General features: G+C 51.3%; 53 protein-coding genes and 1 tRNA gene (2 of these 54 running past the window's edge). 45 read left to right on the plus strand and 9 right to left on the minus strand.

The window, feature by feature from the left end:
• Nucleotides 1-225, plus strand: partial view of a DNA polymerase II gene (locus ACFVYJ_RS09715; RefSeq protein WP_419415230.1) — the 3' end only. It extends 2,124 nt beyond the left edge of the window; only the last 225 of its 2,349 coding nucleotides appear in the window; the start codon falls outside the window, past its left edge; it ends in the stop codon at nucleotides 223-225.
• Between the two features lie 17 nt (nucleotides 226-242).
• Here the strand turns inward: ACFVYJ_RS09715 and ACFVYJ_RS09720 are convergent, their stop codons facing one another.
• A complete protein-coding gene (locus ACFVYJ_RS09720; protein ID WP_419415229.1) occupies nucleotides 243-452 on the minus strand; it encodes a putative motility protein in 210 nt (69 codons plus the stop codon).
• A 228-nt stretch (nucleotides 453-680) separates the two neighbouring features.
• Between ACFVYJ_RS09720 and ACFVYJ_RS09725 the strand changes: the two genes are divergently transcribed.
• The 6 genes from ACFVYJ_RS09725 to ACFVYJ_RS09750 all read left to right on the plus strand — a co-directional run bounded on the left by ACFVYJ_RS09725 (nucleotide 681) and on the right by ACFVYJ_RS09750 (nucleotide 6,683).
• Nucleotides 681-1,796: a hypothetical protein gene (locus ACFVYJ_RS09725; protein ID WP_419415228.1), complete on the plus strand. Its 1,116-nt coding sequence runs from the start codon at nucleotides 681-683 to the stop codon at nucleotides 1,794-1,796.
• Entirely contained in the window at nucleotides 1,796-3,256 is a 1,461-nt protein-coding gene (locus ACFVYJ_RS09730) for a RimK family protein (protein ID WP_419415227.1), read from the plus strand. Before ACFVYJ_RS09725 ends, ACFVYJ_RS09730 begins: the two co-directional genes overlap by 1 nt.
• On the plus strand, nucleotides 3,253-3,726 hold the full coding sequence (locus ACFVYJ_RS09735; RefSeq protein ID WP_419415226.1) for a GNAT family N-acetyltransferase: 474 nt from the start codon (nucleotides 3,253-3,255) through the stop codon (nucleotides 3,724-3,726). The genes ACFVYJ_RS09730 and ACFVYJ_RS09735 overlap by 4 nt, the downstream gene beginning before the upstream one ends.
• Nucleotides 3,727-3,748: 22 nt before the next feature.
• A complete protein-coding gene (gene ptsP / locus ACFVYJ_RS09740; RefSeq protein WP_419415225.1) occupies nucleotides 3,749-5,980 on the plus strand; it encodes a phosphoenolpyruvate--protein phosphotransferase in 2,232 nt (743 codons plus the stop codon).
• Nucleotides 5,981-6,025: 45 nt separating this feature from the next.
• The gene (locus tag ACFVYJ_RS09745; protein ID WP_419415224.1) at nucleotides 6,026-6,160 is read left to right on the plus strand and encodes a hypothetical protein; all 135 of its coding nucleotides are present in this window, start codon (nucleotides 6,026-6,028) and stop codon (nucleotides 6,158-6,160) included.
• Nucleotides 6,161-6,365: 205 nt separating this feature from the next.
• Nucleotides 6,366-6,683 carry a DUF6482 family protein gene (locus ACFVYJ_RS09750; protein WP_419415223.1) on the plus strand — a complete coding sequence of 106 codons (318 nt, stop codon included), beginning with the start codon at nucleotides 6,366-6,368 and terminating at the stop codon, nucleotides 6,681-6,683.
• A gap of 41 nt (nucleotides 6,684-6,724) precedes the next feature.
• Here ACFVYJ_RS09750 and ACFVYJ_RS09755 read toward each other — a convergent pair whose 3' ends face one another.
• From ACFVYJ_RS09755 to ACFVYJ_RS09765, 3 genes are read right to left on the minus strand one after another with little or no spacing between them, the layout of a single operon-like run.
• On the minus strand, nucleotides 6,725-7,396 hold the full coding sequence (locus ACFVYJ_RS09755) for a LutC/YkgG family protein (protein ID WP_419415222.1): 672 nt from the start codon (nucleotides 7,394-7,396) through the stop codon (nucleotides 6,725-6,727).
• Nucleotides 7,393-8,808 (minus strand): LutB/LldF family L-lactate oxidation iron-sulfur protein, encoded by a 1,416-nt coding sequence (locus ACFVYJ_RS09760; protein WP_419415221.1) that lies wholly within the window; start codon nucleotides 8,806-8,808, stop codon nucleotides 7,393-7,395. Before ACFVYJ_RS09760 ends, ACFVYJ_RS09755 begins: the two co-directional genes overlap by 4 nt.
• A gap of 10 nt (nucleotides 8,809-8,818) precedes the next feature.
• Nucleotides 8,819-9,607 carry a (Fe-S)-binding protein gene (locus tag ACFVYJ_RS09765; RefSeq protein WP_419415220.1) on the minus strand — a complete coding sequence of 263 codons (789 nt, stop codon included), beginning with the start codon at nucleotides 9,605-9,607 and terminating at the stop codon, nucleotides 8,819-8,821.
• Between the two features lie 244 nt (nucleotides 9,608-9,851).
• On the opposite strand from ACFVYJ_RS09765, the gene ACFVYJ_RS09770 reads away from it, so the two are divergent.
• The gene (locus ACFVYJ_RS09770) at nucleotides 9,852-10,955 is read left to right on the plus strand and encodes a glycosyltransferase (protein WP_419415219.1); all 1,104 of its coding nucleotides are present in this window, start codon (nucleotides 9,852-9,854) and stop codon (nucleotides 10,953-10,955) included.
• A gap of 57 nt (nucleotides 10,956-11,012) precedes the next feature.
• Here the strand turns inward: ACFVYJ_RS09770 and ACFVYJ_RS09775 are convergent, their stop codons facing one another.
• The gene (locus tag ACFVYJ_RS09775; RefSeq protein WP_419415218.1) at nucleotides 11,013-12,065 is read right to left on the minus strand and encodes a glycosyltransferase; all 1,053 of its coding nucleotides are present in this window, start codon (nucleotides 12,063-12,065) and stop codon (nucleotides 11,013-11,015) included.
• Nucleotides 12,062-13,006, minus strand: coding sequence for an LpxL/LpxP family Kdo(2)-lipid IV(A) lauroyl/palmitoleoyl acyltransferase (gene lpxL, locus ACFVYJ_RS09780; RefSeq protein WP_419415217.1), 945 nt, complete (start codon nucleotides 13,004-13,006; stop codon nucleotides 12,062-12,064). The genes ACFVYJ_RS09775 and lpxL overlap by 4 nt, the downstream gene beginning before the upstream one ends.
• A gap of 160 nt (nucleotides 13,007-13,166) precedes the next feature.
• Here lpxL and ACFVYJ_RS09785 point away from each other — a divergent pair, with 160 nt between their 5' ends.
• From ACFVYJ_RS09785 to ACFVYJ_RS09800, 4 genes are all read left to right on the plus strand, one after another.
• On the plus strand, nucleotides 13,167-14,336 hold the full coding sequence (locus tag ACFVYJ_RS09785) for a nucleotide sugar dehydrogenase (protein WP_419415216.1): 1,170 nt from the start codon (nucleotides 13,167-13,169) through the stop codon (nucleotides 14,334-14,336).
• 24 nt (nucleotides 14,337-14,360) lie between these two features.
• A complete protein-coding gene (gene msbA, locus ACFVYJ_RS09790) occupies nucleotides 14,361-16,136 on the plus strand; it encodes a lipid A export permease/ATP-binding protein MsbA (protein WP_419415215.1) in 1,776 nt (591 codons plus the stop codon).
• 35 nt (nucleotides 16,137-16,171) lie between these two features.
• Nucleotides 16,172-16,870 (plus strand): FadR/GntR family transcriptional regulator, encoded by a 699-nt coding sequence (locus ACFVYJ_RS09795; protein WP_419415214.1) that lies wholly within the window; start codon nucleotides 16,172-16,174, stop codon nucleotides 16,868-16,870.
• Between the two features lie 277 nt (nucleotides 16,871-17,147).
• Nucleotides 17,148-17,630 (plus strand): hypothetical protein, encoded by a 483-nt coding sequence (locus ACFVYJ_RS09800; RefSeq protein ID WP_419415213.1) that lies wholly within the window; start codon nucleotides 17,148-17,150, stop codon nucleotides 17,628-17,630.
• Nucleotides 17,631-17,686: 56 nt separating this feature from the next.
• Here the strand turns inward: ACFVYJ_RS09800 and ACFVYJ_RS09805 are convergent, their stop codons facing one another.
• Nucleotides 17,687-18,883 (minus strand): multidrug effflux MFS transporter, encoded by a 1,197-nt coding sequence (locus ACFVYJ_RS09805; protein WP_419415212.1) that lies wholly within the window; start codon nucleotides 18,881-18,883, stop codon nucleotides 17,687-17,689.
• Between the two features lie 245 nt (nucleotides 18,884-19,128).
• Between ACFVYJ_RS09805 and thrS the strand changes: the two genes are divergently transcribed.
• From thrS to ACFVYJ_RS09875, 14 genes are all read left to right on the plus strand, one after another.
• Complete coding sequence (gene thrS, locus ACFVYJ_RS09810) at nucleotides 19,129-21,063, plus strand: threonine--tRNA ligase (RefSeq protein WP_419415211.1); 1,935 nt, start codon at nucleotides 19,129-19,131, stop codon at nucleotides 21,061-21,063.
• 44 nt (nucleotides 21,064-21,107) lie between these two features.
• Nucleotides 21,108-21,611 carry a translation initiation factor IF-3 gene (gene infC, locus ACFVYJ_RS09815; protein WP_419415210.1) on the plus strand — a complete coding sequence of 168 codons (504 nt, stop codon included), beginning with the start codon at nucleotides 21,108-21,110 and terminating at the stop codon, nucleotides 21,609-21,611.
• A gap of 99 nt (nucleotides 21,612-21,710) precedes the next feature.
• Entirely contained in the window at nucleotides 21,711-21,905 is a 195-nt protein-coding gene (gene rpmI / locus ACFVYJ_RS09820) for a 50S ribosomal protein L35 (RefSeq protein ID WP_275816201.1), read from the plus strand.
• Between the two features lie 46 nt (nucleotides 21,906-21,951).
• Nucleotides 21,952-22,308, plus strand: coding sequence for a 50S ribosomal protein L20 (gene rplT / locus ACFVYJ_RS09825; RefSeq protein WP_419415209.1), 357 nt, complete (start codon nucleotides 21,952-21,954; stop codon nucleotides 22,306-22,308).
• A 167-nt stretch (nucleotides 22,309-22,475) separates the two neighbouring features.
• Nucleotides 22,476-23,459 carry a phenylalanine--tRNA ligase subunit alpha gene (gene pheS, locus ACFVYJ_RS09830; protein ID WP_419415208.1) on the plus strand — a complete coding sequence of 328 codons (984 nt, stop codon included), beginning with the start codon at nucleotides 22,476-22,478 and terminating at the stop codon, nucleotides 23,457-23,459.
• Nucleotides 23,460-23,508: 49 nt separating this feature from the next.
• Entirely contained in the window at nucleotides 23,509-25,902 is a 2,394-nt protein-coding gene (pheT, locus tag ACFVYJ_RS09835) for a phenylalanine--tRNA ligase subunit beta (protein ID WP_419415207.1), read from the plus strand.
• A gap of 16 nt (nucleotides 25,903-25,918) precedes the next feature.
• Complete coding sequence (ihfA, locus tag ACFVYJ_RS09840) at nucleotides 25,919-26,224, plus strand: integration host factor subunit alpha (RefSeq protein ID WP_419415206.1); 306 nt, start codon at nucleotides 25,919-25,921, stop codon at nucleotides 26,222-26,224.
• A complete protein-coding gene (locus tag ACFVYJ_RS09845) occupies nucleotides 26,202-26,561 on the plus strand; it encodes a MerR family transcriptional regulator (protein WP_419415205.1) in 360 nt (119 codons plus the stop codon). The genes ihfA and ACFVYJ_RS09845 overlap by 23 nt, the downstream gene beginning before the upstream one ends.
• 117 nt (nucleotides 26,562-26,678) lie before the next feature.
• The gene (locus ACFVYJ_RS09850; RefSeq protein ID WP_419415204.1) at nucleotides 26,679-27,911 is read left to right on the plus strand and encodes an FIST signal transduction protein; all 1,233 of its coding nucleotides are present in this window, start codon (nucleotides 26,679-26,681) and stop codon (nucleotides 27,909-27,911) included.
• A gap of 82 nt (nucleotides 27,912-27,993) precedes the next feature.
• Nucleotides 27,994-28,070 (plus strand) — tRNA-Pro (locus tag ACFVYJ_RS09855).
• Between the two features lie 190 nt (nucleotides 28,071-28,260).
• Complete coding sequence (locus ACFVYJ_RS09860) at nucleotides 28,261-28,476, plus strand: hypothetical protein (protein WP_419415203.1); 216 nt, start codon at nucleotides 28,261-28,263, stop codon at nucleotides 28,474-28,476.
• Between the two features lie 471 nt (nucleotides 28,477-28,947).
• Nucleotides 28,948-33,066 (plus strand): response regulator, encoded by a 4,119-nt coding sequence (locus tag ACFVYJ_RS09865; protein ID WP_419415202.1) that lies wholly within the window; start codon nucleotides 28,948-28,950, stop codon nucleotides 33,064-33,066.
• Complete coding sequence (locus ACFVYJ_RS09870; RefSeq protein ID WP_419415201.1) at nucleotides 33,063-34,058, plus strand: HD domain-containing phosphohydrolase; 996 nt, start codon at nucleotides 33,063-33,065, stop codon at nucleotides 34,056-34,058. The genes ACFVYJ_RS09865 and ACFVYJ_RS09870 overlap by 4 nt, the downstream gene beginning before the upstream one ends.
• Nucleotides 34,051-34,938, plus strand: coding sequence for a response regulator (locus tag ACFVYJ_RS09875; RefSeq protein WP_419415200.1), 888 nt, complete (start codon nucleotides 34,051-34,053; stop codon nucleotides 34,936-34,938). Before ACFVYJ_RS09870 ends, ACFVYJ_RS09875 begins: the two co-directional genes overlap by 8 nt.
• A gap of 38 nt (nucleotides 34,939-34,976) precedes the next feature.
• Here ACFVYJ_RS09875 and ACFVYJ_RS09880 read toward each other — a convergent pair whose 3' ends face one another.
• On the minus strand, nucleotides 34,977-35,342 hold the full coding sequence (locus ACFVYJ_RS09880) for a tautomerase family protein (RefSeq protein ID WP_419415199.1): 366 nt from the start codon (nucleotides 35,340-35,342) through the stop codon (nucleotides 34,977-34,979).
• A gap of 576 nt (nucleotides 35,343-35,918) precedes the next feature.
• Between ACFVYJ_RS09880 and ACFVYJ_RS09885 the strand changes: the two genes are divergently transcribed.
• The 7 genes from ACFVYJ_RS09885 (at nucleotide 35,919) to ACFVYJ_RS09915 (ending at nucleotide 46,319) form a co-directional block, all read left to right on the plus strand.
• Nucleotides 35,919-37,472, plus strand: a complete 1,554-nt coding sequence (locus ACFVYJ_RS09885) for a methyl-accepting chemotaxis protein (protein WP_419415198.1) — start codon at nucleotides 35,919-35,921, stop codon at nucleotides 37,470-37,472.
• A 62-nt stretch (nucleotides 37,473-37,534) separates the two neighbouring features.
• Nucleotides 37,535-39,730, plus strand: a complete 2,196-nt coding sequence (locus ACFVYJ_RS09890; protein WP_463255226.1) for a bifunctional diguanylate cyclase/phosphodiesterase — start codon at nucleotides 37,535-37,537, stop codon at nucleotides 39,728-39,730.
• A gap of 156 nt (nucleotides 39,731-39,886) precedes the next feature.
• Nucleotides 39,887-40,159: a PepSY domain-containing protein gene (locus ACFVYJ_RS09895; RefSeq protein ID WP_419416109.1), complete on the plus strand. Its 273-nt coding sequence runs from the start codon at nucleotides 39,887-39,889 to the stop codon at nucleotides 40,157-40,159.
• A gap of 13 nt (nucleotides 40,160-40,172) precedes the next feature.
• Nucleotides 40,173-40,709, plus strand: coding sequence for a cytochrome b/b6 domain-containing protein (locus ACFVYJ_RS09900; RefSeq protein WP_419416108.1), 537 nt, complete (start codon nucleotides 40,173-40,175; stop codon nucleotides 40,707-40,709).
• Between the two features lie 207 nt (nucleotides 40,710-40,916).
• Nucleotides 40,917-44,303 (plus strand): ATP-binding protein, encoded by a 3,387-nt coding sequence (locus ACFVYJ_RS09905; RefSeq protein WP_419416107.1) that lies wholly within the window; start codon nucleotides 40,917-40,919, stop codon nucleotides 44,301-44,303.
• Complete coding sequence (locus tag ACFVYJ_RS09910) at nucleotides 44,300-45,214, plus strand: response regulator (protein ID WP_419416106.1); 915 nt, start codon at nucleotides 44,300-44,302, stop codon at nucleotides 45,212-45,214. Before ACFVYJ_RS09905 ends, ACFVYJ_RS09910 begins: the two co-directional genes overlap by 4 nt.
• 181 nt (nucleotides 45,215-45,395) lie before the next feature.
• Nucleotides 45,396-46,319: a hypothetical protein gene (locus tag ACFVYJ_RS09915; RefSeq protein ID WP_419416105.1), complete on the plus strand. Its 924-nt coding sequence runs from the start codon at nucleotides 45,396-45,398 to the stop codon at nucleotides 46,317-46,319.
• Nucleotides 46,320-46,359: 40 nt separating this feature from the next.
• On the opposite strand, the gene ACFVYJ_RS09920 is transcribed toward ACFVYJ_RS09915, so the two are convergent.
• Nucleotides 46,360-46,767 (minus strand): rhodanese-like domain-containing protein, encoded by a 408-nt coding sequence (locus tag ACFVYJ_RS09920; protein ID WP_419416104.1) that lies wholly within the window; start codon nucleotides 46,765-46,767, stop codon nucleotides 46,360-46,362.
• Between the two features lie 254 nt (nucleotides 46,768-47,021).
• Between ACFVYJ_RS09920 and urtA the strand changes: the two genes are divergently transcribed.
• The 12 genes from urtA to ureG all read left to right on the plus strand — a co-directional run.
• Nucleotides 47,022-48,308: an urea ABC transporter substrate-binding protein gene (urtA, locus tag ACFVYJ_RS09925; protein WP_419416103.1), complete on the plus strand. Its 1,287-nt coding sequence runs from the start codon at nucleotides 47,022-47,024 to the stop codon at nucleotides 48,306-48,308.
• Nucleotides 48,309-48,398: 90 nt separating this feature from the next.
• Entirely contained in the window at nucleotides 48,399-50,030 is a 1,632-nt protein-coding gene (urtB, locus tag ACFVYJ_RS09930) for an urea ABC transporter permease subunit UrtB (RefSeq protein ID WP_419416102.1), read from the plus strand.
• Nucleotides 50,027-51,172, plus strand: coding sequence for an urea ABC transporter permease subunit UrtC (urtC, locus tag ACFVYJ_RS09935; protein WP_463255228.1), 1,146 nt, complete (start codon nucleotides 50,027-50,029; stop codon nucleotides 51,170-51,172). Before urtB ends, urtC begins: the two co-directional genes overlap by 4 nt.
• Nucleotides 51,169-52,002 (plus strand): urea ABC transporter ATP-binding protein UrtD, encoded by an 834-nt coding sequence (gene urtD / locus ACFVYJ_RS09940; protein ID WP_419416101.1) that lies wholly within the window; start codon nucleotides 51,169-51,171, stop codon nucleotides 52,000-52,002. Before urtC ends, urtD begins: the two co-directional genes overlap by 4 nt.
• Nucleotides 51,999-52,694: an urea ABC transporter ATP-binding subunit UrtE gene (gene urtE / locus ACFVYJ_RS09945; protein WP_419416100.1), complete on the plus strand. Its 696-nt coding sequence runs from the start codon at nucleotides 51,999-52,001 to the stop codon at nucleotides 52,692-52,694. The genes urtD and urtE overlap by 4 nt, the downstream gene beginning before the upstream one ends.
• A gap of 9 nt (nucleotides 52,695-52,703) precedes the next feature.
• Nucleotides 52,704-53,579, plus strand: a complete 876-nt coding sequence (locus tag ACFVYJ_RS09950) for an urease accessory protein UreD (protein ID WP_419416099.1) — start codon at nucleotides 52,704-52,706, stop codon at nucleotides 53,577-53,579.
• 31 nt (nucleotides 53,580-53,610) lie between these two features.
• On the plus strand, nucleotides 53,611-53,913 hold the full coding sequence (locus ACFVYJ_RS09955; RefSeq protein WP_419416098.1) for an urease subunit gamma: 303 nt from the start codon (nucleotides 53,611-53,613) through the stop codon (nucleotides 53,911-53,913).
• 10 nt (nucleotides 53,914-53,923) lie between these two features.
• The gene (locus ACFVYJ_RS09960; RefSeq protein ID WP_419416097.1) at nucleotides 53,924-54,241 is read left to right on the plus strand and encodes an urease subunit beta; all 318 of its coding nucleotides are present in this window, start codon (nucleotides 53,924-53,926) and stop codon (nucleotides 54,239-54,241) included.
• A complete protein-coding gene (ureC, locus tag ACFVYJ_RS09965; protein WP_419416096.1) occupies nucleotides 54,238-55,944 on the plus strand; it encodes an urease subunit alpha in 1,707 nt (568 codons plus the stop codon). Before ACFVYJ_RS09960 ends, ureC begins: the two co-directional genes overlap by 4 nt.
• An 8-nt stretch (nucleotides 55,945-55,952) precedes the next feature.
• A complete protein-coding gene (ureE, locus tag ACFVYJ_RS09970; RefSeq protein WP_419416095.1) occupies nucleotides 55,953-56,396 on the plus strand; it encodes an urease accessory protein UreE in 444 nt (147 codons plus the stop codon).
• Nucleotides 56,377-57,054: an urease accessory protein UreF gene (locus ACFVYJ_RS09975; protein WP_419416094.1), complete on the plus strand. Its 678-nt coding sequence runs from the start codon at nucleotides 56,377-56,379 to the stop codon at nucleotides 57,052-57,054. Before ureE ends, ACFVYJ_RS09975 begins: the two co-directional genes overlap by 20 nt.
• Nucleotides 57,055-57,065: 11 nt before the next feature.
• Nucleotides 57,066-57,487, plus strand: partial view of an urease accessory protein UreG gene (ureG, locus tag ACFVYJ_RS09980; RefSeq protein WP_419416093.1) — the 5' portion only. It continues 226 nt past the right edge of the window; the window shows 422 of its 648 coding nt (coding positions 1-422); it begins with the start codon at nucleotides 57,066-57,068; the stop codon falls past the right edge of the window.

A 57,487-nucleotide genomic window follows, 5' to 3' on the forward strand; every position in this document is an offset into this window, starting at 1 on the left:
GAGCAGGTGTATCTCAGACGGGGACAGTCCAGTCCATTCCATCCCGGTAGCCGGATCGCGTATTTGATGACAGTCAATGGCCCGGAACCTGTTGAGTTTCGGCAATCACCATTGGATTACCAGCACTATATCGAGAAACAGATTCGTCCGGTGGCGGAGAGTATTCTGCAGTTCTTAGGGGTGGATTTTGATACCTTGATCACGCCGCAGAGAGCGCTGTTTTAGCGATAGAACGATGGTCTTCAGGCCATCACGTCGATCTGAGTGCCCAGGCTGCTTAAGGGGTCAAGACTCAATTGGGTCTGGCCCGCAACCTGCAACAGCTGCAACATCATTTCGCCCTGGGCTTCAATCATATCGTTTGCCATGTCGACAGACTTTACCGCCAGCTCGGTTTGAACGGCCTGCTGGCTCATGGCGGTAGCCAGGTTGGCGATGCCGGAGACTTCCATTGCTATTTCCTCTGTTTAGGTAAACGGGTTGTCGGCCTGTTTTCGCCTGACTTTATTGTAAAAACCTAACAGCCGTTTTAAGCCGGTGTTTTTTTTGCATCAGATGATTTTTTTTATTGCGAGGTAGGTCATTCGGTGCTATTTAGCAATCTTTAATTACAAGGTTCAGGTGCCCAGACAATCAGTTTCTGAGCGGGCAAGCACCCACCCTCGAATGGATTGCGGCCTATGAAACCTGATACACCTCATTGCGTTGATGAAGGCGCTTCGTCACTACTGCCATCTTCATTTCTCAGCTTATTGTCTCTATTAATTCACACGCCCAGTGTGGTGGGGGCAGAGCACTCTTTTTTCCGGGTTTTGCAGCGTGAGCTGGAATTGCGGGGTGCCAATGTCACTTGGTACGAAGGGGTGCTTGTCGCTCAGGGCAATGATCCGTACAGCATGATGTTTTCTGCTCACTCAGATCGCCATGGTTTGATTTGTACCGGACCCAATGAGTTCCAGTATGCCGCTTTTGTTGCTGGCGCCCGTTCCGACCTGCTGGGTAACTCAGTCGATGAGCAGTTAATGAAAAAAATTGTCGATCGTTTCTCATCGGAAACAGTGTTTGCCTACGAACCCTGGTCAGGCGCTTATCGTGGTCGCGGCGAAGTGGATAAGGCGTACATCTGTGAATACCGTAATAACCTGATTTTTATTCTTAAGGGCTTGGAGCACCTGGAGGCTGGAACCCCTGTGGCTTTTACGGACCGGCTAAAGGTTGATGAGAATAGCCTGGTGGCGCAACTGGATAACGTGCTGACTGTCGCTGTACTGGTCTACCTGTTTGAACTGGGTTTTCAGGGAACGGTGTTTTTCACTGCGCAGGAAGAAGCCGGTAAAAGCTGGCGATATCTGCTGGAGTGGTTTCGGCGCTTTGGTAGCAGCACCAACCAGCTCATTGTGGTGGATACCAGCCCCTATCCTGATCAAGAGAGTGCCAGTCAACAACATCTGGTACTGCGTAATCGTGATGCTAATGCCGTGTTTAATCCGGCATTGACAGCCAAATTGGTGAGCGCTTGTGATGCATTGGGTTACCGCTACCAGTTTAAGGACCAGTGGGTTGAAGCTCGCAATACACAACTTATCGCTAAAGGTGAAGAGCCGGGTTCGTTGGGGTCTACTGAGATGGGCCGTATTATTGCGGCATCCGGTGGTCTGGTGGATGGCACTACGTTGCAGATTCCCACTTCGGGGTACCACACCATGTCCGAAACAGCGCCGCTGAATTCTGTGGCCGCATTTATTCAGGTATTGGCGACATTGTCCGGCCTGGCGCTGACGGATAAGGAACTCTAATGCTTAAGACGCTGGTGGTGGTAGATCATGAAGATCTGCTGGCTGAATATCGGGACCTCAATGTGATCGGGTTTGATCACTATCTGACGGATTATCCGCAAAAAAATGAGCCCCGTACCCGAATCATCAACCTATGTGATACCGCGCATTACCTAAGTCGTGGGTATTACTGCTCGCTGTTGGCCGAAGCGCGTCAGCATCGGGTGTTGCCGAATGTGAGTTGTATCAACGACCTGCGTGATCTGTCCCAGGCCGACCTGAGTGGGCTTAGTGTAGGGCATGCCGAAGCATTACGTCAGGCATTGGCCGTTGGTGACACACTAGAACTGAACATTTATTTTGGCTGGACTGCCGTGGAAGCGTGGCAGAAATTGGCCTGCCAACTGTTTGATAATTATCCCGCACCACTGCTGCACCTGTTGGTAAAACGGCAGGCTGAGGGTTTGCAGTTGCAGTTACGGCGTCTGGCAATTACTGAGCTTGATCAGGCGGCACAACAGCAGTTTATGCTGCGGTTGAAACTGTATACGGCACAAAGCTGGAAAGGGCCAGCGGCGAAAAAGCGGCTGCGCTGGGATATGGCAATTCTGGTGGATCCGGAAGAGACGTTTCCGCCCAGTGACAAAGAGGCTATCAAGCTGTTTATAAAAGCAGCTGCCAAAGTGGGTATTCATGCGCAACCTGTCACCGCTCAGGATATGCCTCATATCAGCCAGTTTGATGCATTGTTTATCCGTGAGACTACGGCCATCGATCACCATACCTATCGTCTGGCCCGGCGTGCCGAGCGGGAAGGGCTGGTAGTGATGGATGATTCCACCTCCATTCTGCGCTGCTGCAACAAGGTATTTCTGCACGATGCGTTCAGCTATAACGGTGTGCCTTCATTGAAAACCCGGGTGGTTGGCGATAGCAGTGATGCGTCCTTGGATCTGATCGAGGCTGAATTCAATTATCCGCTGGTATTAAAACTGCCGGAAAGTTCGTTTTCAAAAGGTGTCTTCAAGGTCGATAACCGTGATGCATTGCGGCAGCGTGCCCAGTCGTTGTTAAAGGATACGGCCTTATTGCTGGTGCAGGAGTATCTTTTTACCGAGTTTGACTGGCGTATTGGCATCCTGAATGGACGGCCTATCTATGCCTGTCGTTATCATATGGCACGTAACCATTGGCAGATCTATAACCATGGCGATCACAGCACCACTTCAGGTGGCTTTGAGACCCTAGCGACTTTTGAGGTGCCGCGCCGGGTGCTGGATGCTGCGATTAAAGCTGCAGCAATGATCGGGCAAGGCATCTATGGGGTCGACCTGAAACAGAAAGACAATCAGGTGTATGTGATTGAGGTCAATGATAACCCCAGCATTGATCATCGGGTTGAGGACCGTTATCTGGGCAATGAACTGTATATGCAGATTATGCACGAGTTTGCCCGCCGTCTAGAGCAGCGTGGGCGGTGAACTTGCCGGTGACACTGCGCCGGGCTACGCCAGCTGATGCTGCGCGGTTACTGGAGATCGAAAATCTCAGCTTTGTTACCGATCAGATTAAGCCCCGGCAAATGCGTTATCTGATCAGTCGTGCCAGTGCCGTGACCCTGGTTGCTGAGGTTGGTGAGCAAATTGTCGGTTATCTGCTGGTGTTAGTGCCAAAAAGTCCACGCCCGGCACGGATTTATTCGGTGGCTGTGGCTCCTGTTTATCGTGGTCAAAACGTTGCTCAACAGTTGCTTCGATTTGCACTGGGTTATTTGCGGTCACTACAGTATGCTGTTGTGAGACTGGAAGTGAGAGCCGGAGATCAGAGGGCACAGACCCTATACCGGCGTTTGGGTTTCTCACCGGTCAGTCGTTTGGCACAGTATTATGCAGATGGAGAAGCGGCCGTAAGAATGCAGCTGAATCTGGAGGTGCCACACCCTTCCGAGTAGAGAGAACAGGCTAAATCAAGGCATGAAAAATCTGGTACTGGAACTGACACGTATAGTGCAGGCTGTGGCGATGGTGGAGTCGCCCGAGGAGCAGGTCCGTCTGATTGTTGACTCCATCAGCGAATATACCGGTGCCGATGTTTGTAGTCTCTATCGCATTAATGATCAGCAAGAGATGCAACTTCTGGCCAGTCATGGCCTGGATATCACCGGACGGGTAACCATTCCCGCTGGGAAAGGTCTGGTCGGCAAGGTAGCGCAGACCCGGCATCCGATCAATCTGGGTGATGCTGCCAGTCATCCCGATTTTTATTATGTGCAGGGTTCCCATGAGGAACGCTATAAAAGCTACTGTGGCGTGCCGTTGGTTCGCAGTGGCAAAGTCATCGGCGCGCTGGTCGTCCAAAGTGTGTTGGCTGAACCTTTCAGTGATGAAAGTGAAGCCATGTTGTTGACCCTGGCTTCACAACTGGCATTTATCGTCTCTAATCTGCCCAGCAATAGCAGTCATTCAGAAAAGAATCTGCGTGCCAGTGGTATTCGTGGTGCTCCTGGGGTAGGTATTGGCCGGGTAGTGCTGTGTGATTCCGATGAGCTGTCACAGATAGCGGATGCCAGTTGTGACGATATTGACGTTTCGCTGCAGCAATGGCGCAACCTCCTGGTTGAGGTTTGCAGTGAAATTGATGATGAGCGTGCGGCTCTGGGTGATGAACTGTCTGATAGTGTTGCGTCTATTTTCGATACTTATCAGATGCTGCTGGAAGATCGCTCGTTTACTGACAGAGTGGTGAAAGAGATTCAGGCCGGTCACTGGTTGCCCGGGGCACTGCGTTTAACGGTAAACTATTTTACCGAGTTGTTCCGGGCCATGGATGACCCATATTTGCGGGCCCGTCACGAAGATATTCAGCATCTAGGTAACAAGCTCTATCGTGCTTGGCGTGGTGGCAGCGTAGAGCAATCTAACTTTACTGAACCTGTGGTGCTGATCGCGCCACATGTCAGTGTCTCTGCGATAGCCTCGGTGCCTCCGGAACTGCTGGCTGGGGTAATCTGTTTTGAAGGTTCCAGCCTGTCTCATACGGCTGTCCTGGCGAATGCTGTGGGTGTACCCGCAGTCATGGGTGTCGGCGAGCTTAAAGGTATTCACTCCGGGGGGTTGGTAATTGTTGATGGCAATGAAGGTCACCTTATCTTTAATCCCACCCGGGTGGTGGCGGCGGAATACCGTCGTATCTTGCGGCGGGAGAAGAAACTGGTTGCCAAGCTGGATCAGTTACGTGACCTGCCAGCCATTACGCGCGATGAACATTATGTGCAGTTGCTCACCAATACCGGCTTGCTGGCTGATATTACCCCTGGCTTAAACAGTGGCGCAGAAGGGGTGGGCCTGTATCGTACCGAGATTCCGTTTATGGTGCGGGATAGCTTCCCCACGGAAGAGGAGCAGGTGCAGGTATACCGCAAGGTAGCCGAAGCCTACCATGATAAACCTGTCTATATGCGCACCTTGGATGTGGGGGGCGATAAACAGTTACCTTACTTCCCAATTACGAACGAAGCGAATCCGGCACTGGGTTGGCGGGGTATACGTTTCACCCTGGATAATATCCAGTTGCTGATGACCCAGGTCAGGGCGATGATCCGTGCCTTCTCGGGTCATGAACAGCTGCATATTCTGTTGCCAATGGTCAGCTCCACCGTTGAATTGGATAGCTTTATCCAGTTATTGGATGATGCTTGTGCCCAGTTGCAGGAAGAGGGGTTAGCGGTCAAGCGGCCTAAAATCGGTGTGATGATTGAGGTTCCCGCCGCGATTGCCCAACTGCACTTCTGGCACAAAAAGATCGATTTTGTTTCCATCGGCTCTAATGACCTGAGCCAATACCTTCTGTCGTTAGATAGGAATAATAGTAGAGTCGCTCCGCGCTACGATCACGTACATCCGGCAGTGCTGCATGAGATTAAACGGGTGGTGAACACGGCAAAACGCTATGACCTGCCGCTTAGTGTCTGTGGCGAGATGGCCGCCGATCCAGTGGCAGTTGTTTTACTGCTGGGGATGGGGGTGCGTAAACTCAGTATGAGTGCGGCCAAGCTGCCGCAGATAAAATGGCTGATCCGCTCATTATCCATAGCTGAAGCAGAGGCACTGCTAAAGCGGGTGATGAAGGTGGATAACGTTGAGCGTATCCGTCAGAAGGTAAACAAGGAGTTCGACCGGCTGGAGCTCAGGGAAGTTATTCACTGAGCCTATTGCGGTTGTGTTGTCGATTACGGCAGACGAACCGCAGGCATGGCGCCGAATAAAAAAAATACCGACTCAGGCAATCTGACGGCCTTGGCTATGCTGCTGGCTGTGGGCGATAGTGATGCGATTGCTGATAGTATGGCTCAGCAGGATCCGGGCAATGTTGGCCTGGGCGGGTGATTGAGCGGATTGAAGCGTTTGAGCTTGACCAAATATTGAACAATTGTGACCGTTAATCCATCCCGGCAACAGTGATTGTCCCTTCTAAGATTGCAGCAGCGCATGCTGTTACTGTCGAATTTTGATCAGATGCTCTTTCATTCACGTATAGAACAGTGTCCGGTTTTACCGGGGGGATGAATTGCCTGCGCTGAGTGAAACAACTATGAAACTACAATTCTCTGACCTGCCTGGTTTACAACCGATTGAACGGGTTACGGTGCATTCAATAGACTCGATGATCTATCAGGTCAGTGTCACTGTTGGTGGTAAACGTCACTTGCTCTATCAGGGCCAGCAACCCTTTCGTTGCCATAATTTGCTGCAGGTGAAGGAGTTGTTCCAGTTACTGGAAGTGGAACACTATCTTTTGCAACGGCCGGCTTCGGCTTACGATGAAATGGTTGGTCAGCCAGTGCCTATGTTTAATGATGCTATGGAAACCGATTTATGTTGGCGCCAGGTTAAGGTATCCATGCACTAAGCGACAGGTGCGGGGCCGACTTGCCGACCCCGCCGATAGTTTCAGTGGGATTCTTTGAGCAGAAAAATCACTAATTCACAGGGGCCATGCGCACCCATCTGTAGTTTTTGGCCAATATCGGCACTGCGTGATGGGCCGGTGATCATATTCACTGTGCGCGGCATACCGTCAGGATGTGTTTTGCGCAACAGTTGCCAGGCATCTTCATAACTGCCCACCACTTGTGATTCCCGTAGCACCACCAGGTGACAGTCCGGCAGGAAGTTGAGGGTAGTCGGGCTGCTGTTACCAGAATGCAGCATCAGTGTTCCGGTTTCGGCAATGCCTGCCATGCAACCGGTCAGACTGGCCCGGTCACCTGACTGAGCCACCCGCTGGACTCGCTGTATATCGCCCAATGGACTCCAGTCCAGGTCATTAATCCAGTTGTCACTGGCACTGACCAGTTGTTTGAACTGCTGATGTTGCAGCCATTCTGTGACTTTTTGGGGCAGTTCACTGAGATGGTTCAGCTCAATGATTTTGGCAGCGGCTTGAGTTGCCATGGTACGAAACAGCTCTACCTGTGCCGCGTGATCCAGTTGGGCGCGGGCAGGAATCAATACAGGCTTGTGTGCCTGAATGCGTGCCAGTGCTACAGCACGTTGTTCTGCTGTCGGTTCACCTCGATGCAGGCCACGACGAATTTTATTGAAAATCTCGGCTTTGCTCATGACTTTTCTCCGGCCTGACGTTTTTTCCATTGGTCCATAAAAGTGGTGCCTTCAGGGGCGGGCATATCGCGCCAATCGGTCCAGCCCCCGGCTAGCGGTAATTTACGAATACGGCCTTTTTTGCCAGCCAGTTTATGCATAAACCAGGCAGAGCTCCGAGCCAGCCAGCGGTACAGTCCGGGTCTGCGGGCAAAGAATGCCCAACCCGCCAGTCCCCAACGGACAGCACTGGGAGTGAGGTGTTGCTCAAACTCTTTTTCACGCCAATGGCGCATGAGTTTTGGTAGCGGTATACGTACCGGGCACACTTCCTGACATTTGCCACAGGCGGTAGAGGCATTTGGCAGGTGTCCTGAGTTTTCGATGCCAATCATCTGCGGTGTTAGCACCGAACCCATGGGGCCGGGATAGACCCAGCCATAACTGTGGCCACCCACGGCACCGTAGACCGGGCAGTGGTTCATGCAGGCCGCGCAACGAATGCAACGCAGCATGTCCTGGAAATCAGTACCGACCATATCGCTGCGGCCATTATCAACCAGTACCACATGGAAGTTCTCCGGACCGTCCTGATCGCGGCTACGGCGGGGACCGGTGGAGAGGGTGTTGTATACGGTAAATTCCTGGCCGGTTGAGCTGCGGGCCAGCAAACGCAAAAACAGGCTCATATCTTCCAGGGTGGGTACCACTTTTTCGATGGAGCTGATCACGATATGGGTTTTCGGCAATGTTTGGGTTAGGTCGCCATTGCCTTCATTGGTGACAATAATGGTGGAGCCGGTTTCGGCCACAAGGAAATTGGCACCGGTAATACCAACATCGGCACTGACGAATTTCTTGCGCAGTACCTCCCGGGCTTCCTTCATCAGTTGTTGGGGGTCATCGGTGCGGGTTTGGTGGTGATGCTCATGAAACGTATCCGCCACATCATCGACATTCAGATGAATTGCCGGCGCGATAATATGGCTGGGATGGTCGCCGCGCAGTTGCAGGATATATTCGCCGAGATCGGTTTCAACGGGGTCAATGCCATTGGCCTCTAGGTATTCATTAAGATTAATCTCCTCCGAGACCATGGACTTACCCTTGGTCACAGTTTTGGCATCTACTGCCTGACAAATCTCAAGTATCTTTTTTTGTGCATCTTCTGCCGTGCTGCACCAGTGCACATGGCCGCCGTTGGCGGTTACCTGTTGTTCAAACTGTTCCAGGTAGATATCCATATTCTCAATAATATGGTTCTTCAGATCCCGGGCATGATCGCGCAGGGTTTCAAATTCAGGTAGCAGTGCGACCACACGAGCGCGGTTGACTGGGAAACCGTATTTGAATTGGCCCAGTGCTTCTTGCAAAGGTTCATTACGCAGCGCGATACGGGCATTTTCTTTAAATTCTGGGCTGTGAATCTGCATAAAAATAACCTCAGAGGGGTTTGGCCAGGTCGTAATCGGCTTCGCCAATGGCGGGGGTGTCAGTCATACCAGCAAGTATTTCCACTATGTGACGGGCCTGTACCGGCTTGCCTTCGCGTTTTAGCTTGCCGGCCATATTCAACAGGCAGCCCAGGTCGCCGCCGACCAAGGTATCGGCGCTGCTGTCGCTGATGTACTGGCTTTTATTGCTGACCATGCGGTTGGATATTTCGGGGTATTTGACACAGAAGGTGCCGCCGAAACCACAGCAGGTCTCCGCTTCTTCCATTTCGTTAAGGCTCAGTTTGTCCACCTTGCCAAGTAGCTGGCGTGGCTGTTGTTTAATTCCCAGCTCACGCAGGCCAGAACAGGAGTCATGGTAGGTGATGGTGCCATCATACTGGGCATTAATCCGATCAAACTGCATGACATCGGTGAGAAAACTAGTGACCTCATAGGCGCGGCTTTTCAGATCCAGTGCCCGCTGCAGCCATGGGTCATCATCGGCAAACAGTTCAGGGTAGTGATGTAACATGCCAATGCATGAACCTGATGGTCCGACTACATAATGAAACCCCTCAAAGGCTTCAATGGTTGTTTTTGCGATATCAGCAGTGGTTTGACGGTCACCAGAGTTGAATGCGGGTTGTCCACAGCAGGTTTGCCGTTCCGGGACGTTAACCCGACAACCGGCAGCTTCCAGCAGTTTAACGGTGGCAAAGGCAACGCTGGGGCGGAACATATCAGCAAGGCAGGTGACAAACAGCCCTACGCTGGGGTGTTCAGAATGATTGGACATGTCAGGGTTCTCTTTTTTGTTATCGCCGTTGAAGATAGATAAGGCAGACGTCTATGAGAATGATAGACGCAAAACTGGTCTGACCAAACGGTGGCGTTGGTGATATTGCTTTAATACTCATCAAGCAGGGTCGAGTTGTTTATAATCCCCCAACTGATGCGCGGGATCGTTCGGGTCATCATCTGTACTTAGCGCAAATTTAATATCCGTATCCGACGGATTGTTTAAGGAAAAGATAACTCACGTGAAAGTGGTTCAGGTATTGCCAGCGTTGGAGCTGGGCGGTGTCGAGCGGGGTACGCTCGAAGTAGCCAAGGGCCTGGTTGATGCCGGTCATGAATCTGTGGTGGTGTCGGCTGGTGGTCGGCTGGTCGCGCAACTGGAGCATGATGGCAGCCGTCATGTGCAGTGGGATATCGGTCGTAAATCTCTGCTGATGTTGTTTCAGGTGCGACGATTCCGTGCCTGGCTGGAACAGGAGCAGCCGGATATTGTGCATGTACGCTCGCGGATGCCTGCCTGGGTGGTATGGCTGGCATGGCGAAAAATGGACCCTGCAACCCGGCCGCGTTTTGTCACCACGCTGCATGGCATGCATTCCGTCAACAGGTACAGCGCGATTATGGGTAAAGGAGAACGGGTTATCGCTGTCTCCGAAACGGCAAGGGACTATCTGCTGACTAACTTTCCTGAGGTCGACCCGGCCAAGGTAACGGTGGTTCATAGAGGGATTGATCCGGCTGAATTCCCGCGTGATTATCAGCTGTCCGCGCAGTGGTTTGAGCAACTTCTGACTGATTACCCCGGGATTAAAGATAAAAAACTCATCTGCTTTCCCGGCAGGATCACCCGCTGGAAAGGTCATCTCGATTTGGTAAAAGTGGTCGCAGCCCTCGCTCAGCAGCGACAGGACTTTCATGTTCTGGTGGTTGGCAGTGACCCCAAGGGTAAATTCCTGAAGGAAGTCCAAACTGCAATCAGCGAAGTCGGTGCTGCGGAGTATTTCAGTTTTCTTGGCACGCGCTCGGATATGAAGCAACTCTATGCTGTGAGTGATGTGATGCTGACCCTGACGTCAACCACTGCGGAAGCTTTTGGTCGCACAGTCGTTGAATGTTTGTCGGTGGGTACACCCGTGGTGGGGTATGCCTACGGTGCTGTGCATGAAACCCTGAGTGCTATATACCCCGCCGGTAAGGTTGAGGCCGGAGAGGTGCAGACGGTGGCGGATAAAGTATCTGCTTTGTTTGATGCTGAATCTGAAGAGGTTCAGCAAAATCCGTTTGTGCTTAGTCAGATGATTGCATCGACCCTGGCGCTGTATACGCAGCTATTGGCCGAAAAATAATCTAGTCTCTTACCTGGGTAAACTGGCTTGTTCGATACAGAGGCGATTTGTCAGAGTTTATTGCGACTCAGCGAGGCGCTGATAGAGTTGTTGGTATGTCCGCAACACACTGGCTGCGGTGTAGTGATCTGCAAATTCCTGATAGCCCTGTTCGGTCAGTTGACTGCGTAGGCGGTCATCTGCAAACAGGTTAGAGATGCTTTGTGCCAGTTGGGCAACGTCATCCTTGGCAAAAATCAGTGCGTTTTTGCCATGGCGGGTAATAGCCGTGGCACCTTGGGAATCTGATGAAATTAAGGGTAGGTGGTGCGACCAGGCTTCCAGCAAAACACTGCCAAAGGGTTCATGTCTGGATGGCACGATAAACGCATCGCTAAGGTAACAATACTGCGAGATATTATCGGTCCAGCCTGTGAATATCACCCGTTTAGTTAACCCCAGAGCTTCGGCCTGCTGCTTTAACTTTGCTTCATCCGGTCCCTGTCCTGCGATGATATAACAGTAGTTGTCAGGCAGTTGGGCAAGGGCCTGGATTGCCGTATCCAAACCTTTCACTGGGTGCAGTCGTGCTGGTGTAAAAAGTACGGTCTTTTCCTGCAGTTGCAACTTTTCTCGTAACTGCTGAGTGACAGCAAGATTCTCTGTTTGTGCCGGATTAACAAAGTTAGGTATCACACAGGACCTAACGGCCGGATGACCACCCTGTATCACATGTTGGCGCAGGTCTTCAGTGGCCGCCACTAACCAGTTCATATTGCGGAAGTTTTTCAACGCGTAGTAGCCACCCAAGCGACCAATGTGTTTAACGCCTGTCATTTTGGGCATCACACTAGCCGCGCGACTCATCCAGCATTGGGTGACTTGGGTATTTGTGTCCCGGGCAATACGTTTTAGCTTGGCGCGGGTCCAGAAGTCATGCCGACCTAAAAATGGCAGGGTATGGAATAGCAGGTCGCTGTGTTGAAGTTGACCCGCCAGCCAGGAGTTACGGCGAACCACAGGTACTACGTTAATGTTTTCGAACTTGGCCAATTCGACACAAAAGCGCAGAAAGTGAGCTTCAGCCCCTCCCGGGTTTTTGCCGCCACATACCTGCATGACAGTGATCATGATTTAGCCTTATCCCGATGTTTTTGGCGGTACAGGTAGCCCTTGCCTTTGGGGTGTGTTTTGAAGCGGCGGTGAACCCACATATATTGCGCTGGATCCTTACGAATGGCTTTTTCAATTTCCGCATTCACCAGCGTGGCATCAGTTGCTTCATCGCCGGTAGGGAAGGGGTCGATGGGTGGGAAAACTTCAAGTACATACCCGGAGTCATCGGGTTTACGGTGCTGGGCCAGCATCATTACAGGTGAGGAGTTGAACTTGACTAGCCGCGTAGTGGCAGTGATCGTGGCGGCCTGTACCCCAAAAAATGGTACAAATACGGAATTACGGTTGCCAAAGTCTTGGTCTGGGGCGTACCAGACAATATGGTTTTGGCGTAATGAACGTACCACTTGGCGAATATCAGAGCGTTCGATGACTACCTCAAAATAGCGCTCACGTCCGCGGGTGATGATGTGTTCCAACAGGGGGTTGTTATGCCGGCGGTACATGGCGTCAACCGGGAAAAACTCGGAAAATAGCAGTCCCCCCAGGTCCAACGTGGAAAAGTGTGCGCCCAGCAGGATAATGCCTTTCCCTTCGGCCAGGGCTTTTTCAATATGTTCCCGGCCCTCCATTTCAATATAAGGCTGAAGTTTTTTCCGCGGTGTCCACCATGCCATCGCGGTTTCGAACAGGCCGATACCATTATTGGCAAATACTTCTTTGACCATGTTGCTTTGCTGCTGGTGACTCAGCTCAGGAAAGCAGAGCCGGATATTGGTTCGTGTCACCCGGCGGCGATGTGGGCTGGTCAGAAAAAGCAGGCGTCCCAGCAATCGCCCGAGACGAATTTGCCAACGCCAGGGCAAACGGTTAAGCAGCCACAACAGACTGATACCCAACCAGACAGGCCAGTATTTTGGCGCTAAAAAATGAGAATTTTTTGTTTGTGCTGTCACAGTGTTGTTCATCAACGAGTGTTGCAGAGAATTGTAAAGAGCTGATCGCTTATCAGCAAACCTGTTTTCGACAAAAGAAGCGAGTTTGAAGCCATGCTGTAATTTGCAAGCGTGTTATCATACGCCACAATTTCGAGATCTGGTTTCAGGAAGGATATAGATGAAGATAGCGGTCGCAGGTACAGGTTATGTCGGGCTGTCTAATGCGGTGCTGCTGGCGCAGCATAATGAAGTTGTTGCACTGGACATTGTGCCGGAGAAGGTTGAGCAGATTAACCAAAGAGTTTCACCGATTGAAGACCATGAAATCAGTGAATATCTAACCACTAAAGAGCTCAATCTTCGCGCGACGCTCATTAAAGAAGAGGCCTATATCGGGGCTGATTTTGTCATCATTGCCACCCCCACGGATTACGATCCGGAAACCAACTACTTCAATACCAACAGTGTAGAAGCGGTGGTACGGGATGTTCAGTCGATAAATCCTGCTGCGGTGATGGTGATCAAATCTACCGTGCCGGTCGGATACACCCAGAACCTGCGTGAACAGCTTGGTCTTGAAAACCTGATGTTTTCACCTGAGTTTCTACGTGAAGGCAAGGCGTTGTATGACAACCTATACCCGTCCCGTATCATCGTTGGTGAAAAGTCGGTGCGGGCTGAAACATTTGCTTCACTTCTACAGCAAGGCGCATTGGCAGATGATATTGCTTGTTTGTTTACCGATGCTACCGAAGCTGAAGCGATAAAATTGTTTGCTAATACCTATCTGGCAATGCGGGTCGCCTATTTTAATGAGCTTGATTCCTATGCGGAGTCACATGGTCTTGATGCTCGCCAGATTATCCAGGGCGTAGGCCTGGACCCGCGTATTGGCGCGCATTACAACAATCCATCGTTTGGTTATGGTGGCTATTGCTTGCCTAAAGATACCAAGCAACTACTGGCTAATTATGACCAGGTGCCAAATAACCTGATTCGGGCCATTGTTGATTCTAATACTACCCGTAAGGACTTCATTGCTAATGCTGTACTGAAGCGTGAACCCAAGGTGGTGGGTATTTATCGGCTGGTGATGAAGTCTGGCTCTGACAATTTCCGTGCTTCGGCTATCCAGGGGGTGATGAAGCGGATCAAGGCCAAGGGTATTGAAGTGGTGGTTTATGAACCGGTTATGCAGGAGAGCCACTTTTTTCATTCGCGGGTTATCACTGACTTGAATGAGTTTAAACAGCTGAGTGATGTGATTATTGCCAACCGGCTTTCTGAAGAGATCGAGGATTGCGCCGACAAGGTGTATACCCGTGACCTGTTTGGTAACGATTCTTAATCTCTTAGGTTCCAGGAACCCTGAATGAGTGAATCAAACAAAGGCAACGCTCTATCTGAGACCGACGCCGAACAAAGTGCCTGGAAAGTCTATCGTCGACTACTAGGCTATGTGCGCACGCTCTGGTGGGGTTTTGCGATCAGCTTCGTGGGCTTTGCTCTCTATGGTGCAGGTCAGGCACTCTCCGCTAAATGGCTAGAGAGCGTTATTAATGCGGTACAGGAAGGCGCCTATGAACAGCGCGGAATATTAGCGCTGGCTGTGCTGGGCATCTTCCTTATGCGTGGTACCGGTTTGTTTATTGGTAACTACTGTATTGCTTATGTGGGTAGGGAAGTTATTCACATGCTTCGCACTCAGGTTTTTTCCAAGTTGTTGCTACTACCCTCGCTCTATTACAACCAGCACTCCAGTGGCGAGCTGTTGGCTAAACTGACATTTAATGTTGAGCAGGTGACTGAATCAGTGACCAATGCCATCAAGATCCTGTTTCGAGAGGGACTGACGGTTACTGCGTTGCTGGGTTACATGTTCTACTTGAATTGGAAACTGACGCTGATCTTCTTTGTGACGGCTCCTTTTATTGGCTTGGTGGTATCTATCGCGTCCAAGCGGATGCGCAGGCTGAGTAAGCGCATACAGGAGTCGGTGGGCAATATAACGGAAGCGGCATCTGAGTCCATTAAGGGTTACCAGATCGTCAGAATTTTCGGCGGTGCCGAGTCCAGTGCCCAGCGTTTTGAAGCGGCCAGTAACCGAAATAAACGGCAGTTTATGAAGTTGGTGGTGACCAAATCACTTAATACCCCCTTGATTCAGTTCCTGGTGGCGTTGGCTTTGGCAGCCTTGTTATATCTGGCGATGCACCCCTCAGTGATGGGTTCCATGACCACCGGTGGCTTTGTGGCATTCCTCACTGCGGCCGGGATGGTCACCAAACCCCTGCGTTTGCTGACTGATGTTGTGGCGATCGTGCAACGAGGTATTGCTGCGTCTGAAAGCCTGTTCCAGATTCTGGATGAGCAAGAGGAGCAGGATACCGGTACGCAAACCCTGCAACAGGTTGGTGATATTCAACTGAACCGCTTGAGTTTTTCCTATCCAGGGTCACCGCGTCCGGTACTGGTTGATGTGTCGCTGGAAATGCCTAAAGGTAAAACCATTGCGCTGGTCGGGCGCTCTGGTAGTGGCAAATCGACTCTGGCGGGGCTGTTATCACGTTTTAATGATGGCTGGCAGGGTGAATTGTTGGTGAATGGTATCCCACTGCAACATTTCACACTGGAAAGCCTGCGCGAGCAAATCTCACTGGTTAATCAGAATGTCGTGCTGTTTAACGGCACCATCGCTGAAAATATCGCCTATGGCGCCATGGCAAATGCTTCCGTAGAGGCGATACAGCAAGCGGCAGAAGCTGCCCATGTGCTGGAGTTTGTTAACAAATTCCCTGATGGTCTGAATACCCTGATCGGTGAAAATGGTGTTCTACTTTCCGGCGGGCAGCGACAACGCATTGCAATTGCCCGGGCAATTTTGAAAGATGCGCCCATTTTGATTCTAGATGAAGCGACTTCAGCACTTGATACTGAATCAGAACGGCACATTCAGGATGCTTTGGCTGAGGTGATGAAGGGTCGAACCACGCTGGTCATCGCCCATAGACTGTCAACTATCGAACAGGCGGATATGATTGTGGTCATGGAAGATGGCCAGATTGTTGAGCAGGGTAGTCATGCAGAACTCTTAGCGCTGGAAGGTGCTTATGCCCGTTTTCGCACAATGCAGGTAGAGCATCATTAGTGATCTGTGTATGAGGGGCTGATCTGGGATGCAGAATGGCTGAAAAAGAACCGGTGCAACGTCAGAAACTGGTCTTCCAATTGGAACAGAAGATCTTGAATGGTGAGCTACTGCCCGGTCAGTCATTGCCCAGTCAACGTACTCTCGCTGAACGCTGCCAATTATCCCGCGCCACTGTTCGGGAAGCTATTCAAGCTCTCGAACTGCAGGGGTTGATTGAAACGCACCATGGGGGCCGTTCCCGCTGTCTTAATTTGCTTGACCCCTTTCTCGAAATGCCACAAGAACCTGTCCAGGGGGTAGGTTTTTTGCTGCAGGTTATGGAAATGCGGGCTGTGTTGGAGGGGGAGGCTGCTTATTATGCTGCCAGGCGTGCCACAGCAGAGCAGCTGCAACGCATAGATAGCGAGTTTCGTGCCATGCAGTTACGCAGTGCCGGGGCGAGTACGCTTAAGAAAGCCAAAGCAGATCTACGCTTTCATACTCTGATCGCAGAATCTAGTCATCATCTGCTGGTGATCTCTTTCAGCCAGATATTTTATACCCGATATTTCAACGCGATATATAGCGTTCTGGATCGCACACTGAAAAAATTTGGTCGTTATCCCGAACGCATCGCCGCCCAGCATGGCCGGGTTCATCAGGCGTTACTTAACCGTAATGCCGAGATGGCTCGCGTGGCTGCAACTGAGCATATCCTCTACACCCGAGATCTGTTGAAGGCTTGCGAATAGTTTTCAGGTTGGATTCATTCCTCTCCACGCATACTGCTGAGGCAGCCTTGCTCACCTTTGTTTAAAGGCTATTCTGAGCGAAAGTGCCTTGGGTCAGGGTCAGCTTTACATAACTTTACCCCGTCGCAACCCTTGTTTTCGCTGGGTGTTGTCAAAATAGATAACAGTGAGGTTGTTCCAGTGGGAAAGCGTGACTTGACCCGGGTAGCCCGGGTCTTTTTTCCTGAACACCAAACCGGCATGAAAATGTCAATTTATAAAGACATGGGGGTGAACCATGCGAAAATTTACCCAATATGCACTGGCTCTGGCGTTAAGCCTGGGTATGGCAGTGCCAGTATTAGCACATGGCCCGTCATCCGTTCGGGTTGAGCCGACCTATCAGCGGGCAGATCATCCCCGGCATCAGCATCGGGATTACAAACGGAGCCACAAACGGGACCACAAACGGGACCACAAACGGGACCACAAACGATATCGCTCTGGACGTTACTACGACAGCAAAAGTGATTACCGCTATCGGGGTGATCATGGCTACCATCGTGGCCACAATAAATACTGGAAGCACCAGCCGCAACATTATGACCGATACCCTAAGCATAAACGCCGTCATAGCGGGGAGTGGGTGAAAGTTTTACCGCGTGGTAGTTATGCATTGGTGATTGGTGGTGACCTGTATCATCGCTGGCGTGATAACTACTACATCTCCGGATTTCATCAAGGAGAGAAGGTGTTCTTCTCAGTGGACTTCCGCCTGTAACCTAAAAACCGTGCGTAAAAGCACGGTTTTTTATGCCTGAATTAAGTTGGCTGGCGTTATTCTGGTTGTTTCTGAAGCCCCGGCATCTGCAGTAGCCAGCGGCCGGCAATACCAAGGATCGAGCAAAACAGCATAACCGTTGCCATGGGCAGTGGCGTGCCATCACCCCACAACCCCACTAGAGCGCCACTGACGCCACCCATAGCAAACCCGCTGGCGCCCAAAATGGCGGTAGCTGTGGCGCTGCTGTGAGGGAAGAATTCAATGGTGCTGGAGGTGGCATTGGCAATCATCAAGCCCATTGCACCGATATAAATCACAATCAACATGACGACCAGAGGCAGCCAGGGGGTTGCGCTAATCAACAGGTAGCCGAGTAGGCTCAATCCCGCGCTCAGCTGTAAGAGTTGCCCGAAGGTGAGAATTTGGTGTGGGTTAAAGCGGTGTAGTAAGCGAATGTTGAGCCGGTTGGCGCTAATCATGCCGATAATGTTGGCGCCAAATAGCAGGGGATATACGGCTTCGCTGACGTCGAAGAACTGCATGTACACCAGTGGTGAGCTGGTGATAAACGCAAACATGCCGGCAAAGGCAAAGCACTGTGATAAGACAAAGCCAAGGGCATAACGATGACTAAGTACCTCAGCGTATCGCGCCAGGACACTGGTGCGTATGGGTTGTGGGCGTCGGGTTTCCGGTAGTTTGCAATAGAGTGCTGCGCCAATCAGAACACCGTACACCAGAAGAAACTCAAAGATTAGCCGCCACCCCTGGAGGTGAAGTAACAGGGCTCCAATCATTGGTGCAAGCAAGGGAGCGAGCATCATAATAACGGAAATGTTGGATAAGTGACGGGCACTGTCCCGGCCATGACTTAAATCGCGAATTACTGCTGATGAATTGACCACCGCCAGTCCGCCGCCGAGTGCCTGAATGCCTCGGAATAACCAGACGCTTTCCATACTGCTGCTTAACATAATGCCCAATGAGCCTAGGCAGAACAGACTAATGCCGCAGCCTGAAGCGATCCGCCGCCCGGCATGGTCGGAAAAGGGACCGCCGATTAACTGACCACAGGCAAAACCAGCCAGGAATATACTCAGGGACAGTTCTGCATCATGGATGCTGACCGAAAAATGCATAGCCATTTCCGGTAATGCGGGTAGGTAAGCATCCACCGCTAACGGCGCCATGGCGGTCAGGGCTGCTAACAGATAGATCAGCAATGTGGTAGGTGAGGCGAGGGCTTGCATTGGTTCAATGAATACTCAGCGCAGGTATAAAGAAACACGAGTAGTGTAACTGTATACACGTTGTTTGAGAGGGCTTTCTGCTGCAACACTGTTTTGTGTGGCTGGTAGCTTGGTTGCATGGCTTTTTACGGGGTGTTCCGTTAGAATGCCAGGCCCTGCTCCGTACTTGGTTTGTACGATGCATTAGCCGTTGAATAACAGCGGGGCCTTACGTAGGGGCCCATGCCTGAGAACAAGGAAATGACATGCCGGTTATTACCCTGCCTGACGGTAGTAAACGTGAGTTTGCTAACCCTGTCACTGTATTTGATGTTGCCGCCGATATTGGTGCTGGTTTAGCAAAAGCTGCACTGGCCGGTAAAGTTGATGGTCAATTAGTTGATACTTCCCATACCATTGCTCAGGATACTCAACTAGCCATTATCACCGCGCGTGATGAAGATGGTCTGGAAGTGATTCGCCATTCTTGTGCTCACCTGATGGCGATGGCGGTGCAGGAGTTGTTTCCCGGTGCTCAGGTCACCATAGGTCCGGTCATTGAAAACGGCTTTTATTACGATTTTGCCTATGAGCGCCCGTTTACCCCGGAAGATCTGGAAAAGATCGAGAAAAAAATGCAGGAACTGTCCAAGCAGAACCTGCCGGTCAGCCGTTCACTGATGAGTCGTGATGAAGCGACCACAATGTTTCAGGAAATGGGAGAGACCTACAAGGTTGAGCTGCTGCAAGCGGTTCCCGATGCTGAGGACCTCTCATTTTATTCGCAGGGCGATTTTATCGATCTGTGCCGTGGCCCACATGTGCCATCAACCAGCCACATCAAGGCCTTCAAGCTGATGAAGGTGGCGGGTGCCTACTGGCGTGGTGATTCCAATAACGAGATGCTACAGCGTATTTATGGTACGGCCTGGGGTGATAAGAAACAGCTGAAGGCTTACCTGCACCGGTTGGAAGAGGCGGAAAAACGCGATCATCGTAAACTGGGTAAGCAGCTTAACTTGTTCCATCTGCAGGAAGAAGCACCGGGTATGGTATTCTGGCACCCGCATGGCTGGACCCTGTATCAGCAGATCGAACAATACATGCGCCGCAAACAGCAGCAGCATGGTTATGATGAAATTAAAACCCCGCAGGTGGTAGAGCGTACCCTGTGGGAGAAGTCTGGTCATTGGGATAAATTCTCTGAGGAGATGTTTACTACCCATTCTGAAAACCATGACTTTGCCATTAAGCCGATGAACTGCCCATGTCACGTGCAGGTGTTCAATCAGGGAATTCGTTCCTATCGTGACCTGCCGTTGCGTCTGGCTGAATTTGGTTGTTGTCACCGTAATGAGCCGTCCGGTGCGCTGCACGGGATTATGCGGGTGCGTGGTTTTGTTCAGGATGATGCACATATTTTCTGTGCAGAAAATTCGATTCAGGCGGAAGTGGCGCGTTTTATCGATTTCCTGCATGAGGTGTACAAGGACTTCGGCTTTAATGAAGTGATTTATAAGCTGTCTACCCGTCCGGAACACCGGGTGGGTTCAGATGAGATCTGGGACAAGGCTGAAAAAGCCTTGGCGGATGCGCTGGATGCGGCGGGCCTGGACTGGCAGATGCTGCCGGGTGAAGGCGCGTTTTATGGTCCTAAAATCGAGTTCTCCCTGAAAGATTGCCTGGGTCGAGTCTGGCAGTGCGGTACAATTCAGGTAGATTTCTCTATGCCGGGTCGTCTGGGCGCGCAGTTTGTCAACGAGCATGGCGACCGAGAAACACCGGTGATGTTACACCGGGCGATTCTGGGTTCATTTGAACGTTTTATTGGTATTTTGATTGAAAACTTCGCTGGTGCGCTGCCAACTTGGCTGGCACCTTTGCAGGTTGTGGTGATGAATATTACCGATAAACAGTCAGAATATTGCAAAAACATAGTGAATCAGCTTGCAGATCAAGGATTTCGTACCGAAGCGGACTTGAGAAATGAAAAGATCGGCTTTAAAATCCGCGAGCGTACTTTACAGAAAGTCCCTTACCTGCTGGTAATTGGTGACAAAGAAGTCGAGGCAGGTGCTGTCGCGGTGCGTACTCGTACCGGTGAAGATCTTGGATCCATGCCTCTGAGTGAATTTACAGCCTTGCTTGGCAATGATGTAGCCAAAAGGGGACGTCATGACTCTAATGAGTCGGGAGAATAACTATCAGGCGTGAAACTAGAAGGGGCGCTCGACGTGAGCAGCCCATGATCAATGAGTTTTTATTAAGTGTTGCCAGTGAATGCAGGCTTATTGGTCCCGATGGCACCCAGATTGGCGTTGTATCGATAAGTGACGCTCTTGAGGCATCTCAGGAAGCGGGACTTGATCTGGTTAAAATTTCTGATGCGGATCCTATCGTCTGTAAGGTGATGGATTATGGTAAGCACCAGTATGAGCTGAAGAAAAAGGCGAATGAAGCCAAGAAAAAACAGCATCAGATCCAGATCAAGGAAGTGAAATTCCGTCCTAATACGGAAGAAGGGGATTATCAGGTAAAACTACGCAACCTGATACGTTTCCTTGAAGCAGGAGACAAGGCCAAGGTAACCCTTAGGTTCCGCGGTCGTGAGATGGCTCACCAGGAGCTGGGCATGCAGCTGATGAACCGGGTTGAAAAAGACCTGGAAGAGTTAGCTGTTGTTGAACAGCGCGCCAAAATGGAAGGCCGTCAGATGACCATGGTGTTGGCTCCGAAAAAGAAAAAGTAACGCGCTGCGTTCAAACCCGTAACCCCCCATGTGGTGGCTGCGGGTTTTTCCGTTGTTTCGCGTGAAAAAAAACTAAACGAATGCGTGGGGATTTTTGTAATGCCTAAAATCAAATCTTGTCGCGGTGCGGCAAAGCGATTCAAAAAAACTGCCAATGGCTTTAAGCACAAGCAGTCCTTCACTAGTCACATTCTGACCAAGAAGAGCACTAAGCGTAAGCGTCAGCTGCGTCCGATGCTGCAGGTTCATGCTGCAGATAAGGCGCTGGTTCGTCGCATGCTGCCGTACATCTAAGTACAGCTTTTTTCAGTTAACAGAATATCGAATAGGAAGGTAAATCATGGCTCGCGTAAAACGTGGTGTTATTGCACGTCGTCGTCACAAAAAGGTCCTGAAAAAAGCAAAAGGTTATTACGGTGCTCGTAGCCGGGTATTCCGCGTTGCTAAACAGGCAGTCATTAAAGCTGGTCAGTATGCATACCGTGACCGTCGTCAGCGTAAGCGTCAGTTCCGCGCACTGTGGATCGCACGAATCAACGCTGCTGCACGCATCAACGGTCTGTCTTACAGCCGTTTCATCGCTGGTCTGAAAAAGGCTAACGTTGAAATCGACCGTAAAGTACTGGCTGACCTGGCTGTATACGAAGCTGGTGCCTTTACCGCTGTTGTAGAGAAAGCGAAAGCTGCTCTGGCGTAAGGCTACCCGCCTCTTGTAGGTCAAATATTCACAGGGGAAGGGTGTAAACTCTTCCCCTGTTTTTTTGATGCTTTTGCCCAGTGTTTAGTTAAATGCTTGGCAAAATCATCATGTACCGGGCAAAGCTTTTGCCCATGCAGTAAACCTCCCTTTATCGGAGCCGGATAATGGAAAACCTCGAAATCCTGTTGGCAGCAGGTAAAGACGCTGTCGCCAAGGCTACATCTACTCAGGACCTGGATCAGGTGCGGGTACAGTACCTGGGCAAAAAAGGTGAACTCACCGCCTTGTTGAAAGGCCTGGGTCGTCTGTCAGCTGAAGAGCGCCCTAAAGCGGGTGCCTTGATCAACGAAGCTAAAGAAGCACTGCAGAACGTGATCAACCAGCGAAAAACCGAGCTGGAATCGGCTGCCTTAGAAGCTAAGCTGGCGGCTGAGACTGTGGATGTGACGCTGCCTGGGCGGGGTCAGAACTTGGGTGGCTTGCATCCTGTGACCCGCACGCTACAGCGGATCGAGCAGTTTTTTGCGGGCATTGGTTACAGTGTCGAGGAAGGTCCGGAGATTGAAGACGATTACCATAACTTTGAAGCGCTGAATATCCCATCGCACCATCCGGCCCGGGCGATGCATGATACCTTCTACTTCAATGCCAACACGCTGTTACGTACCCATACATCTGGCGTGCAGGTGCGTACTATGGAAACGCAACAGCCGCCGCTGCGTATTATCTGTCCGGGGCGGGTATACCGTTGTGATTACGATCAGACCCATTCGCCAATGTTTCATCAGGTAGAAGGTTTGATTGTCGATAAGGGAATCAGCTTTGCTGACCTGAAAGGCACGCTTGAGCAGTTCCTGCGCGAGTTCTTTGAGGAAGATGTGAATGTGCGTTTCCGTCCCTCTTATTTCCCGTTCACTGAACCTTCTATTGAAGTGGATATCGATCGGGGCGATGGCAAGTGGCTGGAAGTCCTCGGTTGCGGCATGGTGCACCCGAAAGTGTTTGAAGCCTCAGGTATAGATCCAGAAGAGTACACCGGTTTTGCTTTTGGTATGGGGGTTGAGCGTCTGGCGATGTTGCGGTATGGCGTCAATGACCTGCGACTGTTCTTTGAAAATGATCTTCGTTTTTTACATCAGTTCAACTGATGCATTGATGGCTTAGAACAGTTAACAGAACGTATTTCGGGAAAGCATTATGAAATTCAGTGAACAGTGGTTACGAGAACTGGTAAATCCTGCCATCGATACTCAGGGATTGGTGGACCAGATCACCATGGCCGGTCTTGAAGTCGATGAAGTAGATCCGGTTGCCAAAGCTTTCAGCGGTGTCGTGGTGGGTGAAATTTTAACGGCTGAACAGCACCCCAATGCCGATAAATTGCAGGTGTGTTCTGTGTCCGATGGACAGGATGCCTATCAGGTTGTCTGTGGCGCGCCCAATGCGCGTGCTGGTCTGAAAACTGCGTTTGCTACGCTGGGGGCAGAGCTGCCCACACCAGACGGCAGTGTGTTTAAAATCAAAAAAGCCAAGCTGCGTCAGGTCGAGTCCTTCGGCATGCTATGTGCGGATGACGAGCTGGGTATATCCGACGATCATGCCGGTATTATGGAGCTGCCCGCAGACGCGCCAGTGGGCACCTGTCTGCGTACATACCTGGACCTGAATGATCAGGTCATTGATGTTGATCTGACACCTAACCGCGGTGACTGCCTGAGTATCATCGGTCTGGCGCGTGAAGTCGGGGTGCTGAATAAAGCGCCGGTGACCTTTGTGGCTGATACAACCACGCCGGCTGCGATTGATGATACTTTTGCTGTTAGCCTGGATGCCAGCGAAGACTGCCCCCGCTATGTTGGCCGGGTGATTCGTAATATCAACCCTCAGGCCCAAACACCGCAGTGGATGCAGCAGAAGCTGGAACGATCCGGCGTGCGCTGTATTGACCCGGTGGTGGATGTGACCAATTTTGTTTTGCTGGAACTAGGTCAGCCAATGCACGCCTTTGACCTGGAAAAGTTGCAGCAGGAGATCCGGGTGCGTCGTGCCAACCAGGGTGAAAAACTAACCCTGCTGGATGGCCAGGAAGTAGAGCTAAACACAGATACCCTGGTTATTGCCGATGCATCTGGCCCGATCGCTATGGCCGGTATCATGGGTGGGGAACCCACCAGTGTTACAGATACAACCCAGCATATTTTCTTGGAAAGTGCTTTTTTTAATCCGATCTCTATTGCAGGTCGGGCACGGAGCTATGGCTTGCATACCGACTCTTCCCACCGGTTTGAACGCGGTGTTGATTGGCAGTTACAGGCACGGGCAGTAAACCGTGCCACGGAACTGCTGCTGCAGATTGTTGGTGGTGAAGCGGGTCCTGTGGTTGAAACGGTCGACAGTGACGCGCTGCCAGCGCCCCGTCAGGTGCGCCTGCGGCAGAGTAAAATTAACAGTATGCTGTCTTTTGAGATGCCAGCAGCAGAAGTAGAAGAGATTCTGACCCGGCTGGGACTCAGTCTTTCGGCCTCGGCCGTTGCCGGTGAATGGCAGGTCGCGGTGCCATCCTACCGTTTTGATATCGCTCTGGAAGTGGATCTGATCGAAGAGCTGGCGCGGGTATATGGTTACAACAACCTGCCAGTACGTACTCCCACTGCCAGCCTGCCTCTGAAACCTGATAATGAAGCGCAGATGCAGATCAATACGCTGCGCCGCTCACTGGTGGCCATGGGTTATCAGGAAGCGATCACCTACAGCTTTATTGAAGCGGGCCTGCAACAGCAGTTTGATGATCAGTATCAGGCATTGGCATTGGCCAATCCGATCTCTGCTGAAATGGCAGTGATGCGTACCACATTGTGGCCCGGTTTGGTTAAGGCGCTGCAATATAACCAGAATCGTCAGCAGCAGCGGGTTCGCTTATTTGAAACCGGGCAGCGTTTTCTGGCGCAGGACGTTGGCATGCTGCAGGAGAATGTACTGGCTGGCCTGATCAGTGGTAAGCAGCAGCCGGAAGGCTGGCAGGCAGGTAAGGATGTGGTGGATTTCTTTGACCTGAAAGGCGATGTGGAGAATCTGTTGGATCTGGCGGGTGCCGGAGAGCAGTTCCGCTTTGTGGCAGATCGTCATGTGGCGCTGCACCCTGGTCAGTCGGCGCGAATTGAACGCGATGGTGAAACGCTGGGGTACATTGGTGCACTGCACCCTAACCTGATTAAGGCACTGGACCTGCAGGGGCCTGTGTATCTGTTTGAATTGCGGCTGCAGCCACTGCAGCAGGGTGTCATCCCGCGTTATCAGGAAATTTCTAAATTCCCTGAATCTCGTCGTGACCTAGCGGTGGTGGTTGATGGCACTGTTGCATTTGCCGAGTTGCGCAATCTGGCTGCTGAAAATGCAGGCAGTTACCTCAAACAGATCACCTTGTTTGATGTATATCAAGGCCAAGGTATTGATCCGGGACGAAAAAGTCTCGCTTTAGGCTTGACGTGGCAACATCCTTCGCGCACTCTTAATGATGAAGAAATAAACAGTGCTGTAGACGCTATCGTGTCGGCACTGGCCAGTAAGTTAGGTGCTTCATTGCGAGAGTAACGGCAAAGGTGAATCTATGGGCTCGTTGACCAAAGCAGAAATGGCAGAACGCCTGAATGAGGATCTGGGTTTAAATAAACGTGAAGCCAAGGAAATGGTGGAGTCGTTTTTTGAAGAGATTAAGTCCTGCCTGTCCAGCAACGAGCAGGTAAAATTGTCCGGCTTTGGGAATTTTGACCTGCGTGACAAGCGTCAGCGGCCGGGTCGAAATCCCAAAACCGGTGAAGAAGTGCCAATTTCCGCCCGGCGTGTCGTCACCTTCAGGCCAGGGCAGAAACTCAAGGACCGTGTTGAAGCCTATGCCGGAGACGGATCAGAATAACGTTGCCGAGACTACTATACCCGGCAAGCGTTATTTCACCATCGGCGAGGTTGCCGGGCTGTGTGACTTGAAAGCTCATGTCCTGCGTTACTGGGAAAAAGAGTTTGAGCAGATTGCACCGGTCAAACGCAATAACCGCCGCTACTATCAACGTCAGGATGTCATTCTCATTCGACGTATCAAATCCCTATTGTATGAGCAGGGTTACACCCTTACGGGTGCCAAACAATTCCTCTCGGGGGATCACCACCAGGATGATCAGACCCGTTATAAACAGCTTCTGCGCCAAACCATAGCTGAGCTTGAAGAGCTGTTGACTGTGACTCGGCGGGGTTAACCTGTACCTAGGTATTGGTTCGTTTGTACACTCCAAAAAATGTTTTTCTGGCCGATACTTTTTGAGCTGGTCATCCACCTGTGCTGACTAGGATTAAAAAATGTGTAAGGAAACCTCATGAGTGAATGCATCAAAGTCGGCATTGGTCACGCGACATCCGCCCGATTGGCGGCCGAACAAGTCCAGTCAGCAACCGCAAAACCTAATCTGGTGATCTGTTTTATCAGTGCTGAATTGGATGTGGCTGCCTGCTATGCCGATATTCGTGATGTATTGGGTGAGAGTGTACCGATTATAGGTGGCAGTTCAGTCGGTGAGATGTCCTCCAGATTGCAGGGTGCACAATCGGGCTCTGTCGTAATTATGAGCTGGCAGAGCAGTTATTTGAGTGTGGGCACAGGGGTTGGTGAGTCCCTGGCTGAAGTGCCACGCAAAGCCGCTCTCGCTGCGCTGGAGCAGGCACAGACGCGGTTGCGCACCAATCCTACCGTGATGTCATTGATGACCATTGCGCTGGAATCTAAAAATGCCTCTGACGCCAGTCGTATAAAGCCGTTCGTTAATATTGTTCTACCCGATGGCACGTCAGAAAAAGAGGAGCCTTTTTTACGGGCATTACTCAATGAAACCGGGCGTTCCAGTCAGGTTATTGGTGGTTCGACAGCGGCGTTAGCGGAGTCTGGTCAAAGCTATCAGATCTGTGATGGTGTTTACCAAAACAGCGCGGTGGTTACCTGTATCAGCTCAGCATTGAAAATTGGTACCGCGCTGGGTCAGCCCTACTTGCCGGCGGGTCGAGGCCTGGTGGTCACCGGTTGCGAAGGTCGTGTGGTTAAATCCTTTAACGGTAAACCGGCAGCGCAGGTGCTGAAGCAGTTATTGGGTTGTGACGAATTGACCCCTGAGGTTTTTGCCCAGAATCCTTTTGGTGTCCAGTCGGCAGATGTATTTGCCGAATTCACAATTAAAAGTGCCCGGATCGCTAACCCGGATCAGAGCGTGAGTTTTTACTCGGCCATCACAACCGGTAGTTTTTTGCGGCAGATGAAAACTGATCGCAATACTGCCATTAGTTTGTTTCGCAAGGCACTGGAGCGCGCCATTATTGATGCAGGCCGCCCGAAAAAGATCGCTGGGGTGATTGTTTTTAACTGTATTTTGCGGCACTTGCTTAAGTCCCGACTAGAGATAGATGATGCCCAGATCATCCGCGATGTCTGTGGTGAGGATGTGCCGTTTATCGGTTTTAATACCTTTGGCGAGCAGGGAGCAACCTTGGGTGGTTCGCTGGGGCACTACAATCAGACCGCTGCGATTATGGTGATTGGTGATGAAGTTATCACCCAATAATCGACTGAAAAATCTTCACACATTCAGGACGTTAGGGTAGTATAGCGGCCGCGTTATCCGCCTTGACGGATAATGCTTGAGTCGGGGCGTAGCGCAGCCTGGTAGCGCACCTGCATGGGGTGCAGGGGGTCGGAGGTTCAAATCCTCTCGTCCCGACCATCTTTTCTCTCCCGGTCTGTCATAGACCGTTTTTCCGTTTGCTGTGTAGCGTTTTCTTCGCGTAAGTAAGGTTGGCCTTTTAGCTTAGCCTGGCTGCGCTCTGTAATTAAGATTATTTCTTAACGATGTCGCAGATATTTCGTTTTATACTTCACTGACAGGTCTGATTTGATATTACAGGATGTAATAGATGGAACAGGTATGTTCGCAATGTATGGCCAGCGTAAAGCCGATCGATATGAAAGTGATTAGTGTCATTACTGACAGCCAAATCTGCCGTTGTTGTTGGTGTGGTGCGTTCTGGATGGAAACGGAAGGGCGCTGGGAGTTACTGTTGTCCAGCCAGGAAGCGTGTTCCATATCACGCGTTGATGATAACCTCCCTGGCAAGCAGTACATGGCTTAGCGGCCTACGGCGTCATTTCCTATATCACTGTCGGTGCCTGTCACGGACACCGTAAATTCGTATCTCTACAACCAAAGTTTGCTTATTGTGTTTTGTTCGATGCCGATATATCTCGGATAGCTTGCATGATAGGTTTGATTTTGTGCTGCGCTGCAGAAATATATTGGCTAAGGAACCTACGAATAAATCCAAAACGCCTCTGGCTTTCAGGGCAATTTGAGATCAAGGCTGCGGTTCCAGGCATGCTGGTTGCCTGTCGAAAATCGGTAACGCAGAGATCGGATTGTCCTGAAAGCCCCATGGGGCGGGCTCTAAAACAGCTTTCTGCTTTGTCAGGCAGCTTGGAACGGACTTGTCATTCCACTGGGCTGCCTTTCACGCATAAGGCTAATTTATCGCCCGCAGAGCCAGTCTTGGACTTGTTCGCAGGTTCCCTAACTTGTGTATGTACTTATCTAGAATGGGCGCGGGATGCAGACATCTTTTTTGCGATATTTTTTACAGCGCTTTCTTTACATTATGTTGGCCGCAGCGGTTATTGCCGGTCCGGTATTGTTTATAGAAGAAAACCAATACCTTAAAGAAGAGCAACAGTTGCATCAACAGAGCATCGCCTCCATTAGAACCGTTATGCAACAGCGGCTTGCCAGTCTGTCCAGTGATCTGTCCTTGCTGTTAATTGAGCCGCGCCTGTGGGCATATACCGAGAATCCCTCCCAATATAACCGCACCCAGTTGCTCGATTTTTTAACCACCTTTATCAACGTTAACCGCCGCTATCACCAGATCAGACTCTTGTCTGCAGAGGGTATGGAGCAAATTCGTATCAATTATCGTGGTGGGGGCGCGCGCATCACTCAGCAAGGGCAGCTTCAGAATAAACAGGAGCGTAGCTATTTTCAGGGCGCACTCGAGCTGGCGCCTGAACTAACCTATGTTTCTGGTTTGGAGTTGAACGAAGAGCACGGTGAGGTTGAAGTACCCTGGAAGCCTACCATTCGTCTGGTGCAAAAGCTGTATTCCACCCGTGGTGAGTTAAATAGCATTCTGGTCATGAATTTCATGGGTGAGCGACTTATTGAGCCGTTACGGTCAGCAAATGCCGAGCATACACAGTTTATCAATTTTGCCATTGTTGATGAGCAGGGACGTTGGGTGTTTGACTCAACAGGACAGTACTCCTGGAGTGCTCAGCGGGGTCTGGTTGAGCAGTTTTCCGAGATGTATCCGGATTTCTGGGGCCAGGCGAAAGGGCAGCAGTCAGGCCAATTCGTCCGGGATGGCACATTATATACCTCCGAGAAGATTCGCTATCCGGTGAATGTGCCCAGTTACTCGGCGCTGTACAAGGAGGTCTATCTGGTAGGTATGCTGGATATCAGGGCAGAGTGGTTTAACCGGTTGAGCTGGGCGTTGTCCATGGGTTTGATTTTCTTGATCTCGGGCGCCTGGCTGCTGGCCTATTTCTGGGCCCGCTCCAGTTATGACAGACAGCTCAGTCAAAATCGTGAAAAACGTCAGGCTTTGCGTCTGGAGAAGGTCGTTGCCACGGCACTTGATGGCCTGATTGTAATTTCTCAGCGCGGCATAGTAATTGAATATAACCCGGCGGCAGAACGGATCTTTGGTTACAGCCGTGACGAAGTTATTGGCAATAACATTAAAATGCTGACGCCCGAACCGGTACGTACCGAGCATGATGGCTACCTGAAGGGATATATCGATCGGGGTGAGGCTCGCGTATTGGATAAATACCGTGAAGTGGTGGGGCAGCACAAGGACGGCACACCTATTGATATTCAACTGGCTGTATCAGAGATGCAGGTCGATGATGAACTGTTTTTTGTCGGCAGTGTGCTGGATATTACTGAACGTAAGGCACTGGAACGCGAGCGTAAAGAGTATAACCAGAAACTGGAGCAGGAGATCGCCACCCGTACACTGGACCTTAATCTGCTTAATCAGCGTATGGAGCTGGCGGTTAATAACGGCGAAATCGGGGTCTGGGAATATGATCCTGAAGAGGGAAAGCTGATCTGGAATGATTGGATGTTCCGTATACACGGCGTGTCTGAAAAAGACTTCGATCTGCAGTTTCAGAGCTGGAAAGCCAGAATTCATCCTGATGACCGTTTTAGGGTAGAACGCAATTTCGCCAGAGCGGTTAACTCAGGGGAGCTGCTGGACCTGGAGTTTCGGGTGCAGCGTCCCAGTGGTGAATTACGCACGGTCAATACGATGGCTTCAGTCTGTTTTGATGATCACACACAACGCATGATCGGCATTATGCGAGATATCACACCAGAAAAAGAAGCTACCACGGCCCTGGAACAGGCAAAAGACATGGCAATCAAAGCGGCCCAGGCTAAAAGCGAATTTATTGCCAATATGAGCCATGAAATTCGCACACCGATGAATGCAGTATTGGGTTTGACCTATCTGCTGGACAAGCCTGATTTCAAACAGGAAGTGCGTCAGGTGGCCAACAAGATTCAGCGTGCCGGCAAGTCGTTGCAAAGCATCATTAACGATGTACTCGACTTTTCTAAAATCGAAGCCGGAAAAATAGAGCTGGCACCGTCCGCCTTCAGTATGCAAGACCTGCTGAATAACATCTCGGTGATCATGTCGGCGAATACCCTGAATAAAAACCTCGAGCTGGTGATTCGTTCGGATTTAGATCGGTCACTGATGCTACACGGTGATGCTACCCGCATTGAGCAGGTGATTATCAATCTGGTGGGTAACGCGGTTAAATTTACTGAACAGGGCTATGTGCTACTCAGTCTGCAGCAACTGAATGCCGATGATCAGCAGTTACGCATTCGGGTAGCGGTGGAGGATAGTGGCATTGGCATGACCGAAGAGACTCAAAGTCGCATTCTGTCTGCATTTGAACAGGCGGACGCCTCCACCACCCGGCGATTTGGTGGTACTGGCCTTGGCCTAACAATTTCGACCAGGCTACTGGCGTTGATGGGCAGTGAGCTCAAAGTTGACAGTACCCTCGGGGTGGGATCTACCTTTAGTTTTGAATTGCAGCTTAAGCGTGAAAGCGACTTGGATGTAACTGCCGCTCAACCCAGCCACCTCGACATTTTAATTGCAGAAGATCATGAGGTTGCCCGGGATGCGCTGGCTCATATTGCAAAGTCGCTCGGCTGGCACACCACCTGTGTTGAAAATGGCGAACAGGCAGTGGAACAGGTGTTGTCTAAGTATGTTGAGCATAAACCTCAGGATCTGGTGTTGTTGGATTGGCATATGCCAGAACTGGATGGCTTGGCGGCTGCTAAGAAAATCAAAACGGCGATAGGTGATGGACTGGCCCCGGTGGTGATTATGGTCAGCGGCTATGCTCGAGATCAAATTCTGGCAGCACCAGAAGCTGACTATGTTGATGCTGTGCTGGAAAAACCGATTACCGCCTCAGTGCTCTATGACACGCTGATGCGAATTAAACAGCCAGAAGCAGCTAATGTTTTCAACCGGCAAGCACAAGCACCACAGTCACTTGCCGGGATACGGCTGTTGATTGTCGATGATAACGAGTTTAATCGCGACGTGGCGGAGCGTATTTTTACCGGGCACGGCGCTGTGACAAGGTCGGTCAATGATGGCCAACAGGCACTCGACTGGCTGGCTGAGAATAAGGATCAGGTTGATTTGGTGCTGATGGATATTCAGATGCCGGTACTGGATGGCTATCAGGCCACCCAGGCAATCCGGACGGATGAAAGTCTCAAGCACCTGCCGGTGATTGCTTTGACCGCCGGTGCCTTTGAATCCGACCGTCGTGCGGCAATGGAAGCCGAGATGAACGGGTTTATCAGCAAACCCTTCGACGTCAATGACGCGATCAACAGTATTCTCAATTGTGTGGTAAAACCCAAGGTCGACCGGGTAGGGCCTGCCTTTGAGGCGTCAATGATAGTCGAAGATGAGCAGCAGGTAGATCATGCCGCCGTTGAAATAACTGCAGAACCTCTCCCTATACTGTTTGATTATGAGCGGGCGGTCAGCTTCTGGGGCGATGAAGCAACACTGCTGCACTACATCGGCAAGTTCCTTGCGGATTATGGCGATGTGATAGCGCAGATGGCTGAGCTACCCGATAGTGAAGCAGGGCGGCTGGCGCATAAATTGAAAGGCGCCTCCGGTTCCCTGGCGATGGATGGACTGGTACAAGCAGCCTCTGCTGTTCAACGCCTGGGAGAAGAGCCTATCGATCGGGAGCAGGTTGTTACTGAACTGCATGATTGTGTCTGCGCGACCTTTGCGGCCATCGAAGCAAAGCTTGGTTTGTCAGTGGGCCCGGTAACTGAATCAGAGGTGATTGAGTCGGAAGTAACTGGACGGGGAGATTTCGATAAACAGCACCTATCAGCATTGTTTATGCAGGTTTTACAACAGCTGGATCACGACAATCCAGTGGATGTTGCGCCACTCCTGGAACAGCTGATTGGACTGATAGGCGAACAGACACTGCAACCGGTTTTAACAGCGGTCGATGATTTTGAGTTCAGGACGGCAGAGTTGGAAGTCAGGGCGATCGCTGCCAAACAGCAGATTGAGTTGGGGGGCGTATGAAACCAGCAAACATACTGGTCGTCGACGACGAAGCGCAGAACCTGGCGTTGATGCAGCAGATTCTACAATCGCACTATCCACTGGTATTTGCGAAAACCGGCAACGCTGCATTGGCGGCGGTGAGCAAACATAAACCGGCGCTGATATTACTGGATGTTCAGTTACCTGATATCGACGGTTATGAGGTATGTCGGCGCCTGAAGGCCAGTGATAATACCAGCCATATCCCCGTTATCTTCGTCAGCAGTCATGCCGATATACTGCATGAAGCCGAAGGTTTTGCAGTCGGCGCGGCAGACTATATCGTTAAGCCGATCACTCCGGAAATTGTTAAGTTGCGGGTGGCTAACCACCTGTCTCTGGTGCGCGCTGCGTCATTGGAACGCGCCTATCTTGATGCCATCCAGATGCTGGGTGAAGCGGGGCATTACAATGATACTGATACCGGTGAGCATATCTGGCGTATGGCTGCCTATGCTCAATGTTTAGCTGAGGCTGCTGGGCTGGACCAGCGCAGTTGCGAGCTGATTCAGCTGGCGGCACCGATGCATGATACCGGTAAAATTGGCATACCTGATCAGATTCTGCGTAAGCCGGCTAAGCTGGATGCTGACGAATGGCAGGTGATGAAAACCCACACTCAAATTGGCTATGACATCTTATCCCGAAGCACGGCTCCGGTGTTTCAAATGGCCGCTGAAATTGCGCTTAATCACCATGAAAAATGGGATGGCACTGGTTACCCTGCGGGCCTGAAAGGCGCTGATATACCGCTGTCTGCACGCATTGTTGCCGTGGCGGATGTGTATGATGCGCTGACCATGATAAGGCCCTACAAGGCAGCCTGGAGTAGTGAACAAGCGTTTGAACATATAGTGTCCGAGCGGGGCAAACATTTTGATCCGGCACTGATAGACTGCTTTATCGAACTGCGGGCTGAATTAGAACAGATTAAAACTGACTTTGGGCTAGAGGCAACTATGCATGGCTAAGGTTCTGGTAATCGAAGATGAGGAAATTGTCGCCGGGCTGATTATGCGTTTGTTGGCGAAAGGTGATATTGACGCTGACGAAGCCAATTGCCTGGCTGATGCTCGGCAGCACCTGCAAACCCCGGATGACTATGCCGCCATCATTCTAGATCGGCAATTACCGGATGGTGATGGCCTGACGCTGCTGCAGGAGTTGCAGCAACATGACACGCTTAAACATATCCCGGTCATTTTTAATACCGCCTTAGAACGCCCGGAAGAGGTGCGTCAGGGCGTTGATGCTGGTGCTTACTGGTATTTGACCAAGCCCATAGATCCAAAGATGCTACTGTCGGTCGTCAAGGCAGCCATGGAGCATTTCCTGTCTGCCAAAGAGGCATCACATAACCTCAACCGTGCCCTGCGTACTAATCGGTTTTTACTGGAAGGTAAGTACCGGGTGCGAACGGTCGAAGACGCCCGGCAACTGGCTGAAGGGCTGTCAATGCTATGTCCTGATCCCGACAGAGCTTGGCTGGGGCTCAGTGAGATGCTGCTGAATGCAGTAGAACATGGCAGTTTAAAAGTGACTTATGAGGATAAAACCCGTCTGATGTTGGCCGGTGAATACCATGAGGAGATTCAGCGGCGGCAGCAAGACCCCAAATATATGATGGCTTATGTCGATGTGGATGTTGTGTGCCACACAGAATATACCCGCATTACTATACAGGACCAGGGTGAAGGTTTTGACTGGTCGAAATATTTGGAGTTCTCTGTGGAGCGGGCACTTGACCCCCATGGTCGCGGTATTGCCATGACTTGTCAGGTGAGTTTTGACCGAGTGGAGTATGCCGGTAATGGTAATACTGTTAGCCTGACCATGAACAAAAGCAGGTAAGTCGAAACGCGTACCTGCTGTCCTGTAGTCGCTATTTTTTATACCACAAATTGCGCAATACCGTCGCGGAATGACCAATCGATATCATGGTTTTCGGTGATGGTAATCAGCACATTCTCAGGTGGAATACCCGGGTTTTCAGCCAGATTTTCTACTGCTTTCTTGTAAAATGCCTGCTTCGATTTATTGGAACGGCCGGCCCGCATGACCAGATGCATCATTACCCGGTCACCTTCTCGCGTTTGCAGTTGCAGGCAATGGGGTTCCAGCTCATGGATAATTTGATAACGGTCATCGTCCGGAAATCCCATGGTCTCGATAACTGCCGAATTGATGCCGTCAGCAACGGCGTTGATGTATTCCGGTGATTTACCCTTGAGAATGGAAATGTTCACCAATGGCATCTCTTGACTCCTTACTCTACCTGTAACGTTATCTTTAGCAGTCCACTATGCGCAGGGCAGGAGTATGAAGCAAACCCATTTAACAAAAATCTTTATATCTGCAGCTTCGCTTCAATCACACGGAAGTTATTCAGGTGTTTAGCATTTACGCTTACGGTGGCTTGAATGGGCAGGGTTAGCAAACATAGATAACGGCCTGCATAGCCCAATCACTGCCAAATCACGGCTAGGAGTAAATCGGGCTTTACGGACTGCTTTTTGAGAAAAGCATATAAATTTATTTAAATTCAATCAATTAGCTTTTTTTGCATTTATGGTTTGAAGCGGCTGGAATATTCAAGCTTGACCTCATGGAGCCGATAATTCTTATTAAATAAGCACAGGCCTACTGCATAATTTGCTACCGGGCCCGTGGCAAACAAAAAATATGCATTGCCAACGCAATCAGGTTTTTGCTGGCTATGCTTATGTGTATTATTCAGTGCAGTAAACAGTTTTGAAGCACTCAGAATAACAATAACCCTAAGCCGGCTCAGGTTGTTCACCTGACCGCGATAGCTTTGGAAGCCGTTCAGGATGAGAAAAAATCTACCTGTTACAGACACCGAAAAGCGTTTTTCCGAATCAACACAGCTCACTACCTCGACTGACACCAAAGGCATCATTACCGATTGTAATGAGGCGTTTGTGCAAATCAGCGGATACACCCGAGAGGAGTTGATTGGCCAGCCCCATAACCTGATCCGGCACCCGGATATGCCCCCCGCGGCCTTTGATATCATGTGGACCCATTTAAAAGCGGGCCTGCCCTGGATGGGGTTGGTGAAAAACCGTACTAAAAGTGGCGACTATTATTGGGTCAATGCCTATGTGACACCTATCACCGATAGTGGCCGGACCATCGGTTATGAATCTGTTCGAGTGTGCCCGAAGCGGGAAGATGTTGCCCGGGCAGAACGCGTCTACAGTCGGCTGTTAAAAGGCCAGAAAGTGAAACCAAAACCTGCAAATTTACCAGAAATGGCGCTGTTAATTGGCGGCTTGGTGGTCGGTACGGGATTGGCATTAGCCGGACAGTCACTGGTGGCTCAGTTGGTGTTGGGCGTGACTGCTGTGAGCCTGTTTATGTTTGGCCGACAGCAGCATCGTCAGCAGCTTCAGGCCCTAATGGATGAATCGCCACGGGCCTTCCGGCATCCGGTAACGGCTCTGACCTATACCGACGATGATTTAATGATGGGGATGACCCGGGTCGGTGTCATGAGCGAGCAGTCGCATCTGAATACGGTGTTATCACGTATCGATGAAGTGTCCCGGCGGGTGTCGGCAAAAGCTGAAGTGGGTATGTCGTCGTCTCAGGATTGTCGTAATGCAGCTGAGCAGCAGCAGCGCGAAACTGAACAGGTGGCGACCGCCATGCACGAAATGACCGCCACGATTAGTGAGGTCTCTCAGAATGTGCAACATACGGCGCAACAGGCGTCAGAATCCAACCAGCTGGCGGAATCCGGCCTCACTTTGTCACGTGAAACGCGAGACTCGATTGAGCAACTGCGTGAAACGGTCAGTAATATCGCCGATGCAGTGCGTGATCTGGATGCCCAGACAGGCAATATCACCCAGGCGGCCGGGTTGATTGAACAGATAGCGGAACAGACCAACCTATTGGCGCTGAACGCGGCTATCGAAGCGGCACGTGCCGGTGAACATGGTCGTGGTTTTGCTGTTGTCGCAGATGAAGTGCGTAATCTGGCGCAAAAAACCCGTGAGTCAACTCGGGAAATACACAGCATTGTCGAAGCTCTGACGGGCAGTGCTGACCGTTCAGTGAAAATTGCCAATCAGGGCATGTCAAAGGCTGATGAAGGTTTGACTAATGTGGTCAAAAGCGAAGAGATGTTAGGCACTATATCCACGGCGATGAACACGATTGCAGGCATGGCGATTCAGATGTCGGCTGCAGTTGAAGAGCAGGCCCAGGTATCAGAAGAGATTAACCAGCAAGTTGCACGCATATTTGATTTATCCACAGACAGCTTGAGTCGGGCAGATATGACCACAGGTGTGGTTGCGGAACTGAAAGATGTATCGCTGGATATGGGTGAGCTGGTGCAGGGTTTTAAACGATAATTTAAGTTGTTACTTCCGCTGTCTTAGATTCGGGATGTCGCAAATAGGGTACTGTGTCTTAAGTGAGAGTTTTCAAACAGTGGATTATCATTGCCATTACCTTTGCTATGGTGGCGGGTTTGGGCACTTATCTCACCCACACCTCGCAATCGCTGCATCAAGGGGAACAGCGTTTTCTGTTGAGTGAGCTGATCAGCAGTCAGGCGTCTGCCATTGAACGGCGGTTGGAGCGGTCATTTTCGGCAACTCGTATTTTGTCGCAGGAAGTTCTGCAGCACCGTGGGTTATTTGCTGACTTTGAGAGCTATGCTGAAGAGGTGATCAATAGCATTGGCGGTATCTCTAACCTGCAGCTTGCGCCGGAGGGTGTGGTGCAATATATCCACCCCTTGGCAGGCAATGAAAAAGCCATTGGTCATGACATCCTGAAACAGGATGCGCGTCGTTACGAAGCACTGAAAGCAATACGTGAGCACCGTATGACAGTCGCCGGCCCGTTCCATTTGGTTCAGGGCGGAGTGGGGCTGATTGGTCGCAACCCCATTTTTTTACCGACTGACGAGGGAGAAAGGTTCTGGGGGTTTGCCTCGGCATTAATTTTTGTTGATGACTTGCTGCAAGTGACTGATCTCGATCAGTGGGAGTCCCGCGGTTATCGGTTCAGTTTGAGTCGCCAGTTGGGTGATGGCAACACTTGGGAAGCGTTTGCTCAGTCCCGCCTGCCAATCAGCGAGAATGCCCTGACAGTGCCTATCCAATTGCCAAATGCAGTATGGCATCTGACCATGAGCCCTCCGCCAGGGTCCAATAATCAATGGTATTACGGTTATTTGCTGACCATTTTAGCCTCATTGATTGCAGCCATTATGGCTTGGTTTATCCTGCGCCAGCCTGAAGTACTGCGCACGGTGGTGGCAAAAAAAACCCGTGAATTGAAGTTGATGGCCCATCAGGATCACCTGACAGGTCTTTCTAATCGTCGGTTTCTGTCCGATCAACTAGAGCGCCTGCTGCGGGACTTTGAACGTTCCAAAAGGTCTGCGGTACTGCTCTATCTCGACCTGGATGATTTCAAACGTATTAACGATAGCATGGGGCATTCGGTCGGGGATCAGTTCCTACTGACCATTGCTCAGCGCATTCATGATGCCGTGCGACAGGGTGATATTGTTGCGCGCCTGGGGGGCGATGAGTTTGGCGTCCTGTTGCAGAACACTGAGTCAGTCGCGGATATAGCCAAAGTCGCAGAAAAACTGCTGCAGCAGGTCAGGGGTCCTGTTCAACTGCACAATCGCGTGTTTACTGTGTCCGCATCGGTGGGGATTACTCTGATTCCCCAGGATGGTAAGGATGTAACAACGTTATTACGTAATGCTGACTTGGCTATGTACGCCAGTAAACGGGCGGGAAAAGGGCATTACCAGTTCTATGACAATAGTCTGCAAGCCGCTGCCCTGGAAAAGATAGAGTTGGAACAGGATCTTGTTCAGGCCCTGTCGAACAATGAATTCCTGTTACATTACCAGCCGTTTTATGATCTACATTCCGGAAAGTTAGCGGGTTTTGAGGCTTTGGTTCGTTGGCGGCACCCTGAACGAGGGTTGCTGTTCCCGGATATTTTCATCCCGGTGGCAGAAGAGTGCGGCAAGATTATTGAGATGGGTTATGTCATTCTCGAGCAGGCTTGTTGGCATATCAAGCAGCTGGAACAGCGCTACCCATACAAACTGCGTGTGGCGGTGAATTTATCGCAGCGTCAATTTAAAGACCCATTGCTGTTAGAAACCATTCGTTTGATGCTGGAGCGGCATCAAGTGGATGCTCATATGCTGGAGCTAGAGATTACAGAATCCTGTTTGATGGATAATGTCGCCAGCTCTATTGAAACTTTGATTAAGCTGAGTGAATTGGGTATTAGCATCGCAATTGATGATTTTGGTACCGGTTACTCCTCTCTTTCCATGTTAAAACGCCTGCCTGTCAGTAAGCTGAAAATTGACCGGAGTTTTATTCAGGATCTTGAAGTTGATCTGGCGGATCGGAAAATTGTTCAGGGTGTCATCACCATGGCGCATAAACTGCAACTTGTGGTTGTCGCTGAAGGCATCGAAACGGCGGCACAACTGTCACTGTTGCAAGGCTACCAGAGTGATATGGGGCAGGGTTACCTGTTCAGCAAACCGCAGTTGCCGGATGTGGCGTTTGCATTACCGGTTGAAATGCCGGTACCTGATACGTCAGCACCTGAAGCAGATTAGACCGATAACTCACCGTCTATACCACAAACTTGCTGTCCTTCACTGGGGCAGCATTACTGTGGTTGCGTGCCTTGTCCTCAAACTGACATCTCATAAGTTTATTTTAAGTTTTGCATTGCATACTGACCCGGTCAGTTAACTTTCAAGGAGCTTATGATGATGAAATCTATTCTATTCACCACTGTTTTAATGACGGCGGCTGGTACAGTGTTCGCTGGACCTAAATGTACCGATGGCGACCAATCCAACTGGCTTCCAGAGCTGGCCATGCAGCAGAAAATTCTTGATCAGGGGTACAGCATTAAAAAATTCAAAGTCACTTCTGGTGGCTGCTATGAAATTTACGGTTATGACCAGGAGCGACGTCGGGTAGAGATTTACTACCATCCTGAAACCGGAGATGTTGTGAAAGCCAAGCTGGATGACTAAGGAGAGGGCCGTAATGCAGTCGCAGCAGCGGATCTGGGACCCACTTATCAGGTTGTTTCACTGGAGTGTCGCCGCGGGTTTTTTGCTTAACTTCACGCTGACGGAAGAGGGAGAAACCCTGCATGAGTGGATTGGCTATTATATTCTGGCAGCGTTGTTGGTTCGTGTCTGCTGGGGATTTATTGGCCCCAGGAACGCCCGTTTCAGTGATTTTTTCCCGCGTAAACCTGGCCTGAAAAGCCATCTGCGCGAGTTGGCGCAGGGTCAGATAAAACAGCATGCTGGGCATACCCCGCTGGGCGGGCTGATGGTGATGCTGCTGATGGCAGGACTACTCCTGGTAGGGCTCAGTGGCTGGTTGACCACCACTGATATGTTCTGGGGCGAAGACTGGGTTGAGGATGTGCATGAGTTTTTTGCCAATCTAACGCTGCTGCTGGTGCTGGTACATGTGGCGGCAGTGACACTTTTCAGCGTACTGGGGCCCGCTAATCTGGTTCGGCAGATGCTGACGGGTAGGCGTTGCACCCGGAAATTAAATAAAAACTAAAAAAGTTGGGAACTAACGCGCCGCAGCATACTCATAGCTACATCATTGAGGTTTTCTCCATCCCCCCCTTAACTTCGACGGGCAGCGTAATATACGCTGCCCATTTTTTTGCCTGTTATTCCTGATCGCGGTCGTTGAATTCGCCTGACTGCCGCCTCTGTGTAAATTGCAGTATGCTAGTGCCACGGATATTAGTGGGAATGGTGCATGCCAGCAGCTCAGAAAATCTTTAAAGTGCGGCGGCAATACAATAAGTGGGTCGCCAACCAGACGTTGGAAGATTATGCCCTGCGCTTTACGGCAAAGAACAGCCGTAATATGAGTATTGAGCGGGTGGCAAAAACGGCACTGGGTGCCACTGCATTTCTCGCTTTGGAGGGCATCGCAGCCGCCGTAACTCTGAGTTATGGGTTTGCCAATACTGTCGCTGCTATGCTGGCAGTTACGCTGGTATTTTTTATTACCGGTTTGCCGATTAGCTATTATTCTGCGAAGTATGGCCTGGATATTGACCTGCTGACCCGAGGTGCGGGGTTTGGTTATCTTGGCTCTACCATCACCTCGCTGATCTATGCTTCGTTCACGTTTATTTTCTTTGCTATTGAAGCTGCCATTCTGGCATCGGCACTGCACGCCCTGTTTGGGATTCCGCTCAGTATCGGTTATGTGATCTGTGCGGTGGCGGTGATTCCGATTGTGACCCACGGTATCTCTGCGATTAGTCGGTTTCAAGTCGGTACGCAAACCCTTTGGGTGCTATTGCAATGTACTGCGCTAGGCGTGGTTGTGATACATGAATATCAGCAATTGGAAGGCTGGACTGCGTATGCCCCAGCCAGTCAGCCTGCGTCCGGTGGCTTTGATATCCTGCTGTTTGGTGCCGCCGCGTCAGTGTTTTTTGCGCTGGTAGCACAGATTGGTGAGCAAGTTGATTATCTGCGTTTTATGCCGGAGAAAACCGAGCAAAACAAAAAACGCTGGTGGTTCTGGCTGATTCTGGCGGGTCCGGGCTGGATCTTCATTGGTGTCATCAAGATGTTGCTCGGTTCGTTCTTGGCTTACCTGGCCATCAGCCGGGGAGAGGACTTTGCTCAGGCCACCGACCCCACCTATATGTATCAGGCCGTATTTACCTATCTGACTCAGTCTCCCTCTATTGGTCTGGTGCTGGCGGCACTGATGGTGATCATTTCGCAGATGAAGATCAATGTGACCAATGCCTATGCCGGTTCTATTGCCTGGTCGAATTTCTTCTCACGCCTGACTCATAGTCACCCAGGCCGGGTGGTATGGCTGGTATTTAATGTGGCACTGGCGTTGATTCTGATGGAGCTGGGCATCTATCAGGTACTGGAGGCCATCCTGAGTATCTTTGCCATTGTTGCAGTAAGCTGGCTGGCATCACTGGCGGCGGATCTGATGATCAATAAACCGCTTGGGCTCAGCCCTGCCCATATTGAATTTAAGCGTGGCCATCTGTACGACATAAACCCGGTAGGTACCGGTTCCATGGTACTGGCCACCGCGCTTGGCATGCTCTGTTATCTGGGAATGTTTGGTGAAATCGCTAAAAACCTGTGTCACTTTATCAGCCTGACTACCTGTTTCATTGCTGTACCGGCTATCGCTTGGCTGACCGGTGGACGGTTTTATCTGGCACGGCCTTCTGTTGAATTGGAGCCCTATATTATCGCCCGTGAAGGTCAACGTCGGGGTACAGTGGCCTGCGTGATTTGCGAAAACCCTTTTGAGCCGGAAGATATGAGTTACTGTCCGGCTTATGCCGAGCCGATCTGCTCGTTATGTTGTTCTCTGGACGTACGCTGCCTTGATAGCTGTAAACCTCATGGTCGTTTGTCCCAGCAGATCACGGCTTTTCTGCGCCTATTTCTGCCCAGCAAACTGGTGCGGTTATTCAGCTCGCGTATGGGGCGTTTTATCGCCGTTCTGTTGTCGGTTAATTTACTCAATGCGGCATTGCTGGCAGTGATATATCGTCAGATGCAGCCGGTCACCTTGAGTGAACAAACGTTGCTGTTGGATACTCTTTGGACGTTGTTTTTTACCCTGCTGATTGCCTCGGGTGTGATTGCCTGGCTATTTTTGCTGGCCCATGAAAGCCGGGTTGTGGCGCAAAAGGAATCAAACCGGCAAACTCGTAAACTGATGTACGAAATTGAAGCGCATGAGAAAACTGATCGGGAACTACAGCAGGCCAAAGAGCTGGCGGAACGCGCAAACGCGGCGAAGAGTCGTTATCTCACCGGTATCAGTCATGAATTAAGAACTCCATTACAGTCGATACTGGGTTATGCCCAGCTGTTATCAGAGCACAGTGAAACCCCCGATCGGCATCGCCATGGTCTGGAAGTTATTCACCGTTCTGGCCAGTACCTGACCGACCTGATTGAAGGGTTACTGGATGTCTCCAAAATCGAAGCCGGTCGTCTGGAGTTATACCGCAGCCGAGTGGCGCTGCCGGAGCTATTTCAACAGTTAGTGAATATGTTCAGTATGCAGGCTCAGGAGAAGGGCATCGGTTTTGAGTACGAAGTGTTGAATACGCTACCGCAGTTTGTCATGACCGATGAGAAACGCTTGCGGCAGATACTGATTAACCTGCTGTCTAATGCCGTGAAATATACCGATTCAGGCCGGGTGTGCTTTACCGTGAGTTATCGTAATCAGGTGGCTGACTTGATTGTGAAGGACACCGGGAGTGGTATTCCACCGGACCAATTGGCACGCATCTTTGAGCCTTTCGAACGGGTACGTAATCAATCCACCCGAAACCTGCCGGGGACTGGACTCGGCTTGACCATTGTTAAGCTGCTGACCGACATCATTGGCGGTGATCTGGAAGTGGAGAGCGAGCCAGATCAGGGTAGCTGTTTTCGCATACGGCTGATGTTGCCCTGGGTGCAGGCTGAGGCCGAAATCGATGAATCTCTGCCCGTGGTAGGTTACATGGGTTATGAACGATGCATCATGCTGGTGGATGATGATCCTGTGCTCAGGGGTATGCTGGCCGATTTACTGGCGCCACTGGGTTTTAAAGTGATAGAAGCGGCCGACGCCGACAGTTGCCTTGAACTGCTGGCAAACTTCCAGCCGGACCTGTTTCTGCTGGATGTTTCAATGCCGGGCATCAGCGGTTTGCAACTGGCGCAGACATTACGGCGGCAGGGGGTCGGTGTACCCATTGTGATGCTATCTGCCGATGCTCAGGAACATCAGCGCAAACCCGATGAACAGGCGGCTTATAATGCTTATCTGGTAAAGCCAGTGAGCAACCGGCAACTGCTGGACAGTCTGGCTGCGCATCTGAAGCTGGAGTGGACCTACCGCCAGTCGGAACAGCGACTGGTGACCGTACAGGCAGCCACTACCGGACCCATACCGGTTCCTGATCATCCACTGCTGCATGAGCTCAAAGCCTGTGCTGAGATGGGGTATAGTAAAGGGGCGAAACAGGTATTGGCGAAATTGGCGCTGGAAACCCTGATACCTGATAGCACTCTGCAGCAGTTAGAACAGATGCTGCGGAGGTTCCAGTTGGCACAGATGGCAGAACGGTTGGAGATTGAACGGTGACAACTCAGCATTCAGGTACGGATATTGTGCTGGTGGTGGATGACTCTCCTGATGCCCTGAGTCTGATCAATGACGCTCTGGAGCAAGCCGGTATGGATGTGCTGGTGGCGCTGGAGGGTAAGCAAGCCTTGACGATTGCCCGGCAGATTCGACCCGATGTGATCCTGATGGACGCCATCATGCCGAATATGGATGGTTTTGAAACTTGTCAGCAGCTCAAGGCGGATAGCAAGCTGGCAGATATTCCAGTGATTTTCATGACCGGGCTGACCGATACTCAGGATATTGTCCGTGGCCTTGAGGCGGGTGGGGTCGATTACCTGACCAAGCCGATCCGGCCTGATGAGCTGTTAGCCAGAATGCGAGTGCATCTTAATAATGCTCGCCTTACTTCAAGTGCGCAGTCGGCACTGGATACTGCCGGGCAGCACCTTTTGACAGTAAACCCTCAAGGCCTGCTGGTCTGGGCGACACCACAAACCCGTGCTTTGCTGGCTCGAGCCAGGGCAGATCAAGTCTGGTTGGGCCAGCAGTGTGCCAGTCAGTTGGCGGACTGGTTTCGTCAGCAGCCAGCGGTGGGTAATGTCTTGCAGCTCGATGGCCTGGAATATGCGCTGTCAGTGAAATATATGGGCCCGCAGGATGGCGATCAGTTACTTAAACTGCTGGATGGTGAGCGGCTATCAGGCCCTGCTATGCTGAAGCAGCAACTGGCGCTGACGGAACGGGAATCCGAAGTGCTGTACTGGATTGCCAACGGTAAAACTAACCGTGATATCGGCGAAATTCTTGATATGAGTCCGCGGACAGTGAATAAACACCTTGAGCAGGTATTTCCCAAGCTGGGGGTGGAGAATCGTACCGCTGCCGCCGGTATCGCTTTACGCTTGATGGCCGCTGCTGATCTTTGACGTTAGCTGTCTTTGACGAAGTGGAGCAGGCTGTGACACAGAGTGTCGCACTGGCTGTGACGCTTTTTGCCAAATCGCTGAAAACAGAGCGAAATTAGCCTGATTTGATGCGCTGAATAAGGGCATATTTTTTGCTTTTCCTCATATTGAAAATATTAAAACTATAAGAAGGAAAGTCACTGTGCATTACTCAACTCTCCGCGTACTTTGTTTGTTACCTTTGCTCGCGCTTGTCTCGCTCTCGGCCAAGGCTGAGTTTAATATCACCTGGCAAAATCAAGCTGATTATATCGGCCTGCGTACACTGGACGGCGCGGCTAACCATAGTCATCCAAAAACCGTGGCAGTTGAAACACTGGCCCGGATGTTAAGTCAGGTGCAGGTTAAAGACAGCCCGTACAACCCTAGCCAATCACTGTTGGGCGACGAATCAGAAAACCTGCAACGGGTGTTTACCGACCGTGAAATTGAGTTGCTGGCCACCAAAATAAATCAGGCTCTGGTGCAGGCCAACACCAATGAGTCGGTGGTGTTTTCAGTCTCTGATTTCCGGCCTTCCTATATTGGCCGCCAACGACTGTCTGTGAGTGGTACTGCATATATAAAAGGGGATCGCTTTAATCTGTTGTTGGGTGAAATGCATGTGGACATGCAGTTGAAAAAGCTGCGTTCCGGCGTGACCGGTACCTATGGCAAGGTGGTGTCTAAGGCGGAAATCCTGCGTGACGGGCTGAATACCGGTAACCTGCAGAAAACAACGGCGCATGATTGGCAGTTGATGACCTTTGCCGGTGCTCAGGCTGTTAATGGTCGTACTGATTGGCTGTCAATCGATCTGAATCGGACCTATGAATACGCGATCGTACGAAATGAAAAGAAACGGATTGACGATAAATATCTGACTGAACAGCAACAGGAAGTCTCCAACGAGGCGCTGGAAGCACGCATCAAGAAACTTGAACAGCTCGAACAGGAGCAGCAACCCGCGCCTCAGGCCAGTGGCATTGAAGCTCGGTTACGCAAGTTACAGGCTCTGTATGACAGTGGCGCACTGCCCGAAGCAGTATATCTGGAAAAAGTCCGTGCCATTATGAGTGAGTTATAAGTAGTCACAGGCGGGTCAGGTTCAACAGGCCTGCCTGTGATCAGGTGTTACTGGCTGGAGGCTCGATGGGGCCCTTGGCGGTTATCCAGCCAGTAAAACCGTCACTGATATGGGCAATATTGGTCATGCCCATCTCCTGCAAAGCCTTAACCGTTAAGGCTGAGCGCCAGCCCGAAGCGCAATGAAAAATGTACTGCTTACCTTCGCCAAAAAATGGCTTGTAGTAAGGGCTCTCAGGATCAATCCAAAATTCAGCCATGCCTCGCGGACAGTGGAAACTGCCGGGGATAAAGCCACTGCGTTCCCGTTCCCGCACATCCCTTAAATCGACAATGAGCACCTGTGGCTTATCCAGCATCGATATCACTTCTGCGGCGGTATATTCCTGGATACAGCCACGGGCTGCTGTTACCAGTTGTGCGGCACTGGTGGTAAGTGTCTGACTCATAACAATCCTGTGAATTCGTTGGACAGTCTGCGCTTTATAGCATCAGACGCCTGTGTGCTGCCTCCTACCTTGGTGTAAACGCAACGCCACTGCTTTTGTGCCTGCCGACCTTGTATACGTCAAATGACGTACTCTCACTGCGGCAATCAGCGCATACCCAGCTTGCCTGCTTTTATTAATAATACTGAGAGTAGTAATTGCATCGCAGTCCGGACGATACCCCGGATAACCACAACTCAAAGGACTAGACGGATATGAAGATCAAACAACTGGCAAAAGGTGTCGCTCTGGCAACTGGCGCAACGGTGCTCAGCTTCAGTGTGATGGCGGCGGATACGATTAAGGTAGGGGTATTGCACTCTCTATCCGGCACCATGGCGATCAGTGAAACGACATTGAAAGACACCGTGCTGATGATGGTGGAAGAACAGAACAAAAAAGGTGGCGTGCTCGGCAAAAAATTGGAAGCAGTGGTGGTTGACCCTGCATCTAACTGGCCTCTATTTGCTGAGAAAACCCGTGAATTACTGACGAAAGACAAGGTTGACGTGATCTTTGGCTGCTGGACCTCGGTCTCGCGTAAGTCGGTTCTGCCAGTTGTTGAAGAGCTGAATGGCCTGCTGTTTTATCCGGTTCAGTATGAAGGTGAAGAGTCTTCGAAAAATGTTTTCTATACCGGTGCTGCGCCTAACCAGCAGGCGGTTCCAGCGGTTGATTACCTGATGAATGACCTAGAGGTCGAGCGTTGGGTGCTGGCGGGTACTGACTATGTTTATCCGCGTACTACTAACAAAATTCTGGAAGCTTACCTGAAAGCCAAAGGTGTATCTGATGCTGACATCATGATCAATTACACTCCGTTTGGTCATTCCGATTGGCAGTCGATTGTTTCGGAAATCAAGAAGTTTGGTGCTGCAGGCAAGAAGACCGCTGTGGTCTCCACGATTAACGGTGATGCCAACGTACCGTTCTATAAAGAGCTGGGTAACCAGGGTGTCTCTTCGGAAGATATTCCAGTGGTTGCTTTCTCGGTAGGTGAGGAAGAGTTGTCCGGTATCGACACCAAACCTCTGGTAGGCCACCTGGCTGCCTGGAACTATTTTCAGAGTGTAGAGAGCGATGCCAACGCTGACTTTATTACTCAATGGAAAGCCTTTACCGGTAACCCGGATCGTGTCACCAATGATCCAATGGAAGCCACCTATATTGGTTTCAATATGTGGGTCAATGCCGTGACCAAAGCCGGCACTACCGATGTTGATGCCGTGGAACAAGCGATGATTGGTCAGACAACACCTAATTTGACGGGTGGTGTCGCTGTAATGAATAAAAATCATCACCTGAGCAAGCCAGTACTGATTGGCGAAATTCAGGAAGATGGTCAGCTCGAAGTCGTTTGGGACACCGAGGGTGTGGTGCCAGGGGATGCATGGTCTGATTTCCTGCCAGGTTCTAAGGACCTGATTGCCGACTGGACTGATCCAGTCAAGTGCGGCAACTACAACACTAAGACCAAAACCTGCTCCGGTCAGAATTACTGATTGCAGGCCGGGGCTTCCGGGGGGGAGCCCCAACGCTTACCCAGTGCGGTCGTTCGACCGCACTTTACATCAGTCAAATGGAGTGATTGAGTGAAAACATTAATTTCTCTCTGTTGCTGCCTGTGGCTGCTGACGACAACCGCGGTTGCTGAGCCGGTTTTAAATGAGCCCTTAGCTACTGAAACCCCAGTTGAAACGGAGTTAACCGTTGAGGGGTTGTTACAGCAGTTAACTCAGGCCAAGCTCAGACAAACCCAACCGATACTAGAGCAACTCGAAGGGCTCGGTGGCGAGCGAATTCTGCCACTGTTCCGCAGCCTTCTGAATGCGAATTTGTATTACATTAAGGCGACAGATCAGGTGGTTATTGTTAACGATGACGATAGCCTGCGGGACGCCCTCACTGGGACACCGATGCCTGCTATGGCCAGTCGCGACATTACAAAAATTCGCGTCAACAACCGGCTGCGCAGTTACCTGCGTGGTGCCATAGCCCGTATTCAACTCAGTGCTGAAAACCCGGATAGCAGGATTCAAGCAGTCCGCTCGTTGTTAGCCGACCTGGATCAGGACACGGTTACCCTCATCAGCGAGCTGCGCCAGCAGGAAACTGTGGCGGAAGTTCAGGCAACCATGGATCTGGCACTGGCCATCAACAGCCTGCGTAATGATACGGACAGTGAACAACGCCTGGCTGCAATTGATGTGCTGAAGGACAGCCTGGAAGGCGAGGTTAGGGTACTGCTGACTGAAGTCGCGGCAGACAAATCGGATTTATCGGTCCAGGCGGCAGCCAAAAAAGCACTGGCTGTGCTTGAGCAGCGGGTCGAGATGTATGCCTTTATTGATCAGTTATTTTTTGGCCTGAGCTTAGGTTCTGTGCTGCTACTGGCGGCTATTGGCCTGGCAATCACCTTTGGTGTGATGGGCGTTATCAACATGGCCCATGGCGAGATGATCATGCTCGGTGCGTATACCACCTATGTGGTGCAGTTACTGCTGCCGGAGTTGATCAATTACTCGGTTTGGCTCGCGATTCCGCTGGCATTTATTGTCTCGGGTGGCGTGGGGATGCTGATTCAGCGCTTTGTGATCCGCTATCTGCATGGTCGACCTTTGGAGACCTTGCTGGCAACGTTTGGTATCAGTCTGATATTGCAACAGCTGGTCAGAACCATTTTCTCACCTCTGAACCGTCAGGTGGCGACGCCGGACTGGATGAGTGGTTCACTGGAGATCAATCCGGTGCTCTCACTGACACTGAACCGGCTGTATATTCTGGCGTTCGCCCTGTTGGTGTTTTTTGCGCTGCAACTGATCCTGAAAAAGACCAATCTTGGTCTTAATGTACGCGCAGTATCCCAGAACCGGGATATGGCAAAAGCTATGGGTATCCGCACCGACTGGGTGGATGCACTGACCTTCGGCCTGGGTTCAGGTATTGCCGGTATTGCCGGGGTAGCCCTGAGTCAGTTAACCAATGTCGGGCCTAATCTGGGGCAGGCGTACATCATCGACTCCTTTATGGTGGTGGTATTTGGTGGGGTAGGCAACCTGCTGGGTACGCTGGTGGCGGCATTCTCACTGGGGATCGCCAATAAGTTCCTGGAGCCGGTTACCGGTGCGGTGCTGGCGAGTATTCTGGTATTGGTGTTTATCATCCTGTTTATCCAGAAGCGGCCTAAGGGCTTGTTCCCGCAGAAAGGGAGAGCGGCGGAATGAATCTGATCGAAAAAATCTTCTCTATCGGCCGCGAACAGCCTGGTAGTTCGACCATGCCGTTTGTGGTGATTCTGGGGGCGCTGACTATTCTGGCGTCAATGGCGAACCTGTTGTTGCCGGTAGATTCTGCACTGCATGTCAGCACCTACAGCATTACGCTGCTGGGTAAATATCTCTGCTATGCCATGCTGGCGCTGGCGGTAGATATTATCTGGGGCTATTGCGGCATTCTGAGTCTTGGCCACGGGGCATTTTTTGCGCTGGGTGGTTATGCCATGGGCATGTACTTGATGCGCCAGATTGGCGATCGGGGTGTGTATGGTAATCCCGACTTGCCTGATTTCATGGTGTTTCTCAATTGGGCTGAAGTACCCTGGTACTGGCAGGGTATGGATCAGTTCTGGTTTGCCATGATCATGGTGCTGCTGATTCCGGGTATTCTGGCATTTGTTTTTGGCTGGCTGGCGTTCCGCTCCCGTGTGACCGGTGTGTATCTGTCGATTATGACCCAGGCCTTGACCTATGCTCTGATGCTGGCGTTTTTCCGCAACGAAATGGGGTTTGGTGGCAACAATGGCCTGACTGATTTCAAAGATATTCTCGGCTTTGATCTGCAGTCGGACACCACTCGGGTGGTGCTGTTTATGATCACCGCCCTGATGCTGGCTCTGATCTTTATTACCAGTAAATTTATTTTACGTTCACGCTTCGGCAAGGTGGTGGTGGCAATTCGTGATGGTGAATCCCGGGCCCGTTTTATTGGTTATCACACTGAACGTTATAAGGTCTGGTTATTCGTTTATTCAGCCATGATTGCTGCGGTTGCCGGCGCCCTCTATGTACCTCAGGTCGGCATTATAAATCCGGGTGAATTTTCACCAATTAACTCCATTGAGATTGTGGTGTGGGTAGCAGTAGGTGGCCGGGGCACACTGATTGGTGCTGTGATTGGTGCCTTGCTGGTCAACTACGCCAAGACCCGTTTTACTGCCATTATGCCGGAAGGCTGGCTGTTTGCGCTGGGGGCATTGTTTGTCCTGGTGACCCTGTTTCTGCCTAAAGGTCTGGTGGGGCTGTTTGGTCAGCGTAAGTCAAAACAGGCAGATACCAAGCCAGAACTGAAACAGGAGGGCAATACATGAGTACGCTGGATGATGCCCGCGAAATATTCAACCGGGACCAGGTATGGCCCTTTCTGGTGCCTAAAGTTGCTGAGGTTGATGTATCGAAACAGGTGCTGCTCTACGTTGAGGGACTGAACCTGAGTTTTGATGGTTTTAAGGCGCTAAATGACTTGAACCTGTATATCAACGATGGTGAGTTGCGTTGTCTGATCGGCGCCAACGGTGCTGGTAAAACCACGTTGATGGATGTGATCACCGGCAAAACCCAGTGTGATTCTGGCACAGTGTATTTCGGTCAAACCATTAATCTGCTGGAAAAAGATGAAGCGGAGATCGCCCAGTTGGGGATCGGGCGTAAGTTCCAGAAACCTACGGTATTTGAAGCACATACTGTGATGGATAATCTGGAGCTGGCGCTGAAAGCCAACAAACAGATTCTGTTTAATCTGATGGCACGCTTAACGCCTACTCAGATCACGCGTATCGAAGAGGTACTGGAGATCGTTGGGCTGAAGGAACAACGTTTCATGCTGGCTGGGGCGCTGTCCCATGGTCAGAAACAGTGGTTGGAGATTGGCATGCTGCTGGTGTCCAATCCGCGTCTGCTGCTGGTGGATGAGCCGGTTGCAGGTATGACTGCGCAGGAAACCGAACGCACGGCCGAGCTGCTGACTTCATTGGCGGGCGATCATACTGTGATCGTGGTGGAGCATGATATGGAATTTGTTCGCAGTATTGCGCGTACCGTGACTGTGTTGCATCAGGGCAGTGTACTGGCTGAAGGCAGCATGGATCAGGTGCAGAACCATCCGGATGTGATTGAAGTGTATTTGGGGGAAGAGCATTGATTGCCATAAATCAGGTTAACCAGTTGTATGGCGGTACCCAGATACTCTGGGATCTGGATCTGCAGATTGAGCAGGGCAGCTGTACCTGCATCATGGGGCGCAATGGGGTAGGTAAAACCACGCTCTTAAAATGCCTGATGGGGTTGTTGCCCATCAGCAGCGGTGAAATCCTGTTGCAGGGTGAAAAACTGCATAACCGACCGGCGGAAAGCCGTCCCCGTCTGGGTATAGGGTATGTACCGCAGGGTCGGGATATTTTCCCGTTGCTGACGGTGGAAGAAAACCTGCGTATTGGTTTGCCGATCCGTCAAGATGGCAGCAAAACCATTCCCGAGAAGGTGTTTGAGCTGTTTCCTGTACTGCATGACATGTTACACCGGCGTGGTGGTGACCTGTCGGGCGGGCAGCAGCAACAGCTTGCCATTGGTCGGGCGCTGGTGATTGAGCCAAAGGTCTTGATCCTGGACGAGCCGAATGAAGGAATTCAACCTAACATTGTTAAACAAATTGGTGATGTGATTCTGAAACTCAATCAGGAAGAGGGGCTGACTGTGGTGCTGGTAGAACAAAAATTAGGTTTTGCCCGTCGTGTTGGGCAGGAGTTTCGCCTTATGGAAAAAGGGCGGGTAGTGGCAAGTGACACGATGGATCAACTCAGTGACCAGCTCATTCGTCAATATCTGGCAGTGTAAGGGGCGTTTATGAACAGTCGGGTTTTGCCCGAGGCAGTGCCGGCACCGGCGACTTGGCAAGCGGAGCTGGAATTGGGCTTTCGCTTGACCGGGCGGGGTGTGGTGCTGCACCAGAATCGCCATAAGGGTCCGCTGTATGTGCAAAAACCCTTCTATCCGGAAGGCAGAAACCTGGCACACGTCTATTTGCTACACCCTCCCGGTGGCATTGTCTCAGGTGATCATCTGCAGATTAGCGTGGCTATGGAAGCCAACAGTCAGGCACTGATTACGACGCCCGGTGCGGGCAGGGTATACCGGGCTCGGGCGGATAAATGCTTACAGCAACAGCAGATCAGTCTGCACGTGGCTGAAGGTGCTTCGCTGGAGTGGCTACCACAGGAAACCATTATCTACAGTGGTGCGCATACTCAGCTAAACACGCTGATTGAACTGGAGCAGGGGGCCCGTTGCGTGAGTTGGGAAGTGACCTGCCTGGGCCTGCCGGCAAGTCGGCAACCCTTTGTTTCCGGCGCCTTGCAACAGCAGTTTGAATGTCGCCTGGCAGGTAAACCCTTGCTACGCGAAACCCTGCGCCTTAACGATGACAACCTGCATTTGTTACACAGTCACGCTGGCCTGGCGGGGCAGCCGGTGAGCGGGTTGATGTTTGCCGGACCCTTTAACGCGGTGCCCGACGCCTTGCTAGAGGCATTACGTGACTGCTGTGCCAGTCTGGACCTGCCGGCCATGGCTGCGGTGACTGAGCTGCATAACTGCCTGTTGATTCGATATCTTGGCCCGGGCGCAGAGCAGGCTCGTCGGCTATTTACTGCCTGCTGGCAACAACTACGACCAGAATTATTAGAACGCCCGGCGTGTGCCCCTCGTATATGGGCTACCTGAGCCGAGTGCTATCCGTTATGAGGTAGAGCGAATGGAATTGTTACCAAGAGAGAAAGATAAGCTGCTGGTGTTCACCGCAGCGTTGCTGGCGGAGCGGCGGTTAAACCGCGGCTTAAAACTGAATTATCCGGAAGCGGTCGCCTATATCACCATGGAAATTATTGAAGGTGCGCGGGATGGTAAGACGGTTGCTGAGCTGATGAGTTATGGCAAAAGTCTGCTGTCTGCGGATCAGGTGATGGACGGTGTGCCGGAGCTGATCCACGAAGTCCAGGTGGAGGCTACCTTCCCCGATGGCACCAAACTGGTCACTGTGCATAACCCGATTAGCTGAGGAGCAGAAAATGATTCCAGGAGAGATTCAGGTTGCTGATGGTGATATCGAACTCAATAGTGGACGTCAGACCATCACCCTGCAGGTGGAAAACAGCGGTGACCGTCCGGTTCAGGTGGGTTCGCATTATCATTTTTATGAAGTGAATCCGGCTCTGCAATTTGACCGCCTGGCAGCACGTGGCTTTCGGCTGAACATTGCCTCAGGCACGGCAGTCCGCTTTGAGCCGGGTCAGTCCCGTGAGGTTGAACTGGTAGCCTATGCTGGAACCCGCACGATATATGGTTTTCGTGGTGCGGTTATGGGACCACTGGGAGATAAACCATGAGTAAAATGGACCGTACTACCTATGCGCAGATGTTTGGCCCCACCACCGGCGACCGGGTGCGATTGGGGGATACCGAGCTGTGGATTGAAGTGGAAAAAGATTTCACCCGTTACGGTGATGAGGTCAAGTTTGGTGGCGGCAAGGTGATCCGTGATGGCATGGGCCAGAGTCAGGCTACCAATGATATTGCAGTAGACCTGGTGATTACCAATGCTCTGGTGTTGGATTATTGGGGCATTGTGAAAGCCGATGTGGCAGTGCGTGATGGCCGTATTGAACGGCTGGGTAAAGCCGGCAATCCGGATACTCAGGACGGTGTGGATATTGTCATTGGCCCCGGCACTGAAGTGATTGCCGGGGAGGGCTCTATTCTGACCGCTGGCGGCATCGATGCGCATATTCATTTCATCTGCCCGCAACAAATTGAAGAGGCATTGATGTCAGGTGTCACCACCATGATCGGTGGTGGTACCGGTCCTGCGACTGGCACCAATGCCACCACCTGTACCCCCGGTCCCTGGTATATCGGTAAGATGCTGCAGGCAACGGACCAGATGCCGATGAACTTGGGCTTTCTCGGTAAGGGCAATGCCAGTCTGCCAGAATCACTGGAAGAGCAGTTACAGGCAGGTGCCTGTGGTTTGAAACTGCATGAGGATTGGGGTACCACTCCGGCGTCCATCGACAACTGCCTGACGGTGGCCGATAAATATGATGTCCAGGTAGCTATCCATACTGACACCCTCAATGAATCCGGTTTTGTGGATGACACTCTGGCCGCGTTTGATGGCCGCGTGATCCATACCTACCACACCGAAGGTGCGGGGGGTGGCCACGCACCGGATATTATCAAAGCCTGTGCCGAAGCTAATGTACTGCCATCATCCACCAATCCGACCCGGCCCTACACCGGCAATACGGTAGATGAACACTTGGATATGCTGATGGTATGTCATCATCTGGACAGTTCGATTCCTGAGGATGTGGCATTTGCCGATTCGCGTATTCGTAAAGAAACGATCGCGGCGGAAGATATCCTGCATGATCTCGGGGCCTTCAGCATGATTGCCTCCGATTCTCAGGCGATGGGTCGGGTGGGTGAAGTTGTCACTCGTACCTGGCAGACCGCGCACAAGATGAAGCTACAGCGTGGTTTATTGCAGGAAGATGAGCAGCGAGGCTGTGATAATTTCCGGGCCAAACGCTACATTGCCAAATACACTATCAATCCAGCAATTACCCACGGTATTGGCCATGAAGTCGGCTCGATCGAAGCGGGTAAACTGGCTGATCTGGTGTTGTGGAAACCGGCCTTTTTTGGCATTAAACCTGCCATGATTATCAAGGGCGGCATGATAGCCGCCGCGCCTATGGGCGATCCTAATGCGTCTATCCCAACACCGCAGCCGGTGCACTATCGTCCGATGTTTGGTGCGCTGGGCAAGGCTGCGGCGGCGACCAGTTTTTCCATCACTTCCCAGGCGGCATTGGATGCTGGAATCGTTGACAAACTCGGTCTAAGCCGACGGCTGGTCGCTTGTTGTAACACCCGCAAGCTGACCAAGGCGGATATGTTGCTCAACGACTGGCAGCCGAATATCACTGTCGACCCGCAAACCTACGAGGTGCGAGCAGATGGTGTGCTGTTAACTTGTGAACCGGCCACTGAATTACCTTTGGCTCAGCTGTATTGCCTGTTTTAGGAGTGGTTATGCTGGAAGTATATGAGCGACTTGGAACCCACTGTCATCAACCCGTATCCGACCGGGTGGTGTTGACCTATGAGCAGCGTGATCGCGGTCGACTGCGTCTGCAAAGTGAGCAGGGGAAAGAGGTACGGGTATTTCTCGATCGTGGTAAGCCATTGCAGGTGGGGGAATATCTGAAAACCACCTGTGGTCGTTATCTCTTGGTGGCGGGTGCTGTAGAAGACGTCACCCATGCCTGGTGCGATGACTGGCAGACCTTTGCCCGTGCCTGCTATCACTTGGGTAACCGACATGTGCGACTGCAGGTCGGTGAGTGCTGGTTACGTATCAAACCCGATCATGTGCTGGAGGAGATGCTGCAGTTATTGGGCTTGCAAACCGAGCTGCAGCAGCAGGTGTTTACCCCAGAATCAGGTGCTTATGCCCATGGACATCACCACCACTGATCAGAGCCTATTGCGGCTACTGCAACTGAGCAGTGTCAGCCTTCCTGTGGGTGGTTATGCCTTTTCCCAGGGGCTGGAGTATGCCATCGAAGTGGGCTGGATCACTGATGCAGAATCAGTCAAAGACTGGATTGAAGATCAACTGTTATACAGCCTGGCCTGCACTGATCTGCCGCTATTGCGCGATACTATGCAGGCCTCCGCTGCTGATGATCTGGCAATGATCTGCACGCTCAATCAACTGGCCCTGGCGTGTCGCGAAACCCGTGAACTGCATCTAACGGATGCCGCCATGGGTGAAGCTCTGGCCCGCTTGCTGCGCCAGTTGGGAGAGAATTTGCCTTGGCCTGTGGGCCAGCCAATAAGCTTTGTGGTGTTGTTTGCCCTAGTAGCGCAGCGCTGGCAACTGACACCGCAAGCAGCAGCCTTGGGGCTGCTCTGGTCATGGCTGGAAAACCAGGTGGCGGCAGCGACTAAATTAGTGCCTTTGGGGCAAACCCAGGCACAGCACCTGTTGGTGCAGTTACAGCCCTGTTTAACCGAGGTGCTTACCCGGTCTGCTGATATCAGTATTGATCAGGTAGGTGCCAGTCTGCCCGGGCTGGCGATTGCCAGTGCCCGGCATGAAACCCAATACACACGATTATTTCGTTCCTGAAGGATGAGAATATGAGTCAGATAAAACAGACCCTGCGCGTGGGTGTCGGTGGGCCGGTAGGCTCCGGCAAAACTGCGTTGCTTCGTTCCCTGTGCAGTGCCATGAAGGATTATTACGATATTGCGGTAGTGACCAACGATATTTATACCCAGGAGGATGCCAAGTTTCTGACCCGGCATGAGGCGTTGGCGGCTGACCGCATTATCGGGGTTGAGACCGGCGGCTGCCCCCATACCGCCATTCGTGAAGATGCCTCAATGAATCTGGCCGCGATTGACCAGTTGCTGGCGCGGCATGGTGAGCTGGATCTGGTGTTTGTCGAAAGCGGCGGCGATAACCTGAGTGCCACTTTCAGTCCGGAACTGTCTGATCTGACACTGTATGTGATTGATGTGTCCGCCGGCGATAAAATTCCACGTAAAGGCGGTCCGGG

It is taken from the genome of Pontibacter sp. JAM-7, from assembly GCF_048548695.2.
Taxonomy (GTDB): domain Bacteria; phylum Pseudomonadota; class Gammaproteobacteria; order Pseudomonadales; family Balneatricaceae; genus Neptuniibacter.

What these genes read in the sequence shown, in the direction of transcription:
- ACFVYJ_RS09720 (WP_419415229.1), bottom strand. Translation starts at nt 452, where the DNA reads ATGGAAGTCTCCGGCATCGCCAACCTGGCTACCGCCATGAGCCAGCAG.
- ACFVYJ_RS09725 (WP_419415228.1), top strand. Translation starts at nt 681, where the DNA reads ATGAAACCTGATACACCTCATTGCGTTGATGAAGGCGCTTCGTCACTA.
- ACFVYJ_RS09730 (WP_419415227.1), top strand. Translation starts at nt 1,796, where the DNA reads ATGCTTAAGACGCTGGTGGTGGTAGATCATGAAGATCTGCTGGCTGAA.
- ptsP (WP_419415225.1), top strand. Translation starts at nt 3,749, where the DNA reads ATGAAAAATCTGGTACTGGAACTGACACGTATAGTGCAGGCTGTGGCG.
- ACFVYJ_RS09745 (WP_419415224.1), top strand. Translation starts at nt 6,026, where the DNA reads ATGGCGCCGAATAAAAAAAATACCGACTCAGGCAATCTGACGGCCTTG.
- ACFVYJ_RS09750 (WP_419415223.1), top strand. Translation starts at nt 6,366, where the DNA reads ATGAAACTACAATTCTCTGACCTGCCTGGTTTACAACCGATTGAACGG.
- ACFVYJ_RS09755 (WP_419415222.1), bottom strand. Translation starts at nt 7,396, where the DNA reads ATGAGCAAAGCCGAGATTTTCAATAAAATTCGTCGTGGCCTGCATCGA.
- ACFVYJ_RS09760 (WP_419415221.1), bottom strand. Translation starts at nt 8,808, where the DNA reads ATGCAGATTCACAGCCCAGAATTTAAAGAAAATGCCCGTATCGCGCTG.
- ACFVYJ_RS09765 (WP_419415220.1), bottom strand. Translation starts at nt 9,607, where the DNA reads ATGTCCAATCATTCTGAACACCCCAGCGTAGGGCTGTTTGTCACCTGC.
- ACFVYJ_RS09775 (WP_419415218.1), bottom strand. Translation starts at nt 12,065, where the DNA reads ATGATCACTGTCATGCAGGTATGTGGCGGCAAAAACCCGGGAGGGGCT.
- ACFVYJ_RS09785 (WP_419415216.1), top strand. Translation starts at nt 13,167, where the DNA reads ATGAAGATAGCGGTCGCAGGTACAGGTTATGTCGGGCTGTCTAATGCG.
- msbA (WP_419415215.1), top strand. Translation starts at nt 14,361, where the DNA reads ATGAGTGAATCAAACAAAGGCAACGCTCTATCTGAGACCGACGCCGAA.
- ACFVYJ_RS09795 (WP_419415214.1), top strand. Translation starts at nt 16,172, where the DNA reads ATGGCTGAAAAAGAACCGGTGCAACGTCAGAAACTGGTCTTCCAATTG.
- ACFVYJ_RS09800 (WP_419415213.1), top strand. Translation starts at nt 17,148, where the DNA reads ATGCGAAAATTTACCCAATATGCACTGGCTCTGGCGTTAAGCCTGGGT.
- ACFVYJ_RS09805 (WP_419415212.1), bottom strand. Translation starts at nt 18,883, where the DNA reads ATGCAAGCCCTCGCCTCACCTACCACATTGCTGATCTATCTGTTAGCA.
- thrS (WP_419415211.1), top strand. Translation starts at nt 19,129, where the DNA reads ATGCCGGTTATTACCCTGCCTGACGGTAGTAAACGTGAGTTTGCTAAC.
- infC (WP_419415210.1), top strand. Translation starts at nt 21,108, where the DNA reads ATGATCAATGAGTTTTTATTAAGTGTTGCCAGTGAATGCAGGCTTATT.
- rpmI (WP_275816201.1), top strand. Translation starts at nt 21,711, where the DNA reads ATGCCTAAAATCAAATCTTGTCGCGGTGCGGCAAAGCGATTCAAAAAA.
- rplT (WP_419415209.1), top strand. Translation starts at nt 21,952, where the DNA reads ATGGCTCGCGTAAAACGTGGTGTTATTGCACGTCGTCGTCACAAAAAG.
- pheS (WP_419415208.1), top strand. Translation starts at nt 22,476, where the DNA reads ATGGAAAACCTCGAAATCCTGTTGGCAGCAGGTAAAGACGCTGTCGCC.
- pheT (WP_419415207.1), top strand. Translation starts at nt 23,509, where the DNA reads ATGAAATTCAGTGAACAGTGGTTACGAGAACTGGTAAATCCTGCCATC.
- ihfA (WP_419415206.1), top strand. Translation starts at nt 25,919, where the DNA reads ATGGGCTCGTTGACCAAAGCAGAAATGGCAGAACGCCTGAATGAGGAT.
- ACFVYJ_RS09845 (WP_419415205.1), top strand. Translation starts at nt 26,202, where the DNA reads ATGCCGGAGACGGATCAGAATAACGTTGCCGAGACTACTATACCCGGC.
- ACFVYJ_RS09850 (WP_419415204.1), top strand. Translation starts at nt 26,679, where the DNA reads ATGAGTGAATGCATCAAAGTCGGCATTGGTCACGCGACATCCGCCCGA.
- ACFVYJ_RS09860 (WP_419415203.1), top strand. Translation starts at nt 28,261, where the DNA reads ATGGAACAGGTATGTTCGCAATGTATGGCCAGCGTAAAGCCGATCGAT.
- ACFVYJ_RS09865 (WP_419415202.1), top strand. Translation starts at nt 28,948, where the DNA reads ATGCAGACATCTTTTTTGCGATATTTTTTACAGCGCTTTCTTTACATT.
- ACFVYJ_RS09870 (WP_419415201.1), top strand. Translation starts at nt 33,063, where the DNA reads ATGAAACCAGCAAACATACTGGTCGTCGACGACGAAGCGCAGAACCTG.
- ACFVYJ_RS09875 (WP_419415200.1), top strand. Translation starts at nt 34,051, where the DNA reads ATGGCTAAGGTTCTGGTAATCGAAGATGAGGAAATTGTCGCCGGGCTG.
- ACFVYJ_RS09880 (WP_419415199.1), bottom strand. Translation starts at nt 35,342, where the DNA reads ATGCCATTGGTGAACATTTCCATTCTCAAGGGTAAATCACCGGAATAC.
- ACFVYJ_RS09885 (WP_419415198.1), top strand. Translation starts at nt 35,919, where the DNA reads ATGAGAAAAAATCTACCTGTTACAGACACCGAAAAGCGTTTTTCCGAA.
- ACFVYJ_RS09895 (WP_419416109.1), top strand. Translation starts at nt 39,887, where the DNA reads ATGATGAAATCTATTCTATTCACCACTGTTTTAATGACGGCGGCTGGT.
- ACFVYJ_RS09900 (WP_419416108.1), top strand. Translation starts at nt 40,173, where the DNA reads ATGCAGTCGCAGCAGCGGATCTGGGACCCACTTATCAGGTTGTTTCAC.
- ACFVYJ_RS09905 (WP_419416107.1), top strand. Translation starts at nt 40,917, where the DNA reads ATGCCAGCAGCTCAGAAAATCTTTAAAGTGCGGCGGCAATACAATAAG.
- ACFVYJ_RS09920 (WP_419416104.1), bottom strand. Translation starts at nt 46,767, where the DNA reads ATGAGTCAGACACTTACCACCAGTGCCGCACAACTGGTAACAGCAGCC.
- urtA (WP_419416103.1), top strand. Translation starts at nt 47,022, where the DNA reads ATGAAGATCAAACAACTGGCAAAAGGTGTCGCTCTGGCAACTGGCGCA.
- urtC (WP_463255228.1), top strand. Translation starts at nt 50,027, where the DNA reads ATGAATCTGATCGAAAAAATCTTCTCTATCGGCCGCGAACAGCCTGGT.
- urtD (WP_419416101.1), top strand. Translation starts at nt 51,169, where the DNA reads ATGAGTACGCTGGATGATGCCCGCGAAATATTCAACCGGGACCAGGTA.
- ACFVYJ_RS09950 (WP_419416099.1), top strand. Translation starts at nt 52,704, where the DNA reads ATGAACAGTCGGGTTTTGCCCGAGGCAGTGCCGGCACCGGCGACTTGG.
- ACFVYJ_RS09955 (WP_419416098.1), top strand. Translation starts at nt 53,611, where the DNA reads ATGGAATTGTTACCAAGAGAGAAAGATAAGCTGCTGGTGTTCACCGCA.
- ACFVYJ_RS09960 (WP_419416097.1), top strand. Translation starts at nt 53,924, where the DNA reads ATGATTCCAGGAGAGATTCAGGTTGCTGATGGTGATATCGAACTCAAT.
- ureC (WP_419416096.1), top strand. Translation starts at nt 54,238, where the DNA reads ATGAGTAAAATGGACCGTACTACCTATGCGCAGATGTTTGGCCCCACC.
- ureE (WP_419416095.1), top strand. Translation starts at nt 55,953, where the DNA reads ATGCTGGAAGTATATGAGCGACTTGGAACCCACTGTCATCAACCCGTA.
- ACFVYJ_RS09975 (WP_419416094.1), top strand. Translation starts at nt 56,377, where the DNA reads ATGGACATCACCACCACTGATCAGAGCCTATTGCGGCTACTGCAACTG.